Below are 57,671 nucleotides of genomic sequence, written 5' to 3'. Positions count from 1 at the left end.
ACAACTCGGAGATGACGAGTAGTCAACGGCGAGCGACCGAGCCGCTAGCAAGATCTACGTGGATCGACACCGGCGCCCCATCCACGTAGGGACCGTTTCACGTCAGGCACCGCACGAAGCGATTTCACGCCATCGTGGTGGGCTACATCAACCGCGCCCGACGACACCCCAGGCGCCCTCCGCCGGCAAGTTCGCTCGGACGTCGGCATCGGTAGGCACCAAGGTCCGTTCGCCGACAACCACAACGGCGATCCCGGTGGTCCTTGATGTCACGGCGGCAGAACCTTCTGTCGTGTAGAGACACGGTGGCGGATAGCCGACCTCGTCGAACAGATCGAGCACGTCGTCGGAGTGCACAATTGTGCCAATACCGATCCGATGCACGACGATTTGGTTACTCATCTCGGGGCTCGCCTTCGCTTCACTGCCGTCCTGGTCGCGCTCCAGGGGGAGCTCCAGGAGCTCGCTCATCACTTCGTCGTTCTCCGGCCATGCCAGCAGCTCACCGTCCGGCAGTGCGACTGGCACCGGCTTCTCGATGTCCAGCGCCGCCATGCTGTGGATGGTCAGGTCCCGCCGGATGATCTGCTCGACAGTCATCTCGCCGTCGTCACTGATCGATTCGACCTCGACGCGCTGGGCCCTGACCCTGCCTCGCACAAGCACCACGGACCCCACGACGGGCGTCTCATCGAGTCGGCTCAGGTCGTCGTCCCACATCACTCCGCTGAGTGATCCGTCGGCGCACTCCAAGGTCAGGTTGGCCATCTGACCTTTCGAGTACCCCCGCTGAGCCCACGCCGTGAGGATTCCGACCATGGTGCACCGACTGCCGTCGGCGACGTCCGCCACCGAGTTCGTGATCGCTTCGCCGGTCCGCAACGCACTGCGCGCTGCGGCTCCGATCTTGGCCCTCAGCGTGATGAGTGGGCTTGTCCCCGTCGTCAGCCCCAGCCGGGCACGCTCGCGGGCCCCGCGCTCAAGCACGCCCCATTCGACCTCGGGTGTAACCAGGTCCGGCCAGTCTCGGACCGCCCGCGTGATCATCAGGTGGCCGAGCCTCGGACCGAACGAATCGAAGGCACCGACTTCGACCAATGCCTCGACGAGATTGATCCGGAGGGTCGATCCGCTCACCGAGACCCTGGCGAACAGCTCGGCCATCGAGGCGAATGGCCCGCCACGTTCTCGCTCGGCGATGATCGCCGCCGCGTCCGCGCCGACGCCCTTGACCTCACTGAGCCCAAGAAGGACTGCTCGGTCGTCGGGGACGGTCGTCAAAGCCGACCGGTTGACGTCAGGCGCCCGGACCTCGATGCCCTCACGTTGTAGGTCAGTCAGAATCGCCAGTCGCTTCTTCTCGGCGTCGGTCGTGGCCAGAACGGCCGCCGCGAACTCGACCGGCCATGAAGCCTTCAGGTACGCGGTCTGGTAGGTCAGTAGACCGTAGGTCGCCGCGTGGGACTTGTTGAACAAGTACGACGCGGAGGACTCGAACAACGCCCAAAGCCGCTCGAGTGTCGTGGCGGTGAACTGCACACCCGAGATGCCATGACCTGCAATGGCGCCATCGAACATGGCCTGTCGGACCTGGGCCAGGCTTTGAGCGTCCTTCTTCGAGAACGCCTTGCGCAGCAAGTTGCGCATGCCGGCGTCGAGTCCGCCCACCACCGACGCCAGGAGCATGACCTGTTCCTGGTAGATAGGCAGCCCGTACGTCTCGGCCAGCACGGATGCGATGGCCTCCATCTCGGCGGGATCTTGGGTGAGGTAGTCGTACGAGATCGCTTCGCGATTGTTCTTGCGGGCGGCGTACATCTCATGTGCTCCGACGCCCATCGGGCCTGGCCGGTAGAGCGCGACCAGGGCCGTCAGGTCGGCCAGGCTTGATGGCGCGATCGCCTGGGCCAGTCGTGTGATCCCGTCAGACTCCAGCTGGAATACCGCAGCCGTGCGCCCGTCAGCGACCAACTCCCACGCCGCACGATCTCTCGCGGACCCGTCGCCCGGTGTCAGGCCGTCAGGATCGATGTGCAACCCCGTGCTCGTCTCGATGAACCGGAGCGTCACCGAGATGACATCGAGGGTCCGGAGGCCCAGCACGTCGAGCTTCAGCAGTCCGTAGTCCTCGACGTCCTTGCCGTCCCACGACGTTATGCGCAGAGCGTCCGGGCCGGCGCCCTTCGATCGGTCGCGCCGCAGAGGGACGACTTGGTCCATCGGCTCGTCAGCGATCAGCGTGCCGCAGGCGTGGATCCCTTCGAGCTTCGTCACTCCCTCGAAGTCGCGTGCCAGCGCGACCAGGCGGGCGCCGTCGCCGCCCGCCGCTTTAACCGCATTGCGGAAGGCCGCACCGGCAGGGACCGACGTATCGTCCAGAACGGCGAACGTGGCCGGATGCGCGTCGATGATGGGGACCAGCGGTGTGAGGCGACTCCCGAGCGATGTGAGCCCGAGGACGCGAGCTGCATCCTTGATCGCGGCGCGAGTGGCGGCCATCCCGTAAGTGCCCAGTCGTGCGACGTGGTCGCGCCCGTAGCGCGCCTGGAGGTAGGCCAGGATCTCGTCGCGGCGGGCCTGCTCGAAGTCGCTGTCGATGTCTGGCATGCCAGTTCGCGTCGGATCGAGGAATCGCTCGAACAGCAGCCCGTGGGCAATCGGGTCCAGGTTCACGATCCCCAAGCAGTAGGAGATCACCGATCCAGCGGCGCTACCGCGCCCAGGCCCAACCCGGATCGGCTCCTTGCCGCCGGGGGCACCGTCGGGATGGTCCGCGGTCGGCATGCCGCGGTCCGAACGCGCCCAGGTGACCAGGTCCCACGTGATGAGGAAGTAGTCGGACAGGCCCATCGACTCGACCACCGCGAACTCAGCCTTCAGCCGTGCGTTGACCTCGCGCGGAAGACGTCCCCGCCGGCCAGGATCCTCCCCGTATCGTTCACGGGCGCCCTGCCGGACAAGATCACGCAACATCGCGGATGACGTCGGCGCAACGCCGTCGTCCCTCCAGTCCGGATGCTCGGGCAGTGGGAACGTTGGCAAGCGCAGCGCCGGATCGGGCAGGACGTCGTCGTCCACGAGCTGCGCGACGCGCAGCGTGTTGCCGCAGGCTTCCTGCCACCAGTCCTCAACGTTCAGCGCTCGCATCTCAGACTCGGTGCGTAGGTGATGCCCGTGTCCGTGGAAACGGAACCGGTCGACGTCGGACACCTTCGCACGGGTGCCGACGGCGAGCCACGCGTCATGAGCTTCGGCCTGGTCGGGACGCGGGTAGTGGGCGTCGTTCGTCGCGACCAACAGCAGGCCGTACTCGCTGGCCAGGGCTCGCAGGCCTGGCAGGACCGCGGCCTGCTCGGGGATGCCGTGGTCCATGACCTCCACGAAGACGCGGTCATAGCCGACCGCTTCGCAGAGTTGTTCGAGGGCTGCGTGGGCGCCAGCGTCGTCGCCCCGAGCGAGCGCTCCGGCGACGGGGCCGCCGAGACAGCCCGTCAGCACGACCAGCCCGTCTGCGTGCTCGGTCAGGAGCTCGTAGTCGATGCGCGGCTTGTACCAGTAGGAGTCCTGCGCCTTGTTCGACAGGGCGACGAGGTTGTGCCAGCCAGGACGCGTTGCGGCCAGGACAGTCAGGTGCTCATAGCGCTTGGACTTCGCGGCCTCAGTCCGCGCGACATCGATGCTGTTGTGCTCGTGCCGGGAGCCGATCGCGAGGTAGAACTCCTGACCAGGGATCGCCTTGATCCCCGCCGCACCAGCACGCTGGCCGAGCTTCCAGATACCGCCCAGCGTCCCGTGGTCGGTGAGGGCGATGGCCGGGTTCCCGTCCTTGGCGGCGGCTTGAACCAGGTCGGGAACTCGGACCAGCGAGTCGATCGGCGAGAACTCCGAGTGGACATGCAGATGCACGAACCCGCGGGATGCTGTTGGCGGAGTCATGCGTGAGCGGATGTGCGGCGTGGCCCCGCCGACGTTAACGCAGTTCTATCCGCCAGATCCGCGCCTGTGAGCCCTACGCGTGGATAGGGCCACCCCACTTCCGCGCGTGCGCTCCGCGTGAGGAAACGGTCGTGGCTAGGCTGTGCGTTCGCCGATGTGTGTCACCCGGCAATCCCTGTCTCTTCGCCGCTGGCGCTGACTCGCGACGTCGCGAACCTCTGCTCGGCCAGTTTCTCGAAGGGCGATCAAGGAAAGGATAGTTCGTGGGACGTCGCGATGAGTCGCCGCAGCGGGTCTGGAATCGGCTCAAGGAACAGCCTGGTCGGATACGAACGATCGACATCGAAAAGTCGGTCGTCTTCGCACCGGGAACCGCCGAGCTCGGGCAGTTCACGCTGCTGGTGGGACTCCACACGTCGGGCAAGACCTACCTGCTCAACATGCTGCATGAAGCTCTCCCTACGACGCAGGGCGGTTCGCGACTGCCGCCGGCTCTGCCGCGTCATCCGAGTAGCTTGAAGGGCCGCTACCGGCTCTTGATGGAGCACCAGGGAGTGCCCGGTGAGCTGGTCATGCTGGCCTCACCCGATTCCGACGACCCTGAGCTCGAGACGTTCCCTGCCGATGAGCTCCCCTCGTCTGCGATGCTCTCGACCTACACCGCCCACGACGACCTGGCGTACGCCGTTTCGAACTTGTCCGAATTCCAGGAGCTGACGGCGGGCCACCTCTTCGAGAAGAAGCACCTGGGCACGCTCAGCAGCATCACCGGACGCAGCTACGACTGGCTGGAGTACAGCTGGTACGACGAGCCTCGCGCGCCGCGCGTGCCGTATCTCCGCGGCGACCGCGACGGCGTGCCCTTCGATACCTCGACGATGAGCCACGCAGAGCATTGGGTCACCCACGTCTTGTGGCATCTGGAGTTCGCACGCGAAGGCGACCTGGTGCTGATCGATGAACCGGAGGCGTTCCTGGCAGGCCCGGGGCATCGTGCGTTCATCGACGAGATCGCCCGCCGGACCTTGGCCAAGGGATGCCAAACAATCGTCGTTACCCACGCGGACTCGATGATCCGCCGAGTGCCACCAGAGTGCGTCAGGCTGGTCACCCGAGGCGGAGACGGCGCTCGGGTGGACCGGATCGCTAGCACCGAGGCGGTACTGCGGTCCTTGTCCCGAGACCCAGTTCCGGTTAAGGGCTTGGTCTTCGTCGAGGACGTCCTTGCGGCCAGAATGACTCGACGGATCCTGGAGCGCCACGCCGGCCACTGCGCAGGTGAGCTGGAGATCATCGCCAGTGGCGGTCATAGCGCCGTTCGCCAGGCAGTCGACGTCGTCAGCAACTCGCGAAGGATCGCGGCCGTTGGTGTTCTTGACGGCGATCAGCGCGACCAGCCGGACAAGGCAGCCATCTTGTTTCTGCCGGGCATTACACCAGAATCCGAGCTGTTGAACGCGCTTACCGCGGGTGTCACAACCGCGGCGCAATCTCTCGGCGTCACGGAACCCGAACTGCTGATCGCTCTGCAAGCGGCCCAGTTCGGGCCCCATCAACAAGTCTTCGACTCCATCGGCAGAAGCCTCTCGCGCTATCACGCCGAGGAGATCATTGACCTAGCGATCAGGATCTGGCTCGACGAACCGACCGTCGACGGCCAGGCCCGCCATCTGGCCCACGCGATCACGCAGGCGCTGCCCGCGTAGGAACAACCGGTCGCCGACCCACACAATCACGCACACCGCGGGGACATGACTGCGAGCGCCGCCTCGGAGGCTTCTCAGGTCCGCCCAGGATCTCCGATTTGGTTACCGGCGGAACCGGCGGCCGCCGTCGAGCGCGTCCACGACCGGAAGCGCGTCGCACGTGGACGCAAGACTCAGGAGTTTGGTGCGCTCTGCCGGACTGATGCGGCCGTCGCGCTTGCACTGGACCAAGAGCCACTGTCCAGGCTCTATCGCTACCAAGTCGACCTTGGTCTTCGACCCGGCCGAGCGGATCACGGCATACCCGTCGTCGACCAGCTCGTCACGGACCCGCCACTCGAACCGGCGCCCGGCGTCGTATCTCGTCATGTGCCCGCCGTCCCGAGGTCGAGGCCGGGCTGCAGCGGCTTGGTGAGGCGAGCGGTGATCAGAGGCAGATAGTCGGCCTCGCGCTCGATCACGATGCAACGGACGCCCTCGATGACGCAGGCTTCGGCCGTTGTGCCGGACCCGGCGAACGGGTCGAGCACCAGGCCAGCGGGCGGGGTGACCAGTCGCACGAGCCACCGCATGAGCCCCAGCGGCTTGACTGTGGGGTGCGCGATGTCGCCCGCGCGTGGCCTCTCCGAGGCAGGCGCCTTGGCCTCATAGCGGAAGATCGGGAAAAACCGAGATGCGCCGCCGGAGTCCGCGCCACGAGCCGGCGTGCACACCTCCTGGCCCTTGAAGTCACCGTACGTGTCACGGAATTTGTCGGAGCCGCGACGGATCGGGTTCGCACCGCTGGTGAGGTTGCCGGACTGCCGGTCCAACTCCGCCGCTTGTGCCCCGTCGAGAACGACGTTTGCCGGCCACCTGCCCGACGGCGCTCCGCCGCGAGGCCCGGGCTTTGCCGCAAAGGTGACCGCGCCCCTCTCGGTGTACCGCACCGCGGCGGACACCTCGTGCGGTGAACGGTCTCCCTGTGAATCGGAGCCGTCTCCGACGCGGCAGGCATCGATGTGCAGGGCCCCGGTTCCGTGCCCTAAGACGTTCGCCGCAACCGTGCCGGCGAGAGCCTTCCGGGCGACGACGATCGGCTCGAACCCTGGCTTCAGCGCGGTTCCCCAGCCCTCCCAGCGCTGAGCTGCCTCCAATCCTGTTCGACGCTCGAGAGTGTCGGCCTTGCGTGAGCGGGCAGCGGGCGGCTCACTCCCCTGCTCGACGGCGACCGCCGTATCGCCGGTAACATCCCCGAAGTCTTCCAACAGCCTGGTGACGGCTTTGGCAACGTCGAGCGACTTCGGGAAACCCTGGCCGTGCAGCCACGCGATGCTGTCGCGGATCTCGAACCCAGCGTCCTCGACGGCTGCGGCGAGCCGGTGCCAGGTGCGCGCGCCGCCGGCCGCGACCAGGTGCCCACCTGGCTTCAGGACGCGTAGGCACTGCGTGGCCCAGGCGGTGCACCAGTCTTCGTAGGCGGTGTTCTCGCGTAGACGCGTGCGCTGCTGATCGGCACTGCTGGCGGGGTTGTGGTTCCCGCCGACGTGGTCGAAAGTGTTGCGCTTGTCGGCCTTGCGCTCGACGAACGACTTGCCGCTGTCCCACTCCTTGCCCATAAAGCCGAGCCCATAGGGAGGATCGGTCACTACGGCGTCGATGCTCGCGTCGGGGATCTCGCGCAGCACCTTGAGGCAGTCCCCGTGGTACAGCGTCACGGCGTCGTCGGTGTAGTAGGGCCTCGTCACGGCGTTCCCGACCACTGCTCGGCTGCTGTCCACGCCCAGATGAAGTGCGGCCGAAGAATCGAACTCATGTGTAGTGCGCATGTTGGCCATCGACACGACGGACCACGGAGGTGCACCGATCATGGAGATCACGACACGACGCAGGCGCTCGCTGCTGGAACGCGGGGAATCGCTACTGCTGCCGATGTCGGCGCTCGATGTCGCCCTCCGGAACACCGACTTCATCAGGGCCACCGGCCTGGTACCGGACTGCGTGCTCTGCACGCCGCATGTCGCTGTCGCTCTGCCTCGCTACCACGCCGACGGTCGTCTCGCTGCGCGCGACCCGATCGCCCCGGCGGAGCTCTGGCACCCGCTGTTCTGGCTGCCGGCCGAGGTCGCTGGCCGCTACGTCCTGGAGCAGGAGGACGGCACGCAGGCGATCGAGCCGGACGAGGTCTGGGCTGTGCGCGTCGCCTTACAGATGTCCGTGTCTGGACTGTACGACGTCGAGTCGGGCACGTGGTGCGATGTTCTGGCAGACCGCGGGCTCGATGTCACCGACGACGCCGTCCTGGCGCGCATTCGTCGGTGGCAGACAGGCGAGCACGACGACGTGCTCGACGGGATCGAGCTGGCGGACGCCTTCCAGGTGCCAGGTGAGGATCCGTCATGGGCCATCCAGTCCGCAGTCGCGCTCATGGATGACATGGCGCCGGCCGCAACGGCGCTGCTCGCCGATCACCTAATCACCGCGCTGGACGCGAGCACCGATCTCTCGGCACAGGACGTGAGAACCGTACTGCTGCTCGGCGACGCACTGCTGGCGCCCGACAGCCCGCTCGGGCATCAGTACTGGTCCCAGCAAATGCAAGGCCTCGATCGAACAGACCCGGACACGAACACGGTCGCACAGAACGTGGCCGGAAAGGTCCGCGATGACCTGTACCGCGTGCGCGACGCGCTGTGGCCTCATCTGGACGCTCTCGAGGCGGTCGGGCGGGAACCTGGACCACCGTCGGCCTGACGCGGCGTGCACCTCGTCGTCGCGATCTGAACCTCCGCGCCCGGCGACAGCGCGGGCACCGGTGCCGAATCACAAGTGGTGGCCGAGCCGCCATCGTCGCGCCCGGCAGGCATCTCGCGTACGGTCCACCTCATGGCTGACAAGCTGTCGCTGCAGGTTCACATTGATCGCGGCGCGAGCCAGGATGACGAGCGTTTGGCCCGTATGTACTGGCAGACCGCGCCGCCGACCGGAACGCAGCGGGTCGGGTTCGCGCACACGGTGTCCGAGCTGGCTAGAGACTTCGATCTAAAGCACCCCGGAGCGCTCAGCTGGCGAGTCAAGGACGTTTCCCACGTGACCTGCGCGTCTGTGGCGTGCTCGTCGTGCGGTGCCCTGGTACGGATTCGAGTCCGCCAGCAGCTCAGGGACGCGCTGAGCCAGAGCTCGCAGGCTGCGGGGACGTCGTGCGACGAGTGCTCCCAGGTGCGTGACCACGCCCGTGCCGAGCAGGACATTCGTATCGTGCAGAGGGATTTGCTTCGGTCGGCGAAAGCCTTGCGGTGGTTCACCGACGCGCAGTTGGACGGCACTGCCGGGGACCTCGTCCAACGGATGTCCACGCACGCCCTGCTCACCGCAGTTGCGATGCTCCGCGGCGAAGTCTCCGCTCCAGCGTCTCTGCCGTGGGTCGAGGACGCTGACCCGATCGTGCGCGAGCTCAACGCCCACCGCATCGCCGAGGTCGAGACCCCGGCCAGCCTGTTCGCTTGGGCGAGCGATGACCCCGCCGACGAGCAGGCGTTCGAAGGCTGGTACCCCAGCAACGCGCGAATGCACTTCACACCCGACGGTGCCACTGCCGTCGATGCCGAGATCGCCCGCCGTAAAGCCGCTCTCTCCACCGACCAAGCGATCATGCAGGCGGCGCGCGAGGTCCTCCTGGACGAGATGATCCGGATCGTCACCTACCAGCTCGCCGATCACAATCTGCCCAAGCTCACCCCCACGCAACGTGACCGGCTCATCGACACGCTCTGCGTGCACCCCGCCGCCACCCTCGCCCAGGTCGTCAACGCCGCCTGGCGCGCTGCACGCGACGGCGCCGCGAATTACCAGGCGATCAGAGAAATGACGAAGGAGCATGCCACCTCCCACGTCGTGAACAAGGTCGCCAAGCTCCTCGACCCCGCCCTCGGGTCGTTCCAGCGACCGCACAAGTACGTCCATGGCCCCATGGCCCTGCTGATCTTCCGGGAGATCCTGGGCCGCGACGTCATGGATGCCAGTTTCGACAGCCTTCCCGACGAGCAGCCCACTTATGACACCAGTCGGGGGGCCGAGCAGACGCAGGGACACCGCCTGAGCTGGCGGCTGGCCACCATCGAGGCAGGTACCGACCCCAACCTCTCATCCTCGGCCCGGGAGCTCGTGGAGACCGCAGCGGATCTCTTCGCTGAGCTCACCGCTGCTGGCCTCCCACCGCACGAAGCGACCCTGGCCGCTTACCACGGCACCGTCTACCTGCGCGGTCACCTCGACGAACAGGACCTGTCCGCCGCCCGCGCGCTGCTGCATACCGCACTGGCTCGCGACGGCCTTCTATCCTGACCCCGCTGCAGGCGCCGTCACCGTCGTGTGAGTCATGCATGTTGTCGAGTCCGTCCTCCACTCGACAATGCACCCACCCGCGACGCACCGCTGGCGCGCCCAGCCCGGCACCCGTAACACCGGGATCCGTCACGCGAACGCTGTCACGAGTTGGAGCGGCCTCACCAAGGGGGTCGGCCGCCAGCATCGGGGGAAATGCCAGTGTCCAGGTCCCGGCCCTTGGTGAGGCCTTGCACCCCTGATGTGCGGATCACCTACGCCGCAGCCGAACCCCTCCCCTGGTTGCCGTCCTGCCCTGATGCGGCTGACGCCCTCACTGCAGCACTGGCGCGTTCATGCAGCACTCGCTCCAGGCATCGGCAACCGCCTCGGAGATGGCAGGCCAGTCATACCCATAGCCGCCCGCCTCGTTGGGTCGGTCTAGGTCGTCGTACCCGCGGAAGTCCTCAATCCTCACCCCACACAAGTCGCCCAGGGGAGCGCCGTCGGGCTCCTCGCCGTCTTCGTCCAGCGCGAATCGCTGTAGTTGAACGGCGGCCTGCTCCAGGCTGATCCAGTGCCTTTCGAAGTCCACTTCGGCCATGCCCGGCAGCGCCCCGCGCACACCGGCCCGTGCTGCTTCACGCGACAACACGTGCTCGTCCTGGAGGTTCACCGGCGCCGAGCGCTCGACAAAGTCACGCACCGCGTCGACCCGGGGTCGCAGCGGATCCCCGATACGAACTGCCGCTTCCGGTCGGGACGCCGTCGCGAACTGGCCACCTGCCGATTCAGGCGCGCCAGCCGGACGCCGAATCTGATCTTGAGTTCCCATGCAGCGATGGAGTGCGGCACGCGCCTGATCGCCGTGTGCCCACACCGATTCACTGGTGATAGCTCGTATTCGAGTGGAGGAGGGCGTCCTGCCCGGCCGCTCTGCGGAGTCGGGAAGGGGGCGATGGCCAAGGACCGGTACAAGGCGTGGCAGCCAGCGAGGAAGGGGCGGCGCCAGTTGCCGCGTGGGACCAGGCACCTGCGCTGCTCACGACCGCGGCGGCGGACGCTCTTTCGTTTGCTCCCACCGGTCGGCGGGTTCTCCCCGCGGGCGACCGCCGAGTGCTCCGGTCACGAGGATCTCGATCAACCAGAGGACGGCCGCGCCAGAGATCCCGACAAAAGCACCGGCGAAAAAGACGGTTGCTTGCGCACGATTCTCCACCGTCACCAGGTGCCCCATCACCCGGTACTCCCCAGGGACTCTGGGTTGACCGCCGACCTCGTACGACCACGACGGCAACCCAGAGTCGGGCAGTTGGGGAACTGCAGCCGCAATCTGGAGGTCGTTCGGCAATCCAGCCATGGTGATGCTTACCGTAGAAGCGGGGTCGAGCGGCGCCATCGTTTCTCCACCGAGATCTTCCCGGGTCAGTACCGTCCTGACACCCGGCACCGTGTACAGGACGTTCGCGCCAGTCCGTGCCAGGAATGAATACCGAGACTGCCCGACGACGATCGTCTGGTGACCCGGCTCAAGCCGTGACGTCGTATACGAACACTCGCTGCGGTCACCGAGCACGGAGTCGTACCTGGCAGGTGAGTTCGGCGCTTGGCTCAGGACCAACGGACCTTGGTTCACCTCCTCGAGATCCAAGCCGTCCCGGATCGGGCCGCAGAAGAACAGGGCTACCTCTTCGGTAGCGTCGGTGAGGTCCGACACCACGATCTGGAACCGGGTCGAGGAGTCTGCGGCGACCGCAAACTGGGCGGAAATCTGGACTGGCCGCTTCCCATCCTGGTCGATGACGGCGACTCCGATCCGGCCCGGGTCGGTCGACGTGGGACTCGCCGAGATCGCGTTCGCCATGAGCTGCCAGCTGAGCAAGCCAGTCGCCAAAGCGATAATGCCTGCCACCCAGGCAAGCCGCTTCCGCCGGGCCGCTGCCACTGACGGCGCTGCATGCGCGACACCAAGCTCGGCCCTCAGCCGATCGATACTTCCGAGCACATCGGCCCGAAAGGAATCGAGATCGCTCCTCCTCGCCCACGGGTCACGCTTGCAGGGTCGCTTCATCACTTATTCAGCCTCAGCATGCGACAGGCCTCCGGTGCAGAAGCGATCCCGGACAGATCAGACGACACGATGATCATCGTCGGCACGTGGCGCGTGCCTACTTCCTGTTCGCGTAGTGCGTGAAGAGGCCGTTGACCTGGCCGATCCAGAATGCCGTCTTCTCGTCGCGCGACGCTCCCGGACGCAAGAGTCCAAGACTGGTCGCGAGGGTATAGAACCCGGAGCCAGCATCGTTCTCGTTGAGGTAGATCACTAGCGCCGAAAGCATGAGCCTGCCTGCCGGGTAGCCAGTGACGTCAGCCTCCACAATTCGTCCAAGCAGCTCACCGACCGCCGCCCGGTCGTCTGCCTACGAGAAGTCGAATCCCCGCAGCCCAGTACGGCGCACGAGCGCCGCGTCCAACTCGGTATACGTCGTGGTCCGCTTCATCCGGGCGCGTTCGACGAGGAACTCTGTCCCACCCCTGACCAGCTTGTCCCATTCGGCGGCTTCGCGACCGTACATGCGCCCAACCTATGCCGCGCCAGGTCGAGACCGGCGTCTAGCGCCCGACATTCACCCGGCGAAGTCGCCCCGCGACCTACCACTGGCGAGGGGCATCGACGAGCAGGTCGGATCCGGGCCGACGACACGGTCGTGTTCAATTGCACGCTCTTCGAGTAGGACAACCTTTGAACTCCCAGTGCCATGGTTCCGGCTTCGCCCCGTCGGCTTGAGCCCACTCCGGATGCACCCACCCGAAACGGCCGGCGTTCTCCTGCATCCAGCGATGCTGTGTGGTGCCGAACCGGTTGATGCCACCGCCGAGATCCAGAGCGGTGCCCCAGCCGTGATTCGACGTTCCCGGGACGGCCGCCAGATGTCCCTTGGCCCGCTTCGTCACGACCTGCTGCTCATAGGACCGATAGGAGTCAGTGACCTCCAAGTCCGTACCGAACTCCTCCCGGAAGGCCGTGCTCAGCTCCTCCACGGCGCTCGCAGCGTCGCAGCGTGCGTAGTGGCCGACCGCGAACGACAGCTCGCACAACTGGTCGATCGGGATACGTCCGTTCTCGAAACCACCCCAGCCACCGGTGGCCGCCCCGACCGAAGAATCCTCGCTACACGAGGTGCCCGTGGCGGTGCTGTCGCCTTGCGGCAGGGCCACACCCCAGCGCTCAGGTTCAGCCTCCGCCACCGCATCGGGGCCAAGCATCGCTGCGACGACTCCGACCGCCTCTTCGTAGTTCGCGCGGTAGTTGCGGCCGTCGTCGAACGCGGAGCGTTGAACCGACTGCGCCACGAGCCATGGTCTGACGTCGTAGCGCGATCCGTCGCGGCTGTTCAGCAGCTCCGACGTCCCGTACAGCCGGAGATTCTTGTTCGTCAAGGCGTCCAGGAAGAGGCCGGTCGCAGCGCGGGGGTCCAGCCGCTCCTCCAGGCTTCCCCATGGGGCACGCTGCTGAAAGACGCCACGTGAGTCCGGCCCAGCTTCGTCGCCGTGCTCGAGCGAGCGCAGCCCCGACTCGGTCAGCCCGGTCATGATGGCGATAACAGCGTCCTGCGCGGGAAGATCTCGCTCGGCAATCTCAGCGAGAACAGCCTCGGCGACCTGCGCCTGTTCGTCGCTCAGCCCCGCCTCGACTCCTGATCCAGCGAAGCACGCCTGCGCGGCGACGTAGCCTCCGTCGTCGCCGTCGGCGTCGAAGAGCACCGTCGCACCGTGCACCGCGAGCATTACCGTCAGTACAGGGACCGCGATGGCCGCCACGAGCGCTGACACCAAGACTGCGGCGGCCACTTTGGAGATTCGTCGCCCGGTGAGCGATCGTGCCGTGCCACTTGCCAACACTCCGGCCACACGCCCGAGTACGGGCGAGCCTGTCGCGGTGCCTGCGGCAGTCGCTGCCTTCTCGACGTCGCGGGCGGCCTGCTGGATGGCGCCGGGCTCAGGGCTATCACTCGTAGCCATACTGCTCCTCGGCCTGTTCGACCAGGCGCTCGATGAGATCGACCTCGGTCATCTGGTTCAGGCCCGCGACGGTCCCCGGGTCCTCGAAGGCGACCGCGGGCAGGTCTTCCAGCCTGTAGCGGTCACAGATCTCCCGGACTGTCCAACGCTGGTCAGGGCCCATGGCCATGCGTACGCGACCGACTCGGGCCTGGTCGGCGACGTCGGGCAGTTGGGGTGCGTAGTAGGACATCTGCGTCGCGCGGATCACGGTGCGGGCGATCAACGGAGCCAGGTCCCGTGGTCGTTCGGTCTCCAGGCCGGCGGTGAACTTGTCGTAGCGGACTTGCCATTCCTGCCATTCCCTGCGGTTGTTCGGGCCCCCGCGGAGTCGCCCGACACTCGGTTGAGGATTGGAGTCCAGCCACTCTGATTTCCGTTCCTGTGCCCATTCGGGCCACCGGGTGGCGTACGCGATCCGTACACGGGCGATCACCGCGTCCGGCACGGGAACGCGTGCCCAGAACTGGACGTGCTGCTGGAACGACCGCGGGATCGGTGGGTACTCGAAGGTCGCGTCGAGGTTGTACTCGGCGTCGCTAGCCGGTTCCAGGTCGATCTCGGTGTCCAGCCGGATGACCGGGGCAAACCGGCCGCCCGTGCTGTTCGGGGCTCCGACCGGGTGCCGCAGCGGTTCCGGGGACCCGGACACGGCACTCATGCGTCACCCGCCGGCGGCCGGCGGCGCTCGGTGCTCGCGCCGCGGACGGCTCGCGGCTCACGGTCCGAGACCGCGCGGATGGCCGCGCGTTCCCCGGCGCCGCGGGTGATCGGAGAGGCCGCAGCCTGGCGCGCCGCTGCCGCCCATGGTCGGAAACCATCCCCCTGCCCACGCACGGCCGCAGCGGGCTGATCGTCTCGTCGACGTGCCGCGGCCGCACGCTGCTGGGCCAGCGCCTTCGCCGATTGCTCTGCTTCCTGCTGGTCGACGACGCGTCGCTGTGCCTGGGCTGTCCGCTGCAGGTGCCGGTGACCCCAAACGGCGGCGACCACGGGAGCCGCCAGCCCACCGGTGGCGACCACCAGGGCGCCGGCACCGAGTGTCCTGCCGGCGCCCGGTGCTCGGGCGGCAACGGTTCTGGCGATGCCCTTCGTGCCGAGGTCGGTACCGAGCTGCGTTCGGCGGGCGCGCAGCCCCTCGCGGTATCGCCCCAGCGCGGTGTTCTTCGCGCCGCGGGCAGCCGCTGCCCGCGCCTGGTCGGCACGATCGCTCCGGCCGGCGGTGGTCCGTGCAGCCCGGGCCTTCGCCCAAGCCCGTCGGATCCCGCGTGCTGGCGCCGCGCTTGCTCCGGCTGGCGCTCCGACGGTGCCGTCGTCGGGCTTGGGGGTCTGCCAGGTCCGTGCGCCGTGTCGGACCTCCGGGCGCGCTGCCGAGGCCTTGGTAGCGACTGCGCCGCCGGCTGCGGCGCCAGCACCCGCACCGACGATCGCTCCGGAGCGCCGTCGGGCGCCGCTCTGCAACCCGAGGCGGGCCGCGGTGCCTCGCATCACCGAACGAGTCACCCGGGTTCGTGCCCGTCGGGCCATTGCTGCACCGCGGCGCTGCCACCGGTCCATGACCTGTGCGCCGAGCGCACCGCCGAGTGCACCGCTCGCCGCGGACCGCGCCCAGAGCTGCCCGCCCTGCAGGGTCAGCGGGCTCGGGAGCCGGAGCACCTTGGTGAAGACCAGGTGGACCACCACGAGGCCGACGGCGGGCGCGAAGCCGGTCCAAATCATCGAGACCATGGACCCGCCGCCGAACAGGCCGCGGCCGGCGGTGACCATCAGTGAGGTCACGAGCGTGACGAACCCGAGGATGAGCTGCAGTCCGAGGACGAACAGCGACAGGCTCAGCAGCACCATGAGGTAACGTCCAGCGACGTTGCGGCGGCCCGGCAGCAGACCTACCAGCGGTGCGAACATCGCGGCGATGATCATGACGACCATCGACACCTTCGCCACGATCACTGCGATTGCGATCAGCCCGAACACGATCAGGACGATCAGGCTCGCAAGCAGGTATGCCCAGACCATCGCCAGTGACGAGGTCACCCCGCCGCCGGTGTGCCCGTGCAAAGTGAGCAGGAAGTTGCGGACCCGGGGGTCGTTGGCGTCGGTGTTGATGGCCTCGGCGTCCGGCCACTCGAACGAGGTGCGGTCGTCCGCGAACCGCTCACCCGACGTGTCGACGAACCACGCGGCGCCCTGCCACCAGCTTTCGCAATCTGCGATCGTGCCCGACGGCGTCCTGGTCCCCCCGGCGCGTTCCCAGCCGTCTGCGAGGGTCCAGCCGGCGCCCGTTTGGCGGCACTGCGCCCAGGCGATCAGCGTGCGGTCTTCCTGCTCGTTCATGGCCGTGTGCCAGGCGAGGGACTGCTCGTTCGCCCCGGTTGTGCCAGTGATCGCCGCTTGCTCCGCAGGCGACACGCCGGCGCGCTGTTCCAAGAGCCGGCAGTAGATGTGATCGCCGTACGGATTCTCAGCCCCGAACTGGGAGGTGGACCAGACCTCCAGGCCGGTCGCCTCCCACATGCCCGACATCACCAGCGGGACCGAACCTGTCATCTGGTCCGTCACTGTCCCGGAACGGTAGGTGTCCTTGAGGGTGGCAATGTAGTCGGCGCACGACATCGCACCCTCGGCCTGATCGTGGTTGTACCCGGCGCGGGTGTCGGCGACGCTCAGCGCCACGGCGGGCGCGGACGCCACCGCGGCAACCAGGTCGTTCGTTGTGGTGACGATCCAGCCGGGCGAGAATGTCCCCGGCCGGAACTCACCACCCGTGGTCGTCGAGCGCTCCGCGCCGGAGATCATCACGGCGAGCAGCCCGACGGCGACCGCTGTCCGCAGCAGCATGGCCACCATGTCCCTCGTGCTGCCGGTACGGCGCGCCCGCCACAGCACGCCGAACATGCCGAGCACCACCAGGACCAGCAGCAGTCCTGACCTGGCCAGCGCTTCGCCGATCCCGGCGGCCACACTGTCGACCTCCTGTCCCGCGGAGTCGAGGATGTCGAACTCGATCGCCGCCGACGTCATGCCTGTGGCGCCGGACCACATCGAGTTGCCCAGCGACAGCAGCACCGGGTAGGTCGCGTTGCGCTGTACCCGCTCGGTCAGCTCGAATGTGCCCAGTCGGCCGTGCAGCTCGTTCGTTTGGGAGCTCCACCGGTTGACCGGCAGCAGCTGCGGATCGCCTGGGCCGCCCGGCGCTCCTGCGACAGCCGAGACCACTCGGTCGACCGCACCTCCTACTGCGCCGTCGGCCGTGCCTCGGTCAGTCGCCGCGGCACCGGCAGGTCCGGCGACGAGCAGCAGGCCCGCGAGGACGAGCGCGGCAACACGCTTGGCGGCATGGGCAGACCGGGTGCGGGCCCCACGGGAACGCGCCATCACCGCGGCTCCCCGTTCCGGCTCTGGGCCGTGCTGAGCTCAGGGTTCGGGATGCAGGCGGTCTGCAGGATCGTGAGCTCGCGCTGGCCTGGGTCGATCTCGCGTCCACAGAGGAAAAACTTCCCGGCGTCCGACCTCCCGCGGTCGAGCAGCGCCTGGTAGGTCCGGTGTCGCAGCCCGGTGCGCACCCGCGCTTCCACCAGGACGAGTGCGGCGAGCACGATCGTCGGCAGGACGAGGACGGCGAACTCCCCCAACGCGGGCCACAGGACCAGCGTCATGACGAGACCGGGAACGGCTGCCACCAGCGCGACGACCAGGGGTCGCTGGCGGGCTTCGACGCCGAACACGATGACGGTGCGGTTGGCGTCGGCGTCGCGCCCGGTCAGCGCGGTGAGCGTGTACAGGTTGTGCATGATCGTCCCGGCCCGCCCCTCAGACCGCGTCAAGCAGGCTGACAAACGCGTTCACGAGGGCGTCGGCGATCCACAGCAGCCGCGGCAGGAGCACGTTCGGTCCAGCCAGGATGGCCCCAATGATGAGTGCGACGATCAGCCCACCGTTCCTCCCGCCGCCGCCGCCACGACGACGGCGCTGCCAGATCCAGCCGACGATGCTCACCACCACCATCGCCACCCCCACGACGCTGGCCAGGTCGGCGAGGCGCCCCATGCCGGAGGCACCGATGACCGATCCCCACAGCACGTCCCAGCTGCCGTCCAGATCGATCGTCGCTGCTGCCCGGACCACACCCACGGCCCGTTCCGTCCCGGCCATGTGGCCACCCCCTTGCTGTGCGAATTCTTCAGTCGTGTACGACGGCGTACGGCGCTTGCTCGCCTGTGCGGTGCCGCCCCGTCGTCTCGAACCGGTGAAGTGCGGCGCCTCCGGGCGTCGCCGAGCGGCACGGCGTCAGGCGGCCTGGGCTGTCGCTGCGCGCAGGGCGGACTGGTACAGGTGCTCCGCGTACTCCGGCTTCGAGCGCAGCAGGTCGCAGACCTGATCGCGGCCGCCTTCGTCGATCGGCCCGAACGGTGCGAAGAGGCCCTCGACCGCACCGTCCTCGCCGTCGCCCGAGTCCCATTCCCGGACAGCTGCCAGGACGCCGCCCGCGTTCGTCACCTGCGTCTTGTGCCGGCGCGCCGCTGCCGCGCTCACGGAGCCCGGCACGACGTCCGGCGCGTGGGACACCGAGGCGACGATGGACCATGCCCTGGCGCGTAGCGTCTTCTTGTCGGTCAACTCACCGGAGAGCACTGCGGCCGCAGGAGTGCCGGGATCCACCGCGGAGTCCCGGTCGGCGCCCTCGTGGTCGGCAATTGTGTCGCCCAGAGTGCGGGACGAATCGTCGCCGGTTCGTGCGTCGAGGGAGTAGGTGCGCACGGAGGCGAGCTCGACGAAGTTCACCGACGGCCGGTGTCGCGGGTCGTGCCACTCAGAGCGGATCTGCGCGGCCAGCTCGTCCTTCTCGGTGCCCGACATGCGGTAGCCGCGGTCCCGCTCTATCTCCTCGCAGCGCCGGACGAAGATCCCGATCGCCTTGCGGTCCTCGGCTCGCAGCTTGCCCCGCGCGGCGATCCCGACCGCGCCGAACGCGACCTGACTCACGTACGGCCGGGACACTACGGTGCCTGGCTTGCGCTGCTTGTTGCGCAGGATGTGCTCCATCGTGTCCTGCACGAGGTCGTCCTCGCCGACGAACTTCAGGTCCGCGCGGAACGCGTGGCGCCGCACAGCCTTCCGGGCCGCCGCGTACAGCTCGGGTCCTTCGAGCGGCACCTGCGACTCGTCGCGCGCCTCCTCGGCGAACTGTCCGCCGGAAGAGTCCGGAGCGCCCTTCGGCTGACGGGAACGGGGTGTTGCGTCGAGGCTCATGCACCGGTGTTGTGCGGCAGACCAGAGCGAGAGGCGCTTGGCACACTTTTATGAGGCGCGTGCGGGCACCGCCCGGACCATGGCGCCAGTGCAGCCGGTCGTCGCGAGACACGTCTTCACAGTCGAGGCCGCGATCTGGAACCGCCCGCACTCCGGGCACCCTGCGATCGACGCCGTGCTCCCCGAACGGGCCCGAAGCAAGGCGAGGGCGCCCGCGTGGCGATTCAGGAGACTGACCTGGTCGCCGGTGAGGGCGATGTCGCGGGCGATCTCACGGGCATCAGCCACGACGTCGGCCCAGCGCTCGGCGCGAGCGGACTGCATGACCGCGAGGGCAAGGCTCGCGGCGGCGACGACTTCGGGCACGCCGGTGGGTGCGGTGAAGCATTTCCGGGACATGCACGAGCGGATGTGCGGAGGTCGTCAACTCTCGCTGAGCGTCATCATCGACAGGCTCACGCCTTCGATCCGTCGACCTCTCCCAGGTTCTCCGCCGCTCGCATGCGGTCCACCATCGCGATGACGAGCTGCAGGCTCTCTTCGGACAGCCCCTCGGCTCGCAGGGCGAACATTTCGACGCCTTTGTCCGCCAGCGCCTTCTCCAGCTTTGCCGCACGCGCCATGGGAGTCACCTCGGCGTCCGTGATGAAGTACTCCCGGGCCACGCCGAAGTACTTCGCGAGCCCCTCGATGATGCCCCACGACGGCGTGGTCTTCGTTCCCTTGCGCAGCGCGTTCACGTATGCGCGCTGGACGGGATGCCCGTTCTCTGTCATCCACTTGGCCACCTCGGCGCTGGTGACCGTCCGGCCGCGCTTGACCTCTTCTGCGTCGAAAAGCTCGGTGAGCCGTGCATGGAACAGTTCGTCGAGCGGCTCGCCCGAGGCCGCTTCGGCACGCGGCGGATCAACCGCATCGCCCGCGTCGTCGCGAGCCGGCACGCCACTCCGATCATCCATGCTCGTATTCTGACAGAATCCCAACCTGGACGCATGTCCAACTAGCGCAACTCCCAGTCACACGTCCCGCGCCGAACTCCCTCCACGAAGCAGCCGCTCCGCCACGAGGCGGGCATAGGCCTCCTCGATCTCCACCGAGACCGACTCGATCCCCGCCTCGGTGCACGCGGCAGCGACGACCCCAGAACCCGCAAACGGGTCGAGCACCACCATGCCGGGTACCGCGACGAGGTCCACGAGCCAGCGCACGAGCTCCATCGGCTTGACCGTGGGGTGAGTGATGCCATCGACGGTGAGCTTCTCGGCGCCGCGTGGCTTTGCCGCGTACTTCAGTGTCGGGGTGAACCGTGTCGCATCGCCACGTCCACGCCGGTCACGGGACTGCTCTGCGAGGTCCGCGACGACACAGTTCTGGTGGCATCTAGCTGGCAGGCACAACGGGTGATGCGCCGTCACGAGGTTCGGTGGGTGCCGGTCGCCGTCGTCGGACCGAACCTTGACCGCGTCGGTATGCAAGGCTCCGGCGCTGTGGGCCAGGACGTTCTCCGCGACGGTGCCCTCGATGGGCCGCCGGGCGACAAGGATCGGCTCCTGCGCAGGCTTGAGCGCCGTCGACCATCCTTCCCAACGTTCGGCCTCGGCGCTCGCCGGCCGAGTGACCATCGCGGCGCGCGAGCCGGACCGCCAGCCTGCCGGCGAGACGTACCGCCCCGATTGCGACCCCAGCCTTCGCTCCCGCGAGCGGTCGACGACGCCGCGCGGCCTCGTCTCGCCGAGGTGGTCGTCGATGAGCCGCGACACGTCGCGCGACTTGGCCATCGCACCGCCATACGCCCACGCGAGGATCTGGTCGGTAATCTCGAAACCAGCCAGCCGAAGAGACAAGCCCGTGATGTCGGCGGTCCGCGGAGCGGCGAAGATCAACGCATAGCCGCCAGGTTTGAGCACCCGCAGCACCTCCGCCCACAGTGACGGCGGCGGAACGAAGGCGTCCCAAGCATGCCCGTCTACGCCCGACCCGTCGGGCACGTAGTCGAGGACACCAGCTGCCCAGTGGCGGACCGTCTTCGCGAACTTCTGGCCGCGTTCCCGCGCCAAGCCGTAGGGCGGATCGGTGATGACCGCGTGCACGGAACTGTCCGGCAGTTCGGTCAGGACCTGCGCCGCGTCGCCGTGCCAGACGACGGCGAGGCCGTCGTCGACGATCTTCTCAGCCATGCAGGGGTGGAGTGCGGCAGCGCTCACGCCACGGTAGGTGTCTCGCACATTCGCAGGGCGGTCAATGCCACCTGGGCCCGGCCTCGGGCGTCCGCGCGCTCCCCCGCTGTCAGGTTCGCCCGTTCCATCGCGGTCGTACCGCCCCAGATCCCGTGCTTGCCGGTGCGGGGCGCGTCGAGCGCGTCTGCCAGGCATATCGTCCGCACGGGGCACCGACCGCAGATGCCACGGGCGAGCTCTTGCACGGCGCCGTCGTCGGCGTAGAAGGCCTCCGGGTCCGCGCCGACGCAGGCGGCCAGGACCCGCCAGCTCTCGCCGGACCGCAGCGCCGGCGCAGGGAACGCGCGGTGCGGCCTATCGATTGTTGTTCGGGCCTCACGCGGCATGCCACACCTCCAGTCGGTCCCGGGTTGGGATGCGACTGATGTGCGGCGGAGGTCCCGAGGAAAACGACTTGAGGTTCGGCTGTCACTGAGCAGGGGGGTTCCACACCTTCCTGTGACAAAGGGGCCATTCCCCGGACTCCTCGCTGTGACGTGTCACAGCCATGGCGGTCGGTGCACCTCCCCAGGCGCACATGGCCCAGTCGTCGAAAGGACAGACTCGTGGACGCCCTGATCAGCGCGGCCCTCGCGACAGCCCGCCATGCCTTGACCCGGTGGACAGCGAAGGAGCTCGACACCGCGCTTTCGCGGCTCACGAGGTCATTCCAGATCCTTCTGGTGACTTGGACGATCTGTGTCATCGCGCTGCTCATCGCATTCGCCCTGATGGCGCCGGACGTTCGTCACGACATGGTTGAGTTCGTCCGAGCCCTCCGCGGGGAGCCGGGTACGTAACCGACGCTGCCCGTGCTCTATCCGGGCTCCACAGGATTCAAGGGCACACTCCTGCCCTTGTTCCACCAGTCGTTGAGTGCCGTGGAGCATTCCAGGACAGTCGCCTTGATCTGCTTCAGGTCCCTAGAGCTGAGGTCCTTGGGGTGGTCCCCGATTACATCCCCGCTTCTGAGGTCGATCTTGAACTCGCTCTTGCCTTGCCGCTTCACGTGAACGTGTGGAGGGTCGTGATCCAACGGATAGACATGTAGGGACACGCCGCCCTCCAGCTTCAGCCCATCAGCAACGAGGCTGATGAAGAAGCCCTCATCGTCGTACCCTGCTGGCCCTTGCATGTCAGAGACGTGGACGACCAGCCGCCCGATGCGCTCCAGGACGTCATCCGCTGTGAGCCAGTGTTCTGCGAGCGCCGCGTTCCAGTCGTTCCGGGTATAGATCTGCCGTCGCTCCGGTGCTCGCGGGGTGCGCCCGGCACCGTTCTCGCTCGGTTGCTCAACCACAACGGAACCATACGTACCTCACACACCGATCGCGACGGCTTTCACCTCCGCAACGCCGCCAGAGTCATCACGCCGCCCGCGCCCTCATCTCTGCCGCGTTCGTGCTCGTGCGCCGCAGGAACTCGTCCGGGATCAGCACCTCGGTGGGTACCGCGCGGTTGGCCAGGTCCGAGTAGATCCATACGCTCCCTCGGCGGACCCTTCGCGTGCCGCGGTCGACCAGGGCTCGCATCGAGTTCCAGTTCGGTGCTTCGGAGACGCCCGAGCCAATCGTCGCCGAGGACGTGATCCGCTCGAGGCGTTCCGGTGTCGGTTCCAGCTTGAAGAGCTGGCAGGCCGCCTGGGCCTCGTCGGGGTCCTCGATGGGCCCGATGAACCCGCGCGAGATGTACCCGCGCAGGCCGGCGTTCAGCGCGTCGGTCACGCGTTGCGTGAAGAGGGCCGGGAACACTCGCTGCTGCCTGGCGACCCGTCCAAGCCTCTCCATCTCGGCCCGCCCTGCGGACATGAATACCCACGCCTCGTCCAGCATGAGCACGCCGTCGCGCCCCGACAGTGCCATCGCCGAACCGAACACCATCATTCGTACCACCGCGGCCGCGATGCGCTGAGGGAGCGGCACGATCGTCGCGCCGGGCGCGGGCAGGTCCAGGTGCGCTTCTCCCACCTTGATGAGCGTGATCCCTTCGGCGACGCGCAGCCCTTCGGTCGTCGGTTCCACGCCGAACATCGACCGGAACATCGGTGACGCCTTCGCCACTCGGAACACTGCCTCGACCATCTCCGATGGCGCCTCGCCGTCGGCCTCGGCGATCCGCAACGCCTCGCCCGTGCACCGGGCACCGTGGGTCACTCCATGATGAAGCGCGTACTGCAGCGTCGCCTCGTACTCCTCGACGCGCGGCCCCCAGGGGTTGACCGTCATCAGCATCGACGCGGCGAGCTCCACCCCAACGGCAGGGTTCGCCGCGAAGCGGATGGGGTCGAAGACGCCGTCGGACCGCACCAGCTCGTCCAGAGACGCGATCTGCGCGTCAGGGAACGACGCTGACAGGTCGCTGTCTGTCTTCGGGTCGACCACGACGACGGGAGTCCGCTCCCCCAGCGCCGTCCGCTGCCGGGCCAGCTGGTTGGCGAGCCACGCCATGAACAGCGACTTGCCGCCGCCGGTCTGCGCGACCGCTACCGCGATCGGCAGGCTGTCCCCGTCTGTTGCTGCCATCGGATCGAGCCACGCCGGCTGCCGGTCGTGCTCCGTGAATCCGACCAGCGCGCCCGCGCTGTCGCCCACGGTGGACAGCGCCGGTAGACCTGAAGCGGCGACGGTCTGAGCGGGCAGGTCCTGCAGGTGCGGGTTGGCGCGCACGGGCGAGCACAGCATGGTCTCCGCCAGTGCGGCTCGCTGTCGGTAGTGCATCGGCAGCAGCGTCGCCGTGGTCCAACGGCTGATCTCGTTCATGTCCGCCACGTACCCGTTGAACCCGACCACCGCGGTGGTCTCCACGAGAGTCGGCGGCGGGCCGGGCAGCGCGTACGCACCCTCGACGTCGGTCAGGATCTGCTCTTGCTCGATCTGCTCGGCGCGCTCCATCTTCCCGGCGCCGGCGCTCTCGGTGATGTCTTCGAGGTACCGACGCCGCTGCCGGCGCAACTCGGCGCGGGTCACCGCGGCGGGTTCGACCTTCCCGCGGATCGACACGACCAACGCGCCGTGCGTGACGAGCTCGGACACCCACTGTCCGCGGGAGTCGCTGGCTGCGATGTAGGGCAAGGCCAGGTCGGACACGGCAGCGAACGTGATCGTGTGCTGACCTCCGATGTGCGACAGGTCCGCGCCCGTCCCGGCGGCCTTGGCCTGGCGTGCGGCGGCGGGCCCGGTGAAGACGTGCAGGCAGTCCGGCTCGCTGAGCAGCGGCACGTCAGGCGTGCCGCCCTCGTTCCACCAGGCTGAGGCGAGAGCCACCTCGTCATCCGACGGCGTGCGCAGGCCGCACCGGGCGGACAGCGCCGCCATCTCCCGGTGGTCCTGCTCGAAGTCGGAGAGCGGTGTCCCGCCGGCCACCAGGGTCTCCGCGACCGAGTCGATCGCCCGGCGGAGCCCGCCGCCACCGCCAACCGACGCCCGCAGCTGTACCCCGAACAGCACGACCCGTCGATAGGTCGCGGTGTCCGGGAACTGCCGCGCGAGGTAGTCGGCCTGGGGATGGTCACGTGGCGGTGACCATCGCTCCGGCAGATTAACCAGCAGCGCGTGCACGTTCCGGTAGGTGTGTCGTGACTGCGCACGGCGCGCCCAGCGCACCGGCGTCGCAGCCGCCAGTTCGTCCAGCACGGCCAGCAACGGTTCGGCCGTCTCGAGCCCCTCGGCCGCGGTACGCGCTTCGGCGACGGGCGCCAGCGGCACGGATCGGTAGAGCCACACGCTCCCGTCCGTTCCCTGCAGCAGTCCATCGCCAAACCGCGCCCGGATCGTCGTTGGCCAGTCGGGCTCGACGGCAAGGCGCTCGGCGGGCCGCGCACCGAGCGGCCTCATGCGCCTTCCCTCGCCGCTTCGTCCGTGGCGTCGGGCGGCTCGTGATCGACGGCGTTCTGGTAGGGCGTCAAGCCTGTCCCCGACCCGGGCGCACCCCATGCGACAACTCGAGGTGCCGCGCTGTCCGGATCGGCGACCAGCACGTCGTACGACACCTGTGCTTCCGCTGCAGTGTCCTCTGTGGCGTCCTCATCCTGGGCGTCCCATTCCAGGGTGACGTCGACCTGAACCACGAGCTGCCCGTCTTCCGTCCCAGCAGAAGGAGCGGCAGCGGCGTGCACGTCGTGCGTCGCCGCCGCGACACCCTCCATGGGTAGGTAGTGGTGGCCACTCGCCGGGTCACCTACTACGAGTCGCAACCGGTCCGGGTCTCCGGACGTGAACGCGTCCACCCATGCCGCAACCGCGGCCTGCGCTGAGTCGCCCGGTTCGACGGGTTCCAGGCCCCTCCATGCGTCCGTCGCGGCGAGGTTCTGCAAGGTCGGCGCGACCGGTTCAAGCCCCACCTGCCCGATGATGGTCTGGCTACCGTCAGGCGACGACGCCACCAGGACGAGCGCGGCGAGCACGCCAACGTCGCTACGCACCACGATGCGATGCACGATCAGCCGAGCTTCGCCCAGGTCACCGAGCTCCTCGGCGACCTGGTCCGTGTCGTGAGCCGAGAGCGCCTCTGCCGACTCCCAGGCGACGACTCCACCACCGGGTATCGGTGGTGGATCGGTACGCAGCCAGTCCTCGACCGCCATGACAGCCGCGGTTCGTCCCTCCTCGACCGGGGCGACCGCATCCTGTTCCTCCGCGGTCAGCACCTCCCGGAGGTTCGCCGATGTCACGAACAACGCGAGTCCTACAACTGGGAACAGGCACAGCGCGAACACGATCACGATGCGGTACCACCGCTGCCGGCGCCGGAGCACACGGGTCGGGGCGACGCCGGCGCGTGGCACCTCCAGCGGCTCCTCCGTCTCGTCCTGCAGCTGCTTCGCGGATTCGACCCACGCGTTGATCACGGCCACCGTCATCGCCTCCGAGCCAGTTCGCCGACGGCAGCCAATTCGGCCAGCACCCCGTCGTCGAGGTCGGTCACCTTGCGAGCCATCACGATCGCGGCCTTCGCATCCGACGCGGGGACGGTTCGCGGCAGGTCGACTCCGTTCGTCGAGAGCAGCGACCAGACGGCCCGGACGCCCGGCCGACCTAGCTCGGCGATGGCCAACGCGCCCGAGAGCGGGTCCGCCTCCATCGCGTCGCGAATAGTGATGAGGTCGCGCACCGACCGCACCGACCGCAGCGAAGCGCCGTCGTCCGTCATGACGGCAACCGTCAGCTCAGCGAGATCGGTCCGCACGCCGAGGAGCTCGGCGAGCACTGCGCGGTGTGCTGCCGGCGCCTCCGCGAGTTCCTTCGCCTTCGCCGCGACACGTCGGATCAGCGCCCGATTGCCCCGCCGACTTTGTGCCCGGGAACGGGCGGGAGCATTCTCGTCGCCGATGCCGCCGATCTTCGCCGCCCCCTCGTCCGGCACATCTGGCTCCGCGTCAACTGGCTTGGCACTCACTGGCGCGTTGTCGGGCGCGAACGCGTCGTCCCGCTCGTAGCTCTCGATGGTCATGGAAGCCCCCTCTTCGCTCGGTCGGAAACATGCGCGCTACGCCGTGGCGGCATCTGCGGGACGCCCGAGGTCCTTGATGTGCCGCAGCACGCGGAACCGTTTGGAGTTCGCTCCGTCGCCGTTGGCCTCGAGCTCCTTCCAAATGAGGGCGCGGTGGCCCTTGAGCGAACGCACGACGTCGGCCATCGCACGGCCCTCGGGTGTATCGGTGCGATCGGTCCGGATCTCCTCGGTCTCGCCGTCGCGGTTGCGGAACCGGACCACGAGGCGGGTGGAGCTCGGCTCGATGCGCCCACCGAGCACCGTGACCGGGAACGGCTTGCCCGCCCGGTGGAAGCCGTCCAGGGCTCGAGCGACCGTGCTGGACGGTGAGAGCATCTCGGTGATCGTCAGCGCCTGGGCACGAACTCGAGCGTCCCACGCAGCGTGGTCGTCGCCGACTGGCCCGGCGGACTGCACGGCGGCCAGGACGACCGCGGTTCGCAGCTCATCGGTCATCGTCATGGTGATCTCCTCGCCGATCAGGCCGCGGACTGCGCGGCGTCCGACCCCGCGCCGCCGGTAGCGACGACGAGTGCGTCGATGTCGACGGCGGGACCGGCGTCGTACAGGTCGATCGCGGTGGTCGCGACGGCGACCAAGAAGTTCCGCGTGCGCTTGCCCCACTCGGACCAGGCGTCGTGGTCGCCGCCGAACGGCATGGGGATCAGATCCAGCGAGGTGCGCAGCGCACCGCGCAGGCGCGTGTTGGCGCCCTCCTGCCAGTCGCGCGACCCGTGGGTGACCGCCTCCTGGGCGTCGAGCACGATCGTGGCAAGGACGCCGGTGACCAGTCGCAGCGTGGCCGGGCCGATCTTCTGGCCGCTGGCGTGCAGCTGTTCGGCGGCCAGCGTGGTCAGCCCGAAGACCGCGGTAGCAGCGTAGGCGTTCAGGGAGAGGTGGCCATCGACCTGTGCCCCTTCGTAGGGCTTGGCCTCGCGCCACGGGGTGGTCTTGCTCATGGTGTCCTCCGGGTCGGGTGTGTCGTCGGTAGGCAGATGTGCGGCACGACGTGCGGCGAGGGCCGGCCGGAGCGTCGGGATACCGAGCTCGATCAAGGTCGGGGCACCGCCCCGGCGGTCGGTCATCCCTTCCCGAGCTGCGGCCGGGCAGGCGTTGACCAGCGGGCACCATCCACACAGTGGTGACGTCCGGGTCTCGAACGTCCGATTGCTGAGCGATTCCTGGAGCGCTTCCCACGAGCCCTGGAAGCCGCGCACGGCCTTGGTGATCTGGCGGTCGGCGACCGCGACGCGGCGCTTCTTGCCATGTTCGACGTAGTAGAGGAACCCGGACCGGGGCTTCTCGCCGAGCGCAGCCTGCATCGCGGCCGCGTAGAGCTTGATCTGGTCGCCGTGATCGTCCCCGAAGCGTGGGTTCGGACGGGACCTGTCCTTGCCGGTCTTGTAGTCGACGATCCGCAGCCCGTCAGGCGTCTCGTCGACTCGGTCCAGGACGCCCTTGAACGGGACGCCGCCGACCTCCACGCCGTTCAGCATCAGCTCGGTCCCGTTGACCACGACGTCGGCCGGGTCCTCGATCGCGAACAGCCCTTCGTAGGCGCGCGTGATCGCAGCGATCCACTGCGTGTAGCGCACCGGGTCGGTGCCGAGCGCGCGGGCATAGTCGACGACGGACTCGTCGGCCGGTTCGTCCTTCGACATGGCGGTCAGGATCGCCGCGGCGTGAAGGGCGTCGCGCGAGGCCGGCGGGAGCGCGAACAGGCGCTCGAGCACCAAGTGGGCCGCGGTGCCCTTCTCCGCTGGTCCGAACAGGTCGAAGGTTCCCGGGAGCGCTCGGTCGGCGACCAGGCGCGCCGGGCAGGAGTGCATCGCCTTGGCCGTCGACGCGGACAGGTAGGGGCGGTCGAGCACGGTCAGCAACTCGTCACCGGTCACGACGAGGGTCTCGCCGTCCCAGGCGGTCTTGTCGCCGAGGTATCGCTCCCCTGGCGGGTCTCCGTACGTCATCGGCGCCCCTGGGTCTCCTCAGCCGTCAGAGCCGCCGGACGGCGGCTGAATGGCAGATGTGCGGCAAGTCGCAACAACCTGCACCGGCTCATCGGCCCAGATACGCTGACCCCTCGTGCAGACCGGGTGGGTAGCCGTAGCCGATTGGATCGTGTCCTATACGACCCGTTGGCACGACACATGGGAGACCGTCGGTTCTCTGTTTACCGTTCTGGCAGTTGTAGTCGCGCTTGGCCTTGGCCTGATTGAAAGCCGCGCACGTGGCAAAGCTCAAGCGGATGAGCTACACCGTCTACAGGGCGAGCGTGACGAGGCACGCGAAGAACGGAATCAAGCGGAACGCGCAGAGAGGCAGCGCCAACGCGAGGCCCAGGCTCGGCGGGTTGTCGTTACTACCGTTCCGCGTGAACCCATCCCCGACGAGGGGCCAGAGCGGTTCCAAGAGCCCTCGTTCGAAATAGTCGTGCACAACTACTCCGACATGCCTGTGTTCGACGTGCTAGGTGAGCTCGACCGATCCCACCCGGGTGCACGGGTGGACGGCAGTTTCGAGTACCAGATGCTGCCGGGAGGAAGTGCCAGTTGGCCGGTCTACCGCGCCGACGACCCTCTGAGCACTGAAGTCAGGGTCGAATTCAGGGACGCACACGGCATCATCTGGCGACGCCGGGCGTCGGGCGACCTCATTGAGTTATAGGCACTTCGTTCGCCATCGTCTGCAACTACACCAGGGCGTTGGGCGAGGAGAGTCGGCTGCATCGTCATTCGCGCTCACCACTGAGGGCGGAAGAGGAACGCGAAGCTGATCCGTGTGCTGGAAAGCGCGTCGGGGACGCGGTACTCGTACAGCCCGCCTCGGGTCGAGGAGTACCAGAACATCAGGTGGAACATCGTGTCCTGGACGGTAGAGATCACCGACTCGTTGCCCGACCACCCGCCAGTTGCCAGGACCACGCGGGTTCCTGGCCGCTCGGTCCGATCGCCAGCGAGACGGGCTACGTCCCATCGTCCGTAGCCGTCATGCCACTGCCGATGGACTGCCATGAGGAACTCTCCCGGTGTGCCGGTGAATGCCGCCAGTGCGTCCAAAGCCTCGTCCGTCGGGTAGGGGTTATCGATCGGCATCATGACCAGGCAGATGTGCGGCCAGCGGTGATTGTGGCGTCACCCGACAAACTCGAAGTGCCACGGTTCCGGTTTCGCCCCGCCAGGCTGCGCCCACGCGGGGTTCACCCAACCAAACGCCGAGCCCTGGCCGGCGAGCCACGAGCGCGCGGGCTCCGGCACGTCAATCGCCTTGCCCAGCCCATGGACCGACGTCCCAGGCGGTGCGGCGAGCGCCCCGAGGGACGCCTTGACGGCGTACTGATCGGCCAGCGATCGGTACGAGTCGGTGAGCGGCACGACAGGCATCCCGGCGCTCACGGCGTCGTCGAGCGCGGCAGCGGCATCGCAGCGCAGCAGGTCGCCCGGTGACCACCACAGCGAGCACAGCGCTTCAGCCGGGATCTGCCCGTTGGCGTAGTTCACGGTCAGGACGACGTCGTCCCTTCCCTTATTCTCGACGGGCACCGACGGTGGTACGGCCATGACCGGTTCCGGAGCGGGTTGCACGTCAACGACCCCGTGCTCCATCTTCAGCTCCGCATCAGCACGTACGCGAACACGTTGCATCATGCGGGCGCGATCGATATCCGGAGGGTCCTCGTCGGCCTGGACGTGAGCCTCGGCGTCTACACCATGCTCCTGTGGGTCCGTCGTCGAGGCTGCACCAGGGCCGGTAGCGGAGCAGCCAAGAACGAGCATCCCCGACAGCAGGCCACCGACCAGCCGCGCCCCGCTCGCGCTGGTCATGGGCCCGTCACCACCAGCGTGCCGTGCTGGGTCACCCACAGGCGCTCGCGCATGTCGTCGGTCACGCCAGTCGTGTTCGCGTCGCCGTCGATGACAGCCGCGATCAGCAACTCCTGAGCGAATCCGTACTGTTCGTTGTGGTCCATGGACCTCGGATGTGCGGAGTAGCCCGCGTCACACCCGCGGACGGACTCCTTCATCGAGAGGTCTCTGGGGACCGTCGGGGATCAGCATGGGATACCCGATCTCGTTCGTCTGCGAGTGGTAAGGACCGACCGGCATAAGGTCTCCTGCCTTGAGATGGGCAGTGCTTAACCACGCCACGGACGAGACGTCCCAGCCGTAGAACGACGAGATCGCCAACTGTTGCTGGCCTACGCCGCCGAGGTCCTGGTTGACGGCCTGAACACCGCCGGTGGTCAGCCACACACCATCGACGCCGTCGGCTCGCATCCCCGCCCAGTCGAATCGGCCGCGCACGTCAGCCGGGACCGGATACTCCACGGCGAGTCGTTCGGCGTCCTCGGCGCCGTCGATGCGAATCACTACGCCGCCCGGCCTGACCTCCAGCGGGATGAGCGAGAACTCGCGGTTGGTCCCCTCAAGCGCCGTCCAGTCCGTCCAAGCGGACCAGACCGCCCCATCTCCGCTGACGCGCCCGGGCGCCGACCAGAGCGCCCCTACCGGCTTGTCCATACCCGGCGAGAACCCGGTCAGCGACGACTGGTCAGGACGGTCGTCGAGCGCGAACCCGGTACTGGGAGTGAGGCGGGGGCGGTGGTAGGTGACCGGCATGCTGTCGTGCCCGTGCGCGGCGAGCCCACACGCTGCCAGCCTGGCGATGAGGCGGTTTGCCGACGAGTCGTTGACCTTGTCGAGGAGAGCCGTCGCCTCGACGCGGGGCACTGTACTGAACTGCCCGCCGGTCGAACCGGGCGATGACCGAGGACGGCGAGGCTGATCACTCATGCTCCGGTTGTGTGCGGGGCACCGCAGGCTCAGGTCCCAAGCAGTTCCTCGTCGCCAGCACCGCGCAGGCCCAGGAGGCGAACGACGCGGGATGGGATGTCGTCCACCTCAAGTCGCCACTCGTGCGACAGATCGATCCGGCCCCCGAGTTCGTCGGACACCTGGGAGGTGAGACTGGCGAGAAACACCAAGGCCGGAGACCCACCGTGTCCTGCGGCGGCGAGCAGCGTAGCCGTCACCTGGCCTGCGAATTCCGCTCTGTCTTGCGCAGCCCCGCGGGACATCACGACAGGCTGATCTTCTGGGCCCACGACAAGGGCCCATGTCCTTCCTGTCGCGTCGTGCCGCCCATAGACCCGAGCCACCGGAACCGAGCGCGTTGGGAGCTCCGGGAAGGACGCCATGCCGGAAGGCAGGCGTCCTTCGAGCAACGGGCGGTCGGCAACCCACAGCTTGGCGCCCGACCATGTGACTCCCACGGCGCCCCGCGTGTACGGATGATCCAGGTCCCCCGTGTACGGGACGACACGTGGCGCCGGCTCCCGCTCGCGCCGGTGGGCACTTCGGATGCCAGACTCCGCCGGCGAAGGATCAGGAGCCTGCCGCACTGCCTCGTGCTCTCCCCCAAGGGCCGGGGCACCTCGACCACGACTCCGGTCCGGAATACCGAACCTCCCGTCGGTGATGCTCATATCAGCCATCGCAACCTCCGTCCGCATGGGGATGAAGTGCGGGCTATGCGCAAGTTCGACTGTCCATGACATCGAGATCACGGCTCACCCCGCGGCGCCGGCGGCCGGTCCTGAGAGGATGCTCAGCATGTCGACGCCGTCGAACGGTCGCCAGCGGGCCGTGGACTCCCTGGTGGCCATTGCGATCGCAGCACTGGATCAGGCGATGCCACTCTCCGGAACAGTTGGCGCCGCAGTACTTCAGAACGCACTCCGCTCAGTACCGCAACGCACGGTGATCACCGCCCTTGACGACAACGTCATGAAGCAGGTGCGTACGTGGGCCACCCGCGAGGGCCTTCACGATGATCTGGAAGCGGGCTTACAGCTCGCGAAGCAGGCTCTGCGCGATCATGGCGCGACGCCGACCACGATTGCCGAGGCGAACTACGTCGCAGACCAGATCGCGAGCAGTGTGATCCAAGCTGCTCGCACTGGCCTCGCATGGGACAGGCAGATCCAGCGCTGGGGACGAGACGACGCATACAACATCGCTGAGCGCGCGATCCGCGTCGTCTACGACAACCTCATCGCGGAGCTACGGGCGTCAGAGCCGGCAGTAACCGGCCTCGCGTCTCTCGGTGCCAGGCTCGACAAGGCCATCGCCCTGATTCACCGGCTGCAGGTTGCCGGAGGCCCGACCAGGGTCCAGCTCATCGCATACCTGACGGCGCGCTTGGCCGACTGGGACCGTCCGGTCTGGGGGCTTCAGGCACCGATCACCATCCGACGTCGCGTCCATCTGCGGCCTCCAGCCACTGGTGGCGCCAGCAGTGGAGAGGCCGAGGAGGTCTCGGAAGCAGATGCCCTCGAGAAGCACGACATGCTCGTCGTGCTGGCCGGGCCCGGCTCGGGCAAGACATGGCTTGCCCGGTGGTATGCGCGAGAGGCAGCACGCCGTGCCCTTGATCGACTCGGCGCGGATGCACAACTCGAGGATGTCGAGATCCCGCTTTTCGTGACCTGGGATCAATGGAGCCACGCTGGCGGAGGGGTACGCGACTCACTCGTCGACGCGTCATTCGCCGCCGGTTCCGGCCACAGCACTACACCGGGCGACGCGACCGTCATGCAGTTCCTCCTGAATCCGGCGACCAGGGTGCTTCTGATCGTCGACTCCCTCGACGAGGCTGCGGACCACCAAGGGCAAGTGAACCGGCTGCACGAACTGTCGTCGCTCGTTCCGGCGTGGAGGGTTGTCGTCACGAGCAGGCCTGCCGCGTGGGAGCGGACCGCATCCACGTTTCCCGACCGACGCGGGCTCGGGATCACCGACCTGCAAGACCTGTCCTACCCGGCGGACGTCGACGCATTCGTAGGCTCCTGGTTCGAATCCGACCAGGACAAGGCGACCATGCTCCTTGAGCAGATCCGTACTCGTCCCGAGCTCGCACGGCCGGCGGGCTCTCCACTGATGCTCACCATCTACTGCTTGCTCATTCAACACGACACGAAAGCCGGGCTGCCGACTCGGCGACATCGCTTGTACGACGCCCTGGCCCGACAACTTATGAAACGCTGGGACAAGAATCGCGGCATCAACGAACCGCTCCGCTACGACGAACGTTTGCAGATGCTTGGCCGCTGGGCGTGGCACGCGGTCGGCTCGTCCAACGATCCCTACACCGGACTCGGCAACTGGGCCGACACCCTGACCACGCCGGACGAACCGACTCCCATCGACGTAGCCCCGTTAGACGAGATCGCGCCAAAGATCAGTTCAGGTGGGCCCGTCGGCCGGCCGGTTCGACGGTTCGTCCACCGCACACTCCTTGAGCACTTCGTCGCCGAGCACATCTCAACGCTCGATGCTGATCGAGCGTTGCGGATATTGCTCCCGCACCTGTGGTTCGACCCGGATTGGCAAGCAGCAGCACCGGCTGCCGTCGCCGCTCACAACCGCGTCCATCCCGGGGAACTCTTCGAGCGAATCCTCACAGCGGTGACCGTGCCGTCAACGGGCAACGGCGTCGGGAACGTCCGGGCCGGACTTGCGTTGGACGATTTCCTTCTTGCTGTCGCCGAGGATTCCGACCCGTGCGAGTGGCAAGCGGGCCATCAAGCGGTCCTTCACGCATGCCGTATCCGGAACGCGACAGTGTCGCCAGACAAAATGGCGCGCACGGCGCATTGGCAAGGCTCAAATATGGAGGTCATCGAGCAGGTCGTAGACCGCATGGCCGCTCGCACACGCGACATGCGCGACGCCAGCCCTGACTGGGACAGGTATGTCCAGTTCGATGGTCGGGACCTCGCTGGTCTGGCGCAGACCGACACTGACCGGGCCATGTTGCGCGTCATGATCATGGACAGGCTGGACTCGGCTGCCGATCGCGGGAAGCTCGAGCTCGTGATCGGATTGGTGAGCCTGGGCCTGATCTGGGATCTTGACCGGCCGGTGCTCTTGGACGTACTCACCCGCAATCGCAACAAGGGCTACGACCCTTACGGCAACGACCTTGCGATCTTCATCGACCAAGCGCCCGACGGTCTGAACCTCCTTGCACGGACCGAAGATGAACGATCACGCATCGCCGATCGACTCCGTGAAGACCTTGGAGGCGTGGACTATGGGCTCTATATCGTCCATGGCATGCGACTCCTTGAACGGCCCGAGGACGAGCTCGAGCATGTGCGCGGCGAGTTCATTTCCGCGATCCGTTCTTGGGGCGGTATGGGACGAGACCTCGCCGAGGCTGTCTTCCAGATCGGGCTGTCAACAGCGCAACGTGACCTGGTCGCCGAGGCTCTCCTGGGCAAGATGGCTCAAACGAACGATCATGTCACCGAGCACGCCGCGTGGGAGGCCAGATCCCTCGCACGCATCAACCCCACTGCTCGGCAGAAGGAACAAGCACGGTCAATCCTGCTCCGCCTGCTCCCGGAGAACACCCGAGCCTGGAAAGTGCGGCAAATCGTGAAGGCCCTCGTCGCGCTCGATGCGACCGATTCGGACAAGCGAAGCGCCATCGACTGCATCCTCCTCGCAATGGGAGACCAGTACGACGTCGACGACGAGATGTTCGATGCATTCACCCGGCTCGATCCCACCGCTAGCGACGTCGAACAAGCCCGCCGACAGGTCTTGCGACTCCTTGAAGTCGCAGACTCTAGCTACACCGACGACGCCGCAAGATGGCTCGCGAGTCTCGACCCTTCAGACGCCGAACGTTTGCACGTCCGAGCAGTTCTGCTCCAACGTCTTAGCGAGAATCTCACATCGAACATCAGCGCGCTGTTGCCGCTGCGCCCCACTGACGGCGAACTGAACCAAGCACGAGAGACCGTCCTTCGCTCGATGCGACTGCCTAACGCCCGCACTGTCACTTCGGCGGCCTCCGCTCTGAGCCGACTGAAGCCGACCAGCCATGACCGCGAAGCCGCTCGAGAACACCTGCAGGCCGTCGAGGCCTCATACGCGGCGTCCCGGGGGCGCTGGTTCGATGTGCGACTGCAGGACTACGTCGATGCACTGCTCCAGCTTGGGCCAACCCCCGAAGAGCGGGCTCGCGCACGGAACCTGATCCTGGGCGGCTTGAGCAACCCCAACGACACCGTCCGGCTAACGCGGCTCCGGCAAACATCGACGCCGCAGACTTGGCTCCATTGGGTCAACGGGGCGTGAGCGGGCCTTCATCGGACTCGTGGTCATCCCACTCGTCCGCCGGTAGACAGACCACCTGAACCGGTGTCCCGTGCAAGCGCAGCGTTCGCGTGGGCAACCCGCGATGCCGAATCGCCTTCGCCGACAGCGCCTGCGACAGGGCACGCGCCCCGCCCGGGTACCGCAGCGCGTTGGCGGCCGCGGCATGGTTGATCGCTATCACGCTTGTCCCGTCCGAGAGTTCCTTGTCGAGCTGCCCAATCAGCGGTCGGTTCGGCGTCTCGTCCGGGTCGAGGGAGACCTCTCGCGACGCGACTGCGGCGCGGAGCATCGCCATCGCGCGCTGGTACGGCGTGGCGTTACCGCCCATGATCTCCGTCGTGTGTGTCCGGATCGCGGCCATGAGAGCGACGCCGAACTCCGCCAGGATCCCCGAAGCCTCGTCGGCCGAGACCGCGCCGACATCCTTCGCGAAGAACATCAGATAATTCAGCCCAACCGTCAGGGACGCGGCGAGCTGCTTGGCTCGGTCGGAGACGTTGTCCTCCAGATCGAGATGGCCACCCGTCATCACCGTACGGTTCGCGGTTCCTCGGTCCTGCTCCACCTGGTCCTTCCACGCGTCGAACCGGCCGGCCGGGTCATCCACGTCCATCTCGTCGATGGCCTCCGCGACCCAACGCAGGAACGCCGAGGTGACCGGCAGAAAGCGGCCGGACTTCGCGCGACGAGTCAGGATGTCGAGGTTGGTCCGGTCTTCGCCGAAGAGAGTGTTCGGGGCCACCGGGATGATCAGTGCCCGGTCGAGGCCGGACTCGGCGAAGTCGCCGCCGGTCGGGATCTCCTCTCCGGTGACCAGAACGAACGGTGCCGCAGCATCGACGCCGCGCACGATCAGGGCGTCGTGCGTCTTGTCGACGCCGCCGCGTACGGCGCCGCCCGAGCCGTGTGCCCGGCGCAGGAGTGCGTCGAAGGCCTTGAGCGCATTCTTCATCGACTGGGCGTCGGCGTCGGGCTTCAGGTCGTCCACGTGCAGGAAGATGTGCTGCATGCCGTTGGCCAGGAGGTCCATACCGGCTGGGCGGGCGTTGAACGTCGCCATAGCCACGCCCGACTCCGGCGCCCATGCAGGGTTGAGTGTTGCAGCGATCGCCTGGGCGACCGTCGACTTGCCCGAGGACTTCGGGCCGAAGTAGGCCAGCGCGGCGTTCGGCGTCACGCCGAGGAATGCGAGCGCCCAGCCGGCAACAGCGGCGTCCCACTTGAAGCGCTGTTCGGGCAAGAACAGGTCTCTTGCGAATACGAAGTCGCGGACCCTTTCGCGGACGACGTCGTCGTCGAGCTCGGCGGGGTCAGGCAGGTCGATCGCCTGAAAGTCACGCGCCCCTGGCTTGCCCCGCAGAGTCCTGATCTTGCCCTCGGGCCCGATCGCTCCGCCGCCGTCCATCCACCGCCACACCGGCTCGTCGCAGTCGACGTCGAGGTACCACCCCATCCTCGGCACCACCGAGATGAACGTCCGCTCGGCGTCGGCCGCCCGGATCGCATTGGCGACCTCGTCGTTCGGTCTGGTGTCTCGCGGGATGCTCACGCCGATCCCGTTGGGCAGCCGGTCAAGCCAAGTCCCAGTGGTGGCCAACGCCGAGGAAGCCACCTTCACCCGGTGGACTGCGGGTGCGGGACGCCCCATCACGGGCACGGCGACCTCCAGCGTGAGTTGCGCGTCCGACGTCGTGCGATCGTCCTCCGCGACCAGGGATTCGATCTCGACGATCCGCGCGGCCGCGTTGAGCAGAACCTCCTCGGGCGGGGCGTGCGCCCCCGGAGGTGCGCCGTCGGGCAGCACCGCCCGACGGACGATCCGGCCGGCCGCCATGTCCACCTCGATTGTCGAAGCCAGCTTGACGACCTTGTCCGGACGACGCCGCGGCTCCCGCCCGAGCTTGTCCGTCGCCCGGGCGATCATCTCGGCCAGCACTGCCGGGCGCAGCGCCGGATCGGCCTGTGATCTGAGCGCGTCGTCGAGCCCGAGTTTTCCGCCGCCGGAGATCGTGATCATCCGCACCGACACCGCGAGGCAGTTCGTTTCCAGGTGCCCCTTCAACCGTCGTGCCGCGTCCCACACGTTGTGGTTCGTGGACCAGTCCGCGTCGAAGCAGATCACCACCTCGTCGCCGGGCCGCACCAGGCTGCTCCATTCCTGGAGCGGCACGCCGTCGCGGGAGAAGTTGGCGCAGCCCTGGATCCCGATCACCGCCCAGTCGTCCGCGACGGTGGTCGATGCGGTGATCGTCTGCTTGGTTCCCTCGACGATGAGTTTCTTGGTCGCGGTCTGGATCCGGTGCGCCATCATGTCCGGCACGTTCACGATCGCGCCCGTGGCCTTCGGCTGCAGGTACTTGGGACCGTCCGGCTTCGGCTCGTCGAGACGGAGCTGGTGCACGACAGTCCCGTTGGCCCGGCGTAGCGGGAACACGATCCCGGATGCCGACCCGTACTCCGCCAGGTCAGCCGGCAGGTCAGCCGGGACGACGGCGGAGTAGATCCCCCAGGCGCGGGCCGTCGCCTCATCGATCGCCGACTCCTCGAGCTTCTCCACGTGGTTCGGCGTCAGCGTACGACTGGTCGATGTCATGCGATCCCTCTCGGCCGGGCACGAGGCACCGGGGCCGATGTGCGGCACGCGGTCTTCTGGCGGGAGAACTGCGGAGCGAGGAACCTGTCAGGGCGTTCTCCGACACCTCTCCCACAGCCGGTCCGACGGCACCACCAATCCCTTCATGAGCCGAAATCCCTGGTCAGACCAGCCTTCACTTACCCGCATGGTCTGCTCACTCGACGGTGTAGGAGTGTCGGAGTAGGAACGCGTCACACTCCATGCACAAGACGCTCTTTGGGCAGCAGACCCCGAGGAGAGTGAGTGTCCGCCACAAGGACCTACTGGCATTCATGGGTCTCTCACAGCACGCCCACGACGGCCCCGGGGCACCTCACCAGCAAGAACAACGGTTCAGCACGGCGTGAGAATGACATACGACACCCGGTGCGATAACGGGCGACTCGCCGTTCCGAACCTCTGCGGCGCCTGCGAGATGACCTGGCCCGTCCTTCTTTGCCCCGCTTCGTCGCAAGGGCGGCCCGGCGAATCCCCCGAACGGGGATCAAGCGTGAGGTTCCGGGCCAGCTTTCCCTGACACGGCCTCGACCGTCACGCGGTAGGCGGTGGGGTCGATCGCCTCATCCTGGAGGGCGCCGTCGATGTCGGCGAGTTCGTCGGCCGGCAGCGTCCCTTCGGCCGCCAGGTACTCGGCGCGCCAGAGCCAGGAGAAGGCGCTCGCAAGGAACCAGTCGTCGGCTGGTCCGGAGTACACCCGCCGTCGCCACAGCGCCCAGCGCACCGCGTCTCCTCCAGACGCCACGATGCAAGCCGCGGAGGTGACCTGCCCATCGGACTGGGTGATCCTTGCGTGGGCGGCGGTCAGTGCTGCGTTGCACTCGCTCCAACCGTCAGTGGCGAAGGCCAGGACGGCGGCGGCGATCGGCGACAGGCCATCGCTCAGCGCGGCGAGCCCGACGTCGGTCATCGGCGAGGGGAACGTGGTCGGCACTAGGTCGACGCCGTCGGCCATCGCCCCGAATGGACCGGCGGGGCTGACCGCTCCGTCGCCTGCGGGCGGAGCCGCGCCGCGAGTCAGGTCGCCGACCCGCGCGGAGAGGTTCCGCCAGGGATCGTCCGGCGGAAGGGTCCCGATCTGATCGGCTAACACACCGCCGAACCACGACGCCGTCCGTCCGGGCGACTCCTGAGTCAGCTCGACGAAGCGTGCCTCCGTCGCCAGGCGAGCTGCGCCGGGGACCAGCGGCTCGCACTGCTGCACCGCCCATCGAGCTGCGCAATCACTGAATCCCGCCCGCGTCGGGCCGTCCGCGCCGCCATGCGCCGCGCCGCCGTCTGTCATCCGTTGCCCTCCTGCCGCTGGCGGCTTCGACCACCAGTCCTCATTGTCCGACTCTTCGCCGAAGGTGGCGGCCTCAAGTCGGTCCACGGCCCGGGTGAGCTCACCCGGCGCAGCTCTGCCGCACATCGACCCGCCATGGTTGCACGGGGACACAGCGGCACAACTCGACTTCGTAAAGGAACCGGTGGCCAGGTAGCCATCGACGTTGGGAACGGCGAGCGACACGAGTGGATCGACTGGTTCTGTGGCGGGCTCGCGCGCGTCCACGCCGGACGACATGCCACGCATCTCCTCTCGTCGAGCCTTCCCGCCAACGGCAACCTGGCCGTCTTGCCGATGTGGCTGTGGTTGCCACCGCGTATCGACGTCGGGCGCAAAGCCCGTCGCCGTGATGGCTCAACCGCGCACCTGCCCGTCCGGCTTTCCTGGGAGCACGGTCCGGTCATGATCACCGAGCACGACGTCGAGACTCGGTGGTCGCTGGCCGGCATGGGGTACACCGAAGACGGCAGCCTTCGCCTGCCGGCGATGCCCGACGGCACCCCTCCGGACATCGCCGATCAGGTTCTGACGACACCGCACGTCCCCCGACCCGTGCTGGCCGCTCACCTCCAGGATCTGACCGACGACGGCGCGGCGGCGCGCTGGGAACTGCTACTCGGCCTCGAGCCCTTCGTGCGCAAGGAGGTGGACCGAGCGGCGGCCGCGGTGCGGTACGAGCTCGCCGAGACGCGCGGAGAGCTGAGTCGTGTGCTCGACGGCGAGGGGCTGCAACGCGTCGTGGACCGGATGCTGCTCGGCGACGCCGACTACGCGGGCCGAGTCGGTCCGCTGCTGGACCGCTGCCTGGACCCCCGTGCGTTCCGGAACGTCGACCCGCTGCGCCACGTCGCCAAGGACTTGCACCGCAGTGCACAGGAGGAAGTCCGCAAGGCGATCAACGACCCCCGCGCCGGCCGGCGCATCCGCCTGCTGGCGCAGACGATGCCCGGAGCGACAACCGAAGAGATCGCCGAAGCGTACGGCCACCGGCACCCATACGCGCCGGTGTCGGCAGCCCTTGTCGCATCAGCCCTGTGGACTGGTCCGGACCCGATGGCCAACCGGGTTGCCCTGGGCAGCACCCACGGCAACGAGGTCGCCGCGTGACGCCAAGCCCGCGCAACGCATACCCGCCCCAGCCGTCCGGAGGACGGCTCCTGCCGCCGTCCGAGGTGTTGCCCGCGCGGCGTCACGCCGACCGAATCCGAGCAGAATGTATTCTACGAGTTGCGCGGGGCGAGATGCCGATGTGGGATGTGTTCCATGAGGCAACGTCCCCAGACGGCAAGCCACTCAGGCGCCTTTCGCTCCGGCAGGTACTCCTTGCTCAGCCTGGGGTCGGCCCCGCTCAGGTACGCCAGATCCTCACGCGGATGTTCGATCACCTCGGCACCGAGGTCGAACGTCCCACCGTCCAGTGGCTCATCGATTCCCGATCCAGGGGACGAAGGATTCGCGCTCTGCTCGACGCGACCCGAGATCCACAGCAGGGACCACCGTGGCACGGATTCCCCTACGCGCCGCACCCGGACACGACCCGAGAAAGTCCCCAGCGGGCACGGGAGTAACTGCCATGGAAGCTACGCCACCCCCCATCCCTGAACGTCAAGCTCTACTCGAGATCGCCGCAGCCGACGGCGCCGGGCGGCAGCGTCTGGCTGACGACTTCATGCGCGCCAAGATGCCCACCATCCGGTCCATCGCGCGATACCTGGTCCGCACCAACAGGCTCACGTTCACCAGCCATGTCGACGACGTCATCGGGATCGTCGCCGCAGAGTGCGCCGAGTGGCTGGCCGAGATGGTTGCCGACCCCACGAAGATCGATGGGATCCGCCGCTCGTTCGACGGCGTGCTGTACCTCCGCTGCCGCCCCAAGGTGAAGTCGTACGCCGACGGCGCAGCCTCGGGTCGACCGTCTGGAACCGTCGCGCTTGCCCGCCGGCTTCGCGAGGCGGAACGCACCCGGGACGGGCTGCGGGCGAGCCTGAACCGTGAGCCGACGACGCCGGAGGTCGTGGAGGCGACAAATGCCCGGATGGCTGCGACCCGCAAGAACCCGCAACGCCAGGGCATGCTCGTCAGAGTTGAGGACCTGCAGACCGACGTCGTGACCTTCGAGCTCGATGACCTCGACACACCAGCCGGCGCCACCATCGACGACGACCTCATCGCTACGCACGAGGCGCTGGCCACGATCCGTTCCGTGGTCGAGGCCGCCGACAGCATCGACGAGGAGCACGGCAAGATCGCACGCGCTTGGATCGCAGGAATCTACGACCCGAACTACCAGGACGTGCGAACCAGCGCCGAGATCGCCGCGCTGGTCGGTCTGCCCACCGCGCGGGTGCGTCGTGTGATCTCACGCTTGCGCAGCGTGGCCCGTGGGTTCCTCGCCCGCGAGCTCGCCGTCACGGACGAGACGTATCTCGGCCGTCCCGGACCTGACAGCGCGGCCGCCGCCTGACCCGGCCAGATCGTCATGGACGACAACGAGGAAGCGCCCGCAAACGACGACGACGACGTCGTTGATCTCGCGACCCGTCGTGCCCGGCGTCCAAGGCGCATGCCAGCAGTACATGCTCCCGCACCTGTGACTCCGCTATTGCGAGGCCACCGGTCCGGAACGCCAGAGGCCGCAATTATCGTTCACCTCGTCCAAGCCAGGCTCCGGCAGAGCTCGGTGCCCGACGACGAGTCCCGGTCCCGACTCGCCGCCGAGTTCCAGGTGTACGCGCACGCGGTGGGGGTCGTCCTGCACCCCGACGATCTGAATGCCGCAGCCGGCGTCCGGGACAGGCTCCTCGCCGCTGTCCGTGCCGATGTCACCGACGTCGAGTCGCTCCTGGTGATCGCGCGCGACGAGCCCGAACCCCCAGAGGCTTCCTGACATGGTCCGGCGAAGGTCCCGTTCGTCCGCGATCTTCGCGCGCGCCGCGTTGGAATGGAGCGAGATGCGTGCCGAGTACGAGCTCTACCTCGAGTCGCACATCGAGGCCGCTGCTGACGCCTGCCGGGACGCGCTTCTCAGCGCGCGGGGTCGAGGGGCGGGAATCACCGTGCGGGAGCTGTTCGTCAGCGGGCCGCAGTTCGCCAACGCGTATGCCTCCGAGGAACTGCTCACGTTCTGGCAGCACACGCCCCGCCTCACCGTCGCGGACTTCGAAGAGCAGTGGCTCACGCGCGATAGCGCCTCCGATCCTGGGGCTTGGTCCGATGTCGCCTGACCCGCCTGCCGCCAGGCCATCCGACGATGTTTGATCGTCAGGTGTCACCCGCGCGATCTCGCGGGGGTGGCGACCAATACGCCGCGGTGCGCTCATGTCTTGATATTGGCGCAACGCAAACGTCGTGATCGTCTCCACGGCGCGAAGCGCGGCGCGCGTTTCGTGTGCACAGTGCTGCACTCACCGATACTGGCTCGCATGCCTTATGACCCCACCAAGTGCGAAGTCCTCAACTGCCCGGAACCTCGTTTGAAGCTCATGCCCGACGTCGACCTCGCTGAGATCTACTGCGACCTGCACCGCTGTACTGCAACCACGGCCTCGAGCCGAACTCGCTGCCTCGCGCTGGCCAGCGCGGCTGACGGCCTGTGCGGCACCCACCGCAAGAAAGCTGCGCAAGCGGGCTCAGAAAATGTAACTGCCAATGAGCAGGGCTTCCACTACGTACCCAACGGTGGCTACGCGGTCGATCGCGAGGTGGTCGCAGCGCTCATCGACCCGATACCCGACTTCGGCTACGACGCCTTGAGCGATCTGTACCTGCCAGCAAACTCGTCCTTGCACGCCGTCGACTGGGACGATCCCTGGCAAGACACTACCGGCGAGCGTCCCAGGGTCGAACGGTCGGGGTCCCTGCTGAGCACTACAGGGCGAACGTCGATGGCGCGGTCGTGGAAGGTCGACGTCAGGGTGTGGGAGATCATCGACTACGAGCACCACATGCTGTCGCGCTCATGGTCCGTGCATCTGAACACTCCCGACGCGCAGATGATCCACCCGACCGGAACGATGCTGCCCCAAGTGCTCACGATGGCCGAGGCGGCCGCTGACGCCGCGCACACAGTCGACGTCGAGGCCAGCGGTGCGGTACCGGTCCGGAACAACCCCACGGTCGTCCGGCGACTCGCCGCGATGACGGACGAACTCATCCCCGGGCTGCGGGACCAGTAGCACCGACGATACGGCGACCCGATCCGAGCCGAGCACACCTCCCGCAGGTGATTCCAGGACGTTGGGGACGGGTCGGGGCGCCGCAGGTGCCTGCTCTGGGGCAGATGCAACCTCACCGGCAAACTGCTCCGTCGTCGGATCCAGCGGAAATCGACATCCTCGCGCGCATGTTCGAGGGCATGACTCGCCGTAGCGGAACCTCACCTCGCGTCTGGCGCATGACCCGCGCGTCCTCGGAGCCGCTGAACCACCAAGCGTTCGTCGCCCGGGCGTCATCCTTCGCGTCGGCAGCCGGTCCGCTCGGCACGGTCACGCTCCTCGTACACCGCACGGACACCGATCTGGCCGGCTATCTCCTGGCGCCTGACGGTGCCTCTTCCGGAGCTGCCGCGATGCACCTCGCGCAGGCGACTAATGCACGCGCCGTCGAGACGCCCACGATTCCTGACCTGAGTTCCGCCGGCGCCGTCGGATGGCTGCGGCACTCCCCCGGTTCGGCGGCTGGGCGGGAGTCTCAGGTCGGGGCCGACCCTGCGGAGTCAGCCCGGCGGTTGGCTGTCGCATTGGCGCCCGGGCAGTGGATGGCGGTGTCGGTGCGTCAGGCGTCGGCCACGGAGAAGCGCCGTCACAAGCGGTGGTTGACCGCACGTCTCGCGACGCCGAGTCCCGTGCATCATTCGGTGTCGTCGAGTGCGGTGATGGTGGCCGTTCGGGCGGGTGCGGGCGACCGGCGCGCGGTTGCCGCGCTCCTGGCTCAGGTCGCTGCGGCGATGCCGGGCTTCGACGTGCCCTCCGCGGCCCGGATCCCGCGGCACGCGCTCGAGATCGCCGGCTGGTACGCGCTCGGCCTCGTGCTCTGGACGCTAACCTTCCTGGCGTACCTCGCCCACGGCGCACCGGGCTGGCTATCGACAGTGGGTGTCCTCGCCGGAGCAGCCGCTGTCGCCGTCGGCCTTCTCATGTCGACTGGACACACGCAGACCGCGAAGAGCCGCCTGAACCGGGATGCGTCGACGGGCCGTTTCCGCCCTCCTCCGCACCGCGGCATTCCGCCCGTCCGACCACGAGTGCGACGGCTCGAGAACGGTGAGACTGTGCAGCACGACGGTGACTATCCGCTGGCCGCAGCGTCGTTCCTCGTGAGCCCGTCGGTCGTGGCAGGTCTGGTCGCGCCCGGGGCGGGTGCCCTGTCGGGGACGTCGTCGACCGAAGCTCGCCCAACACCGCCGGCCCTGCACGAGCCAATCGGCCCGATGGTGGGCGAGGGTGCCGACGGGGCACCGGTCTATCTCTCGGCCGCAGACGCCTTCGCCGGGGTCTTCTTGGTGGGCCAACCCGGGTCCGGCAAGTCGCAGCTAGGCCGCACACTGTTCGGGTGGAGCTGCCTGGAGCGAGTGATGCCCTCTGGACTGTCGGGGCACCCGGGACGTATCAACTCGCTCGTCGCGTTTGAGTCGAAGGGCGAGGGCGCCGTCGAGTACCTCCGGTGGGCGCAGGCGCTGGGCGACCACGCCTACCTGATGGACGTCGCGGACCCGGCGACACCGGCCATCGACATGTTCTCGATGCCTGGCAGCGTCGCAGATCGGGCCTCGTTCTTCGTGAACGCTATGACGTATGCGTTCGAGCCGGGCGCGATCCAGGACCGGTCGTTCGCGACACTGGTCCAGGTGTTCACGGCGGCCCTGGCCGTGACCCCGGAGATAGCCGCGCTGGTTCCCGGGGCGCCGGTCGACGCGTCGCCGGTGAAGTACGCCCACATGCTGCTTGCCGGGTACGGCGACGACGCGGCCACGGCTCTGGCCGGTGCGATCATGTCCGAGGGCGTGCGGTTGGAGTCGCTGGGTACGCCGGATGAGGCGCTGTCGCTCGCCCGGGCCGCCCTCTCGCCGCTGTACGAAGGACGCTCCGAGGCGGCCCGACGTTCCTTCTTCGACGCGCCGTCGAGCAAGGTGGCGCAGTTGCTGGCGCTGGAGTCCTGGTGGTCGCCGTCGCGCCCGAAGATGACCTGGCGCGAGGTACTCGAGGAGCACCGGGCCATCGTCTTGAACACCGGCACGTCCGCCTCCGGACAGATGCTTGACGAGCGGCTCTCGAAGCACATGTCGGCGCTGCTGATGTTCGGGCTACGTGACGCAATCCGGCGTTACTGCTCCGGGTGGCAGGCGCTCGAGCGGTCGGTGTCGGTCTTCGCCGATGAGCTAAGCCTGCTGACCGGTTCCTCGTCCGAGGTGGTCACGTGGCTGCGCGATCAGGGGCGCTCCTACGGGGTGAGGCCCGTGTTCGCGACGCAGTACGCCGAGCAGCTTCCCGAGCGCGTACGCACCGCGATGACCGGATTCTCGACGATCATCGCGTTCGCCCAGGACAACGTCCGGGTCGCGACGGAACTCGCCGCTGACTTTGCCGCGGACGGAACCGCATGGTCGGCCTCCGACGTCGTCAACCTCAGCCCCTTCACGACCATCGTCCGGTCGACGGTGAATCGGCAACGTCAGCCCGCCTTCACGATGCGTGTGGCGCACCTGGAAGCGGATCGCACGGCATTCGCCGCGCGGCAAGGGCGTGGGTCGGAGGCTTCATGGTGACCGCTCGGAGCGAGGCAGCTGGCTCTTGCTTCGGGCCGGGCCGAATGCAGGGGGACGGGCCGTTGCCCGGATTCACCATGGCCGAACGGCTCGATCCGTTCTGGGACGGTGTGTGGTCCGCCGGATCGTCCGGTGTGTGGGTGTCGTCGGACACAGCACGCCGACTCTCGGACGCCGGCGTCGCGCGGATTCCCTGGTACTTGCGCGGCGAACGGGACGACGGATTGGCGTTCCTCGCCCGTCGCATGCCGGCACGCCGTCGCGTAGTGCTCGCCGGGCTTGGCGCAGTCAACCAGTGGCGCACGATGACGGCGGAGCAGCTCGCCGCGATCACCGGATTCCGCTCTCTCGCATCGCGCGCTAGCCCATGGCTACGCGCGGCGTTCTCGACCGGTGTCGTCGATGTCGGCGAGTTCGCTACACCGCTGCCGCACGGAACAGGCAACCACCGCCATCGCCTCGTGCGCCCATCGCGCTCGACTGTGTTCGACCGCGAGCTGGCACCGCACATGACGTTCGACGAGCTCGTCTCGGTCACCGGCGGCGTCCCATGGGACTCACGCCGCCAGTTCGACCGGCACAACCTGCTCGCGACCGAACTGGGGCTACGGGTCGCCGAGCTGTGCGACGTCGCCACGGTTCTCGGCGAAAAACTATCCACGCTCGACCTTCTGCTACAAGCACCAGCGAAGGCCATCACGCCACGCTCCCGTGCTCGCTCCGCAGACCTCACGATCGTGCGACGCGACGGCCTGCGGATCGCCGTCGAGATCACCGCCTCAGCGAACCGGGGGCTACGCCGCAAGATCGACAACTGGGCTCGCGCTCTCGCGCGGAACCCGCTGGCAGCATCGGGACTGATCGTGCTCTTCGTCGTATGCCCGCCGCCGGACCCAGCGAGCGAAGTAGTGCGCGGCGGCCGGACCGCGTCCGTCGTCGAGACCGTGCACCGCGAGGTCGCGGCGAGCGCGCGGCGTTACCCCGGCACACCCTCTGATCGAGTCGCCGCGCGAATGGCCGTCATGGCGTGGGAGGAATGGTTCCCCGCGGCCCGAACGGCTGCCGCCGGCGTCCACGACCTCGTCGCATCTCGGCCGACCGGTCCGCCCTCGGCGCACGTTGCCCACGAGAGCCGACTCTGGGAATCCGTGTCGCTGCTCGGCACCTCGGTGGTCCCGTTCGAGCCACGGGTCCGGCTGACGATGACCGCCGTCGCCGGGAATGCTTCGCTGTTGGGCGGCACCCCGCACTGGCTTCGCGTGCCTGGTGCAGTGCCCGACGTTCAGGCGCACCATGCTGCCGGGCTTGGCCTCACCGTCAACGCCGAGAACGGGGCGCCCACTCGAAACAGCGCCTGACGACGGTTACCGCTCGAAGCAGTCAGCACGTGTGCTCGGCACGTCCACTATGCACTTCAGCAGACGGTCGTCGGTAACGACGTCGACCCGGAACAGGCCCTCACCGATCTCCCGAGTCGACGACGCAATACGGCTGTTCGGGTACTCGTCAAGCACGATCCCTTCGACCTCTGACGCCGAACGAGAGGGGTCGGTGGTTGCTGAGATCCCCACGGCTACAAGTGTCGGGATTAGCAGCGCCCAAATCGCGATCCACAGGAGCCTGTTCCAGCCAATCTCCTCATCCATGTCCTCCCGATGTGCGGCGGTCCAACCGCCCCGTTTCAGCGGGTGGTCTCCAATGTGGCGGTCGCATCACGTTCTGGGATCACCACAGCGCACGTCGGACACAGGCCGGTACTCACCCGACCACAACCGCTGGCGCAAGCGTCCGAGCGTCGATGGCGAGCAACTGCGCTCTGCAGGCTCTCGCTCCTAGGGGTCCTCCACTGCTACAGACGCCGGCCGCAGTCCTGGCAAGTGTCTAGCCCCTTCGAGTTCCCGCTGGCTGGTCGCGGGTTTCTACGCCATTCGGACTTTCGTGCCGCGGAGAGCATTCCCGTAGGACCAGGCTCAAAGTCAGGTGCCAGTTTCCACGCCTTTTAGGCTTTCGCTCCCCGGGAAATTTGAACACTTACCAATAGGAGGCACCACCAATGCTGCCGCTAGGCCCTTGTGGCTTCGATCTGAGGGATCACCATTTACAAGAAACAGAAGCTAGACCGCGACAAGCTTCCATTTCCTTTCGAGCCTCCATTTCACGGAACCTTGCTACATTTCTCTGTCTTACGAACTTGACGTTTCTATGCCCTTCGGGCTTCCGTTCCGCGGAACCTTGCCACAGCTCTCTGTCTTACGAACTTGACGTTTCTATGCCCTTCGGGCTTCCGTTCCGCGGAACCTCGCCACATTTCTCTGTCTTACGAACTTGACGTTTCCATGCCCTTCGGGCTTCCGTTCCGCGGAGACACTTTGCTCTGGACAGGCCGTCCGACCGGCCGCGCCACGGCCGTTCGCGCGCGGAGACGCGTGAGCACGCTAGCACGCGGGTGACGCGGGTCACAGTTGTTGCACGTGGCCGATTGACCTGCGCAGATGCCTCCCGCACGAGAGGGGCTGCGCAGCTCAGCAGTGGCTCGGTTGTCACGGTCCGGCGTCGGGCTTGTGCAGGACGACCTTGACCCAACCTAGGCCGTGTGCCGTCTGTGCTCCGACGCCTGCATGCTCAGCAAAGGTTGACAGTGCCGTGAACACGCCCCGCACACTGTCGGACGTGGCGAGGCAGCGGTAGGTCACGACGCCTCGGAACCCGGTCTTGGGACCCTTTCCGGGATTGATCGCGTCCGTCGTGACTACGGCGTGACTGACGGCCACCGTGCGGTCGAGGACCGTCAGAGTCTCCTCGTCGATCACCATCGGCGCGAAGGTGTTCCAGCGGCGGGCGAGCCCCCGGTACAGGAGACCCGGATCGGGTAGCGGGACCTGGATGTCGCCGCGCTTGAAGTAGGTCACGGACGCGAACTCGATCGTCACCGCGGGCACGGAGGCCATCGTGGCGAGCGCGGCGTACGGGACATGCTGTGCGGTCACTTCCTCGACGGTGAAGAACTGCGACCCGAGACGTACGTCGCGCCCCGTGATGGACTCCAGTCCCGGCGGGCGAACATCGTCCAGCCACCCGATCGTCAGCAGCGCCCGGTTGCCGGGCGTGGCAAGCAGCGGCGCCACGGAGAAAGGCTTGACCAGCGCGGTGTGGTCTGCACCCGCGCTCTCGAAGAGCGCGCAGGCCAGCCCGTGCAGTTGCGTGGGAGTCACCTGTGCGCGGGAGCGCCCTCGGGGGCGGAGCACGAGCTGCCACCTCGACGGCATCAGGTGCCCTCGGGTACGGCAGGGCCAATGGCGCCAGCTCGGCAGCCGGCAACGTTGCCGGCGTCGTCGCGCACAAGGTCGTACGGAACGCGAAGATCACTGCGGTGAGATGCGGCGTCTGCGGCGGGTCGGGACACGACATGCCGGGTGCCCTCGGTGGGGCCCGGTAGCCAGGTCCAGGTGACGAAGCCGAGCATCACCCGGACCAGGGGCACGCCGTCGAACCTCCCGGCTGGTCCGGCGAACTCCGTGCAACTCGCCGGATGGTACGACTCGGGAAGGTCGTGGAGGACCGACCCGTCGGGGTCGAGGATTTCGACGGTGTGGGGCATGAGGTTTACGAGAGGGTCTCTCATAATGTCTCCGGTCGGCGCTCGGTACGGGTGCGGCCTGCCAGTCCCAGGTTGTGGCGGACGACGTCCACCTTCCATCGGCTCAACGCCCACCCAAGCGCGATCACGATTGCTACGGGTGCGCTGATGAAAAGAAGGATCTCGACGTCGCGAGGGTCCTGGGCGGTGGTGCGGGCCCACTCGTTTCGCACACGGTCGGCGACGGTGAAGACGTGTCGGACGGCGCGACCGAACCAGCGCGGTCTCTCTGTGAGCGGCTCTCGGCTGAGGTCGATCGCTACGTAGGCGCCGGCCTGTGGACCTTGGGGGCTGTCTCTCTGCAGGGCGTATCCCGTGTGCCGATAGGTGATCACGCCGTCGTCGTCCTGCTCGCCCGCGACCTCTGTCGTGCCGTGGGTAATGACGTGCTCTGCGTCGTGCTGCATGGTCCGGTCGCCGGTCACATTGGCAACCACCGCAAGCCGACGCCGGGCAGGTTCGGGACATGTCCGCAGGGAGACTAGTTCTGGTTCCGCGGTCGTGCGGGCAAATCGGGTGAGCAGGACCCGGGTCTGGATGTCGGAGAGTCTCTTCTCGAGCTCGTCGGACAGTACAACCCCGGGCACGACTCGCCGGTTCTTCTTGCGGGATACGTGCATGACCTCCAGGAGGTCGAACTCCTGCGTGCGTAGTGCGGCGCCGAGCTTGAACCCGTCGGGCATCATCGCCAGCGGGTAGAGATAGACCTCTCCCTCCCGCCCGCCGTGAACTGCCTCCGCTACGCGGGCACCGATCTCGTGTGCAGCGAGAGCGACGCGGGCACCTGCGTTCTCGGGGGCGTCACCAAGGTGGCGTGCGGGGTGGATGGTGAACGCGGAACCTTGTCGTTGTCGCGCGGTGGCGCGCAGCTTCTCCAGGCGCTGCACGTCGAGAGTGGCGTTCGGAAAGAGTTGGACTACGACTCCGACTCCCCGGTCGATCCGGTAGGTCCAGCACCCGACGGCGATGAATGCGGCAATGCCGGCCAGTGTCCAGTACCTGCCGAGGTACGGTCGGCTTCCTGTGTCCAGGAGCGCTTCGGCAATCGTCGGGACCATACCGACGGTGACACCAGATGACACGACGAAGAGCAAGGTGACGATCGTGCTCTTGTCCTTCAGCCGGTTCCAAACCGGCCTCCACCACCTCACGGGCTGGTGCTTTTCCTGCGGACAAACGTCACCGGCGCCGCGCCCGTGACTTCGAGTAGCTCGAACTTCAGCGCGTAGGCAGCGTCAGACAGCGAGCCGGCCTGAGCGTCGTTGCGTCCCCACGGGAATCCGTCGCGCACCCGGACGGGGACGATGTCGCCGTCTATCGCGTCGAGGTGGAGTGCGGCGACGAGGGTTTCGTTGCCGTCGAACCGGAGCCGCCAGCAAATGTCATCGGCCCAGGCCCATAGGTGGGTGGTGAGCGGAGCGTCGTCGGGCGGAGGCTCGGCAGCGTGGAGGCCGTCGAGGTCCGCCCAGGTGCCGACCGTGTCATCGAACAGCGTGCGGGCCTGCGCCCAGGGCATGCGGCCGTGCCGGACCAGGTAGCCGGTGGTGGTCACGTGTGGTCCTCCTCGGTTGCGGCCTTCAGTGCTGCCTGCGCGGCGGGCCGCTCGATCGTGAGCCAGGCCGCTGTGGCCTCGTCGGGGGCGAGGGTCCCGTACCCGCGGGTTGTGCCGCCGCCGACGCCGATCAGCCCGTCGGCGAGGTCGCCCAGCGTCAGGACGACGGCGGCGCGCAACGCCGGCGCCGGGTTTCCGTTGGCGCGGATTGCGAGCCGGATGGTGCCGCCCTCGACGACGTCCTCGGCGAACAACTGCTTGTCGGCCGCCCCGCCGAACACTCGGTCGAGCGCGACGTGGTTGCGGGTGTGAAGCGTTCCGCCGTTGACGGGGGTGTCGGGGAATGCGAGGTAGCCGCGTCGCCGGGAGGTCGCGGTGCGGGACTTCGCTGCCCCGAACGCCTGGCACACGTCGCACGTGCCGCAGGGGCCGGCCCCGTCGTCGCTGACCGAGTCGCACACAGGCAGCCCGACCGACCGGTACACGTACTCGACGCGTGAGCGCAGCAGGCCCTTCCATGTGCTGCCTGGCACAACAACGGTCTCGTTGGCGTCCTTGAGCACGCGTGCCACCGTCCCGCCGTCGATGCGCGACGACGCCCCAGAGCCCGGGTGTAGCGCGTCGAGCACGCGGAATTGCAGCGGGTCCTTGAATAGCAAGCGGTGGTCGAGGGGCACAACGGCCTCGTCCTTGTCGGGGAAGAGCCGCCTTGTGCCGTCGACGTCCGGCCCCACCATGCCCGGCCCGCCCTGCGAGAGCCAGGTCAGGAGCCCGGTCCGGGTGGTCAGGTCAAGCTCGCGATGGTGGATCGCGGTGAGTTGCAGGTCGCCGTGTCCGGTGGTGCGCCCGCCGCCAAGGACCGGTCGCCAGCCGGTCAGCAGCGCCTTGACCTCGGGCAGCGGCGACTCGCTACCCGGCTGGTCGATACGTAGCCAGACCTCGACGATGGTCCCGGCGGGCAGGGTTTGGCGGGAGTAGAGCGTCCGGTTGGCTGCAGCGCCGCGGTGGCGGTCGATCGCGGCCCGGCGCCGGACCTCGGGCTCGTGCGGGGGCGTCATTTGGGTGCCGAGTATTCGTACGAGGGACGCTTGCGCGACGGGCTTCTTGCGCTCTTTGGCGGCCTTGGCCGCCTTGTCATCGAGCGCGAACCCGAACAGCGCTCCGCGTCGGACTTCTGGCGTCGCCTCCCGCAGGGAACCTGTGACCGAGGTGCCCGGCAGGTAGGGCTCGCCCGCCGGGTTCGTTGCCAGCGGCAGGCTCGGCTTAGTCGTAGACCCGGACTCAGTGGTCTCCGGGGCGGCGACGCCGAACGGGCTGCGGGCGGTCAGGGTGAGGTGCAGCAGGTGGACCCTCATCGCGCGTCCTTCGCCAGCGCGTCCTTCGCCACCGCGTCCTGAAGCCGGAGCTCGGCGCGCAACCGGGCCTGCACGGCGTAGATCAGCCTGGTGTCCTTCTCAATCAGGTCCCGGACACGCTCACGGATCGAGCCGGATAGTTCGCGGTAGGTGCGCCGGTCCAGCAGGACCGCCGCCGGGCGCTCAGCGCCCGGCGGGGTCGCGGCGAGAGCCTCGACGAGATCTCTCAGCTCGACAGCGAGCCAATTCGCAGCCGGCGAACCGAGCAGGTCGCGGACATAGGCCATCACCTCGTCGGGCACTGCCGTGGACGGGGCTTCCGCCTCAACTGTAGTCGGTGCCCAGGCGATCGCGCGGACGACAACGTGCCCGAACCCCTCCCCGCGGCGCAGGCCGAGCCCGCGGTCACGGAGTGCGCCAATCGCCTCTCCGCTGGTGGGTTCTGCCAGGTCGATCCGCAAGACGGATCCGACGGCCAGCGCCCGCTCCATCGGTTTCGGCAGGCCGGAGGCCGCGTGCCAACCTCCGACCAGCTCATCGCGCGTCCACGTCGTCACCTTCGTGATGGGGACGCCGAACACGTCTCCGATCTCGTCGGTCAACGCGTCGCGTACCGCGTCGGGGCTGGTGAGGTCGAGCGGAAGGCCAGAGGCATCGGTGAGGATCGCCGGCGACGCGAAGACCAGCACGACGTGCTGGGAAGGCCCTAGGAGCTCAGGTACGCCGTCGGATAGCGTGACCTGGACCTCACCGCCTGTGCTGCGCCGCCCACCCACGCGGAGCGCTGTGACCGACTGCAACCAAGCTGCGGCACTTACCGGCAGGACCGCATCGACGCGCACGCTGCCCCGGAAGATGTGCCCGCCCTTCGACGACGACAAGGTGCGGCGGGTGAACAGGTCACCGTCAGCAGCCGTATCGTCGACGTTCATGTGGACTTGGGTGCGCTGCCGGCGCAGGCCGATCGGCAAGCTCACGCCACCCTTGGACGACTCGAGCGGCATGCCGCACCCGCACTCGGCCAGGCCGCCCACCTCGAACGCGGCGTCCACGACGGTGCCGCACGCCCCGTACTTGCACTGGCGCACGCTCACCGGGGTGATAGTCGACCCCTCGGCCATCAACGGCCCGTACGTGACGCCATTCTCGAACAAGGCAATGAACTCTCCCCGGTGCGCGTTCGCGCCGTCGGGCACGCCATGCTGTGCGATCCACCTCGCGGCGAACGCGCCACGGACCACGGAGCCTGGGACGTAGGCATGGGTCTCGGTCGGGGCAGTGCCGGTGGGGCCGGTGCCGAGCGCGAGCGGCTGGCGGGTGGTCGCGGTCAGAGTCCATGTCCTCATACGGGTACCCCCAGCAGATCCAGCAGGTCCTCGGTGACCGGGACGGACGGGGTGAGCGTGACCCAGCCCAAGCCGCGGCGCCGGTCCGCGCCGAGCGCGTGAACGCCCGCCGAAGCACAGACAAGCAGCGCCTCGTGCCGGCCGGTGGTGTCCCTTTCGAGATAGGCGGTGCGGCTGATCTCGAACGACGCTGTGGTCGCCCACACCTCGTCGGCAAACATGAGGTGGTCGTCTTTCGCTGTTCCTGTCTCAGGATCGATGGACCCGCGAGCCCGGACCGAGATGCAGGGCGTCGTCGCGAACTCGACCGGCCCCCAGGCCCAGGGGGACGCGGTGCGCGGGGTCCCGAACACGGCTTCGGTCAACGTGGTCTGCTGCGGGAACAGAACGTCGGCTGCCTGCCGCATCACGCCCTTGAGTGCGGACGCCGGGAGCAGTTCGTCAGGGTCGACGGCGTCGTTGATACCGGGACGCCCGTCGGCTGTCACGACCCGGAACGGGCCGTGGAACGTGATCGTCACGATCACCGCCACCACCTCACGATACTCAGCGCCTGGTCAAGCGAGATCTCGGCGTTGTCGCCGATGAAAGGACGGACCTGCTCCCAGGTGCCGTTGCGTAGCGCGACGCTGGCGGCGATGGTCTGGTCCGCCGTGCGCAGCGCGCGGACAAGCTGAGCGCGGTGGCTCGACGTCGTGCCGCTGAGCCTGTCGAGGCCACGAGCGGCGGCCGATGGAACGTCGTCCTCTCGGAGAGTCGCCAGGTCGACTGGGCTGCGGCCGGGATGCTCGTACCCGTCGGTTGTGACATCGAGCCACGAGATCGCCGCCCTGGCGCCCTTGCGGCCACGTTTGGCCTGCTTAAGCTGGCGCTCAGCTGCCTCCATCACAAGACCGAATGGCTGGGCATAGTGGGCGAACACGATGCCTGCGGACACCGACGGCATGACCACCGGGCTCATGTCCCCGGCGGCGCGCCGGCGCATGGCGAGTTTCTCGACCACGGGACCGACGGACTCTTTGATCGCCCGGTCGAACCGGGACAGGAACTCCGTGGTGAACCGCCACGCCTGGTCTGCCGGGAGCGTCACGACAACGTCGTCCCCGCCGATCACGTGCGGGACGACGGGCAGGCTGTGCGACGGAAGGGCGACCAACACCGCGTCCGTCGCTGCGGTCAGCGCCTGGAACACCGCCGAAGACAGACTTGTCGAGATCTGCTCCTTCTCGTCGTCCTTCCCGTGCCGGGCCAGCGCGGTGAAGAACGCGCCGAAGGCATTGCCGTCCGCGGCGACCGTCGCGAGCTGGGTCCGGTTCGCCGGGACGTCCGACAACAGAACCAGGTCGTCGAAACCATCTGGCGGTTGCCGCCTGGCGTGCCGAGCCAGGCGCCCCAGCGGCGACGCCTCGTCGCGGATGGCCTCGGACTGCGACACGTTCCTCATGACGCAGTCCAGGCACAAAGCCGTGGACTTTCCGTTCACTTCGCGGTGCCCGACCGCCGGGTCGACCCGGCAGGCCCGGCACGGCTGCGCCAACGGGAACTCCGCCGGCGGCGGCAGGTCCCGGCGCACACGGCCGTCCCGTTTGGCCGGACCGATCTGCGATGCGTACGCCTCGAGGTAGGTGTCTCCGACGCCGCTCAAGGACTGCAGTTCCACCGCCGGGAGCCGCTTGCGCAGGTGCGCCAGGACCAGCTCCTCGACCCGGTTGATCCAGTCCGCGCGTACGCCCTCGCCCGGGTCGTCGAAGACGAGACTCACCACCGAGTCCACGTCGCCAGCGTCCTTGTTAATCTCAGCTAGCGGCTTCACGATCTCTTCGATCACCTCACGCGACGTGGCTTGCGCCAATTCGCCGGAAGCTGCTCGGCGACCGCGCAGAGACTTCGATCGCGACAGATAGTGCTGGATTCGGACGGCAGCGACATCGACGAAGACCTTTGATGTCACTTCTGCTTCTCCGTGATGACGGGCATCGTCTGGGCTTCCACAGGGGACTCTGCGAGTGGGAGCTGGCGCAGCGAGCGGACGCTCTTCTTGAGCCGTGCCCCCGAGGTCTCCTCCCAGAACGGGAACCCTGGTTTGAGCAGGTCCTCAATCTGCGCTGTGGTCAGATGCTCGCTGCCTCGGGCCAACGGCTTCGCTGGCGGGTACCAGACCAGGTCGTCCGGCACGAACCCCAGTCGCAACACGTGCTCCAGCTGGATGCGTCGCGCCTCGGAGAGTCTCAGGTCCGCGGTGAAGGCGCTGACGGCGTCACTGAGAGTGATCGACGGCTGGGCGTCGCCGAGGTACCGCGAGGCGGCCGTGTCCAGCTGGAGGGCGTCGATGGCGGTTGTGATCGTGCCGAATCCGAGCGGACGACCACCGCCGACCGACGAACCATACGTGTGGTCCGCAGGCGCGTCGGGGAAGAGGGGGTGCGGGTCCAGGGCGCAAGCCAGCGACCCGATCTCAGCCAGGCTGAGGCCGTCGAACGAGACCTTCACCGTAAACCGCGTCGCTGAGGGAATCGTCGGAACGTTCTCGGTGTGCATCGAGGCTGCGTTGTCGTCCCCTGTGAGACTCGACAGACTCGGTGCCCCCTTGTAGGTCGCGCGGAAGTACTGTCGCGAGGACGGTTCACCTGTCAACCAGTACCGCTTGCGACCGCGCAGGTTCCGATGCTGCCGGTCGTCCGTCGTAGAGCCCCACTCGCGAAGCGGGAGCCCATTCGGTTCGGGCGCGGCACCCGCCTCGTCCGCCGCGATCCGGTCGAGGTAGAACTGACCGGCCCCGGGTCGCGGCTGACCAAGTGGCGGCAGGTCTAGATACTGGAACGGGTACGCCTTCATCGGTATACCGTCGCCGAAGCGCACGTGACCTCGGTACGCATGCTGCCCCGCTGTAGCATCGCGGCCGGTCACCTTGACCGCGCCGAAGATCC

Annotated in this window: 51 protein-coding genes (2 of these 51 only partly in view); 14 read left to right on the top strand and 37 right to left on the bottom strand. The window is 67.7% G+C overall.

What is annotated here, in order from left to right:
* A protein-coding gene (locus ACFT2C_RS06360) for an SIR2 family protein (protein ID WP_377206178.1) crosses the window boundary here: on the top strand, positions 1 to 89 show its 3' portion. The gene continues 1,954 nt to the left of window position 1, outside the view; 89 of the gene's 2,043 nt are visible here — the last part of the coding sequence; the start codon falls outside the window, past its left edge; its stop codon occupies positions 87 to 89.
* Between the two features lie 58 nt (positions 90 to 147).
* Here the strand turns inward: ACFT2C_RS06360 and ACFT2C_RS06355 are convergent, their stop codons facing one another.
* On the bottom strand, positions 148 to 3,906 hold the full coding sequence (locus tag ACFT2C_RS06355; RefSeq protein WP_377206177.1) for a DNA polymerase III subunit alpha: 3,759 nt from the start codon (positions 3,904 to 3,906) through the stop codon (positions 148 to 150).
* 293 nt (positions 3,907 to 4,199) lie between these two features.
* On the opposite strand from ACFT2C_RS06355, the gene ACFT2C_RS06350 reads away from it, so the two are divergent.
* The gene (locus ACFT2C_RS06350) at positions 4,200 to 5,642 is read left to right on the top strand and encodes a hypothetical protein (protein WP_377206176.1); all 1,443 of its coding nucleotides are present in this window, start codon (positions 4,200 to 4,202) and stop codon (positions 5,640 to 5,642) included.
* Between the two features lie 102 nt (positions 5,643 to 5,744).
* Here ACFT2C_RS06350 and ACFT2C_RS06345 read toward each other — a convergent pair whose 3' ends face one another.
* Together ACFT2C_RS06345 and ACFT2C_RS06340 are read right to left on the bottom strand one after the other, a co-directional pair.
* Positions 5,745 to 6,011, bottom strand: a complete 267-nt coding sequence (locus tag ACFT2C_RS06345; RefSeq protein WP_377206175.1) for a hypothetical protein — start codon at positions 6,009 to 6,011, stop codon at positions 5,745 to 5,747.
* Entirely contained in the window at positions 6,008 to 7,492 is a 1,485-nt protein-coding gene (locus tag ACFT2C_RS06340; protein WP_377206232.1) for a DNA-methyltransferase, read from the bottom strand. Before ACFT2C_RS06340 ends, ACFT2C_RS06345 begins: the two co-directional genes overlap by 4 nt.
* On the opposite strand from ACFT2C_RS06340, the gene ACFT2C_RS06335 reads away from it, so the two are divergent.
* Both ACFT2C_RS06335 and ACFT2C_RS06330 read left to right on the top strand, forming a co-directional pair.
* Positions 7,491 to 8,375, top strand: coding sequence for a hypothetical protein (locus ACFT2C_RS06335; RefSeq protein ID WP_377206174.1), 885 nt, complete (start codon positions 7,491 to 7,493; stop codon positions 8,373 to 8,375). The two genes, ACFT2C_RS06340 and ACFT2C_RS06335, sit on opposite strands and share 2 nt — an antisense overlap.
* 132 nt (positions 8,376 to 8,507) lie before the next feature.
* A complete protein-coding gene (locus ACFT2C_RS06330) occupies positions 8,508 to 9,965 on the top strand; it encodes a hypothetical protein (protein WP_377206173.1) in 1,458 nt (485 codons plus the stop codon).
* Positions 9,966 to 10,278: 313 nt separating this feature from the next.
* On the opposite strand, the gene ACFT2C_RS06325 is transcribed toward ACFT2C_RS06330, so the two are convergent.
* From ACFT2C_RS06325 to ACFT2C_RS06265, 13 genes are all read right to left on the bottom strand, one after another.
* Complete coding sequence (locus ACFT2C_RS06325; protein ID WP_377206172.1) at positions 10,279 to 10,779, bottom strand: hypothetical protein; 501 nt, start codon at positions 10,777 to 10,779, stop codon at positions 10,279 to 10,281.
* A gap of 207 nt (positions 10,780 to 10,986) precedes the next feature.
* Positions 10,987 to 11,808: a hypothetical protein gene (locus tag ACFT2C_RS06320; RefSeq protein WP_377206171.1), complete on the bottom strand. Its 822-nt coding sequence runs from the start codon at positions 11,806 to 11,808 to the stop codon at positions 10,987 to 10,989.
* A gap of 556 nt (positions 11,809 to 12,364) precedes the next feature.
* Positions 12,365 to 12,520, bottom strand: a complete 156-nt coding sequence (locus tag ACFT2C_RS06315; RefSeq protein WP_377206170.1) for a hypothetical protein — start codon at positions 12,518 to 12,520, stop codon at positions 12,365 to 12,367.
* Between the two features lie 136 nt (positions 12,521 to 12,656).
* Positions 12,657 to 13,967 (bottom strand): D-alanyl-D-alanine carboxypeptidase family protein, encoded by a 1,311-nt coding sequence (locus ACFT2C_RS06310; protein ID WP_377206169.1) that lies wholly within the window; start codon positions 13,965 to 13,967, stop codon positions 12,657 to 12,659.
* Positions 13,954 to 14,667, bottom strand: coding sequence for a hypothetical protein (locus tag ACFT2C_RS06305; protein ID WP_377206168.1), 714 nt, complete (start codon positions 14,665 to 14,667; stop codon positions 13,954 to 13,956). The genes ACFT2C_RS06310 and ACFT2C_RS06305 overlap by 14 nt, the downstream gene beginning before the upstream one ends.
* Positions 14,664 to 17,381: a hypothetical protein gene (locus ACFT2C_RS06300; protein ID WP_377206167.1), complete on the bottom strand. Its 2,718-nt coding sequence runs from the start codon at positions 17,379 to 17,381 to the stop codon at positions 14,664 to 14,666. The genes ACFT2C_RS06305 and ACFT2C_RS06300 overlap by 4 nt, the downstream gene beginning before the upstream one ends.
* A complete protein-coding gene (locus ACFT2C_RS06295) occupies positions 17,381 to 17,830 on the bottom strand; it encodes a hypothetical protein (protein ID WP_377206166.1) in 450 nt (149 codons plus the stop codon). Before ACFT2C_RS06295 ends, ACFT2C_RS06300 begins: the two co-directional genes overlap by 1 nt.
* Entirely contained in the window at positions 17,817 to 18,158 is a 342-nt protein-coding gene (locus ACFT2C_RS06290) for a hypothetical protein (protein ID WP_377206165.1), read from the bottom strand. The genes ACFT2C_RS06295 and ACFT2C_RS06290 overlap by 14 nt, the downstream gene beginning before the upstream one ends.
* A gap of 135 nt (positions 18,159 to 18,293) precedes the next feature.
* Complete coding sequence (locus ACFT2C_RS06285; RefSeq protein ID WP_377206164.1) at positions 18,294 to 19,256, bottom strand: hypothetical protein; 963 nt, start codon at positions 19,254 to 19,256, stop codon at positions 18,294 to 18,296.
* Between the two features lie 48 nt (positions 19,257 to 19,304).
* A complete protein-coding gene (locus ACFT2C_RS06280) occupies positions 19,305 to 19,655 on the bottom strand; it encodes a hypothetical protein (RefSeq protein ID WP_377206163.1) in 351 nt (116 codons plus the stop codon).
* 56 nt (positions 19,656 to 19,711) lie between these two features.
* Positions 19,712 to 20,215 carry a hypothetical protein gene (locus tag ACFT2C_RS06275; RefSeq protein ID WP_377206162.1) on the bottom strand — a complete coding sequence of 168 codons (504 nt, stop codon included), beginning with the start codon at positions 20,213 to 20,215 and terminating at the stop codon, positions 19,712 to 19,714.
* 57 nt (positions 20,216 to 20,272) lie between these two features.
* On the bottom strand, positions 20,273 to 21,433 hold the full coding sequence (locus tag ACFT2C_RS06270) for a DNA-methyltransferase (protein WP_377206161.1): 1,161 nt from the start codon (positions 21,431 to 21,433) through the stop codon (positions 20,273 to 20,275).
* Between the two features lie 23 nt (positions 21,434 to 21,456).
* Positions 21,457 to 21,819, bottom strand: a complete 363-nt coding sequence (locus tag ACFT2C_RS06265; RefSeq protein ID WP_377206160.1) for a WhiB family transcriptional regulator — start codon at positions 21,817 to 21,819, stop codon at positions 21,457 to 21,459.
* Between the two features lie 219 nt (positions 21,820 to 22,038).
* Here ACFT2C_RS06265 and ACFT2C_RS06260 point away from each other — a divergent pair, with 219 nt between their 5' ends.
* Positions 22,039 to 22,272, top strand: coding sequence for a hypothetical protein (locus tag ACFT2C_RS06260; protein WP_377206159.1), 234 nt, complete (start codon positions 22,039 to 22,041; stop codon positions 22,270 to 22,272).
* 17 nt (positions 22,273 to 22,289) lie between these two features.
* On the opposite strand, the gene ACFT2C_RS06255 is transcribed toward ACFT2C_RS06260, so the two are convergent.
* The 6 genes from ACFT2C_RS06255 to ACFT2C_RS06230 form a co-directional block, all read right to left on the bottom strand.
* Complete coding sequence (locus ACFT2C_RS06255; RefSeq protein WP_377206158.1) at positions 22,290 to 22,772, bottom strand: DUF4160 domain-containing protein; 483 nt, start codon at positions 22,770 to 22,772, stop codon at positions 22,290 to 22,292.
* Between the two features lie 67 nt (positions 22,773 to 22,839).
* The gene (locus ACFT2C_RS06250) at positions 22,840 to 25,305 is read right to left on the bottom strand and encodes an ATP-binding protein (RefSeq protein ID WP_377206157.1); all 2,466 of its coding nucleotides are present in this window, start codon (positions 25,303 to 25,305) and stop codon (positions 22,840 to 22,842) included.
* Positions 25,302 to 26,192, bottom strand: a complete 891-nt coding sequence (locus tag ACFT2C_RS06245; protein ID WP_377206156.1) for a hypothetical protein — start codon at positions 26,190 to 26,192, stop codon at positions 25,302 to 25,304. The genes ACFT2C_RS06250 and ACFT2C_RS06245 overlap by 4 nt, the downstream gene beginning before the upstream one ends.
* A gap of 134 nt (positions 26,193 to 26,326) precedes the next feature.
* Complete coding sequence (locus ACFT2C_RS06240) at positions 26,327 to 26,920, bottom strand: hypothetical protein (protein ID WP_377206155.1); 594 nt, start codon at positions 26,918 to 26,920, stop codon at positions 26,327 to 26,329.
* 36 nt (positions 26,921 to 26,956) lie between these two features.
* The gene (locus ACFT2C_RS06235) at positions 26,957 to 27,424 is read right to left on the bottom strand and encodes a hypothetical protein (protein ID WP_377206154.1); all 468 of its coding nucleotides are present in this window, start codon (positions 27,422 to 27,424) and stop codon (positions 26,957 to 26,959) included.
* A 17-nt stretch (positions 27,425 to 27,441) separates the two neighbouring features.
* Entirely contained in the window at positions 27,442 to 28,929 is a 1,488-nt protein-coding gene (locus tag ACFT2C_RS06230) for a RecB family exonuclease (RefSeq protein ID WP_377206153.1), read from the bottom strand.
* Positions 28,930 to 29,080: 151 nt separating this feature from the next.
* Here ACFT2C_RS06230 and ACFT2C_RS06225 point away from each other — a divergent pair, with 151 nt between their 5' ends.
* Positions 29,081 to 29,626, top strand: coding sequence for a hypothetical protein (locus ACFT2C_RS06225; RefSeq protein WP_377206152.1), 546 nt, complete (start codon positions 29,081 to 29,083; stop codon positions 29,624 to 29,626).
* 74 nt (positions 29,627 to 29,700) lie between these two features.
* On the opposite strand, the gene ACFT2C_RS06220 is transcribed toward ACFT2C_RS06225, so the two are convergent.
* The 4 genes from ACFT2C_RS06220 to ACFT2C_RS06205 all read right to left on the bottom strand — a co-directional run bounded on the left by ACFT2C_RS06220 (position 29,701) and on the right by ACFT2C_RS06205 (position 31,689).
* On the bottom strand, positions 29,701 to 29,883 hold the full coding sequence (locus ACFT2C_RS06220; protein WP_377206151.1) for a hypothetical protein: 183 nt from the start codon (positions 29,881 to 29,883) through the stop codon (positions 29,701 to 29,703).
* A 210-nt stretch (positions 29,884 to 30,093) separates the two neighbouring features.
* Positions 30,094 to 30,783 carry a M15 family metallopeptidase gene (locus tag ACFT2C_RS06215; protein ID WP_377206150.1) on the bottom strand — a complete coding sequence of 230 codons (690 nt, stop codon included), beginning with the start codon at positions 30,781 to 30,783 and terminating at the stop codon, positions 30,094 to 30,096.
* Entirely contained in the window at positions 30,780 to 30,929 is a 150-nt protein-coding gene (locus ACFT2C_RS06210; protein WP_377206149.1) for a hypothetical protein, read from the bottom strand. The genes ACFT2C_RS06215 and ACFT2C_RS06210 overlap by 4 nt, the downstream gene beginning before the upstream one ends.
* 28 nt (positions 30,930 to 30,957) lie before the next feature.
* Positions 30,958 to 31,689 (bottom strand): hypothetical protein, encoded by a 732-nt coding sequence (locus tag ACFT2C_RS06205; RefSeq protein ID WP_377206148.1) that lies wholly within the window; start codon positions 31,687 to 31,689, stop codon positions 30,958 to 30,960.
* An 882-nt stretch (positions 31,690 to 32,571) separates the two neighbouring features.
* Between ACFT2C_RS06205 and ACFT2C_RS06200 the strand changes: the two genes are divergently transcribed.
* On the top strand, positions 32,572 to 36,108 hold the full coding sequence (locus ACFT2C_RS06200) for an NACHT domain-containing protein (RefSeq protein WP_377206147.1): 3,537 nt from the start codon (positions 32,572 to 32,574) through the stop codon (positions 36,106 to 36,108).
* On the opposite strand, the gene ACFT2C_RS06195 is transcribed toward ACFT2C_RS06200, so the two are convergent.
* Entirely contained in the window at positions 36,095 to 38,722 is a 2,628-nt protein-coding gene (locus tag ACFT2C_RS06195) for a DUF3854 domain-containing protein (RefSeq protein ID WP_377206146.1), read from the bottom strand. The genes ACFT2C_RS06200 and ACFT2C_RS06195 overlap by 14 nt on opposite strands.
* A gap of 526 nt (positions 38,723 to 39,248) precedes the next feature.
* Positions 39,249 to 40,313 carry a hypothetical protein gene (locus ACFT2C_RS06190; RefSeq protein ID WP_377206145.1) on the bottom strand — a complete coding sequence of 355 codons (1,065 nt, stop codon included), beginning with the start codon at positions 40,311 to 40,313 and terminating at the stop codon, positions 39,249 to 39,251.
* Between the two features lie 177 nt (positions 40,314 to 40,490).
* Here ACFT2C_RS06190 and ACFT2C_RS06185 point away from each other — a divergent pair, with 177 nt between their 5' ends.
* The 7 genes from ACFT2C_RS06185 to ACFT2C_RS06155 all read left to right on the top strand — a co-directional run bounded on the left by ACFT2C_RS06185 (position 40,491) and on the right by ACFT2C_RS06155 (position 48,212).
* On the top strand, positions 40,491 to 41,195 hold the full coding sequence (locus ACFT2C_RS06185; RefSeq protein ID WP_377206144.1) for a hypothetical protein: 705 nt from the start codon (positions 40,491 to 40,493) through the stop codon (positions 41,193 to 41,195).
* Positions 41,196 to 41,769: 574 nt separating this feature from the next.
* Positions 41,770 to 42,555: a hypothetical protein gene (locus tag ACFT2C_RS06180; RefSeq protein ID WP_377206143.1), complete on the top strand. Its 786-nt coding sequence runs from the start codon at positions 41,770 to 41,772 to the stop codon at positions 42,553 to 42,555.
* 15 nt (positions 42,556 to 42,570) lie between these two features.
* Positions 42,571 to 42,978 (top strand): hypothetical protein, encoded by a 408-nt coding sequence (locus tag ACFT2C_RS06175; protein ID WP_377206142.1) that lies wholly within the window; start codon positions 42,571 to 42,573, stop codon positions 42,976 to 42,978.
* A 1-nt stretch (position 42,979) separates the two neighbouring features.
* Entirely contained in the window at positions 42,980 to 43,315 is a 336-nt protein-coding gene (locus ACFT2C_RS06170; RefSeq protein WP_377206141.1) for a hypothetical protein, read from the top strand.
* Positions 43,316 to 43,513: 198 nt separating this feature from the next.
* A complete protein-coding gene (locus ACFT2C_RS06165) occupies positions 43,514 to 44,266 on the top strand; it encodes a hypothetical protein (RefSeq protein ID WP_377206140.1) in 753 nt (250 codons plus the stop codon).
* A gap of 1,520 nt (positions 44,267 to 45,786) precedes the next feature.
* Positions 45,787 to 46,854 (top strand): hypothetical protein, encoded by a 1,068-nt coding sequence (locus tag ACFT2C_RS06160; protein ID WP_377206139.1) that lies wholly within the window; start codon positions 45,787 to 45,789, stop codon positions 46,852 to 46,854.
* Between the two features lie 77 nt (positions 46,855 to 46,931).
* Positions 46,932 to 48,212 carry a hypothetical protein gene (locus tag ACFT2C_RS06155; RefSeq protein WP_377206138.1) on the top strand — a complete coding sequence of 427 codons (1,281 nt, stop codon included), beginning with the start codon at positions 46,932 to 46,934 and terminating at the stop codon, positions 48,210 to 48,212.
* Positions 48,213 to 48,218: 6 nt separating this feature from the next.
* Here the strand turns inward: ACFT2C_RS06155 and ACFT2C_RS06150 are convergent, their stop codons facing one another.
* From ACFT2C_RS06150 to ACFT2C_RS06110, 9 genes are all read right to left on the bottom strand, one after another.
* A complete protein-coding gene (locus ACFT2C_RS06150; RefSeq protein ID WP_377206137.1) occupies positions 48,219 to 48,500 on the bottom strand; it encodes a hypothetical protein in 282 nt (93 codons plus the stop codon).
* An 894-nt stretch (positions 48,501 to 49,394) separates the two neighbouring features.
* On the bottom strand, positions 49,395 to 50,099 hold the full coding sequence (cas6, locus tag ACFT2C_RS06145) for a CRISPR system precrRNA processing endoribonuclease RAMP protein Cas6 (protein WP_377206136.1): 705 nt from the start codon (positions 50,097 to 50,099) through the stop codon (positions 49,395 to 49,397).
* A 373-nt stretch (positions 50,100 to 50,472) separates the two neighbouring features.
* The gene (locus ACFT2C_RS06140; protein ID WP_377206135.1) at positions 50,473 to 51,642 is read right to left on the bottom strand and encodes a hypothetical protein; all 1,170 of its coding nucleotides are present in this window, start codon (positions 51,640 to 51,642) and stop codon (positions 50,473 to 50,475) included.
* The gene (locus tag ACFT2C_RS06135) at positions 51,639 to 52,043 is read right to left on the bottom strand and encodes a hypothetical protein (RefSeq protein ID WP_377206134.1); all 405 of its coding nucleotides are present in this window, start codon (positions 52,041 to 52,043) and stop codon (positions 51,639 to 51,641) included. The genes ACFT2C_RS06140 and ACFT2C_RS06135 overlap by 4 nt, the downstream gene beginning before the upstream one ends.
* Complete coding sequence (locus tag ACFT2C_RS06130; RefSeq protein WP_377206133.1) at positions 52,040 to 53,398, bottom strand: RAMP superfamily CRISPR-associated protein; 1,359 nt, start codon at positions 53,396 to 53,398, stop codon at positions 52,040 to 52,042. The genes ACFT2C_RS06135 and ACFT2C_RS06130 overlap by 4 nt, the downstream gene beginning before the upstream one ends.
* Positions 53,395 to 54,594: a type III-B CRISPR module-associated Cmr3 family protein gene (locus ACFT2C_RS06125; RefSeq protein WP_377206132.1), complete on the bottom strand. Its 1,200-nt coding sequence runs from the start codon at positions 54,592 to 54,594 to the stop codon at positions 53,395 to 53,397. The genes ACFT2C_RS06130 and ACFT2C_RS06125 overlap by 4 nt, the downstream gene beginning before the upstream one ends.
* A 146-nt stretch (positions 54,595 to 54,740) precedes the next feature.
* Positions 54,741 to 55,277 (bottom strand): RAMP superfamily CRISPR-associated protein, encoded by a 537-nt coding sequence (locus ACFT2C_RS06120; RefSeq protein WP_377206131.1) that lies wholly within the window; start codon positions 55,275 to 55,277, stop codon positions 54,741 to 54,743.
* On the bottom strand, positions 55,268 to 56,695 hold the full coding sequence (locus ACFT2C_RS06115; RefSeq protein WP_377206130.1) for a hypothetical protein: 1,428 nt from the start codon (positions 56,693 to 56,695) through the stop codon (positions 55,268 to 55,270). Before ACFT2C_RS06115 ends, ACFT2C_RS06120 begins: the two co-directional genes overlap by 10 nt.
* Positions 56,692 to 57,671 carry the final stretch of an RAMP superfamily CRISPR-associated protein gene (locus tag ACFT2C_RS06110; protein WP_377206129.1) on the bottom strand. 1,120 nt of this gene lie beyond the right edge of the window, so 980 of the gene's 2,100 nt are visible here — the last part of the coding sequence; its start codon lies beyond the right edge, outside the window — the gene reads right to left on this strand; it ends in the stop codon at positions 56,692 to 56,694. The genes ACFT2C_RS06115 and ACFT2C_RS06110 overlap by 4 nt, the downstream gene beginning before the upstream one ends.

The organism is Promicromonospora sp. NPDC057138, from assembly GCF_042670845.1.
GTDB lineage: Bacteria > Actinomycetota > Actinomycetes > Actinomycetales > Cellulomonadaceae > Promicromonospora.
This window is presented reverse-complemented; position numbering and strand designations above follow the sequence as displayed.

Excerpts from the sequence above, each read along its gene's own strand:
- ACFT2C_RS06200 (WP_377206147.1), top strand. The coding sequence starts at position 32,572 with ATGTCGACGCCGTCGAACGGTCGCCAGCGGGCCGTGGACTCCCTGGTG.
- ACFT2C_RS06165 (WP_377206140.1), top strand. The coding sequence starts at position 43,514 with ATGCCTTATGACCCCACCAAGTGCGAAGTCCTCAACTGCCCGGAACCT.
- ACFT2C_RS06285 (WP_377206164.1), bottom strand. The coding sequence starts at position 19,256 with ATGAGCCTCGACGCAACACCCCGTTCCCGTCAGCCGAAGGGCGCTCCG.
- ACFT2C_RS06265 (WP_377206160.1), bottom strand. The coding sequence starts at position 21,819 with ATGCCGCGTGAGGCCCGAACAACAATCGATAGGCCGCACCGCGCGTTC.
- ACFT2C_RS06270 (WP_377206161.1), bottom strand. The coding sequence starts at position 21,433 with ATGGCTGAGAAGATCGTCGACGACGGCCTCGCCGTCGTCTGGCACGGC.
- ACFT2C_RS06185 (WP_377206144.1), top strand. The coding sequence starts at position 40,491 with ATGATCACCGAGCACGACGTCGAGACTCGGTGGTCGCTGGCCGGCATG.
- ACFT2C_RS06230 (WP_377206153.1), bottom strand. The coding sequence starts at position 28,929 with ATGACGTACGGAGACCCGCCAGGGGAGCGATACCTCGGCGACAAGACC.
- ACFT2C_RS06290 (WP_377206165.1), bottom strand. The coding sequence starts at position 18,158 with ATGGCCGGGACGGAACGGGCCGTGGGTGTGGTCCGGGCAGCAGCGACG.
- ACFT2C_RS06130 (WP_377206133.1), bottom strand. The coding sequence starts at position 53,398 with ATGAGGGTCCACCTGCTGCACCTCACCCTGACCGCCCGCAGCCCGTTC.
- ACFT2C_RS06300 (WP_377206167.1), bottom strand. The coding sequence starts at position 17,381 with ATGGCGCGTTCCCGTGGGGCCCGCACCCGGTCTGCCCATGCCGCCAAG.
- ACFT2C_RS06250 (WP_377206157.1), bottom strand. The coding sequence starts at position 25,305 with ATGAGGCCGCTCGGTGCGCGGCCCGCCGAGCGCCTTGCCGTCGAGCCC.
- ACFT2C_RS06160 (WP_377206139.1), top strand. The coding sequence starts at position 45,787 with ATGGACGTCGCGGACCCGGCGACACCGGCCATCGACATGTTCTCGATG.
- ACFT2C_RS06170 (WP_377206141.1), top strand. The coding sequence starts at position 42,980 with ATGGTCCGGCGAAGGTCCCGTTCGTCCGCGATCTTCGCGCGCGCCGCG.
- ACFT2C_RS06345 (WP_377206175.1), bottom strand. The coding sequence starts at position 6,011 with ATGACGAGATACGACGCCGGGCGCCGGTTCGAGTGGCGGGTCCGTGAC.
- ACFT2C_RS06320 (WP_377206171.1), bottom strand. The coding sequence starts at position 11,808 with ATGGCGAACGCGATCTCGGCGAGTCCCACGTCGACCGACCCGGGCCGG.
- ACFT2C_RS06315 (WP_377206170.1), bottom strand. The coding sequence starts at position 12,520 with ATGTACGGTCGCGAAGCCGCCGAATGGGACAAGCTGGTCAGGGGTGGG.
- ACFT2C_RS06325 (WP_377206172.1), bottom strand. The coding sequence starts at position 10,779 with ATGGGAACTCAAGATCAGATTCGGCGTCCGGCTGGCGCGCCTGAATCG.
- ACFT2C_RS06180 (WP_377206143.1), top strand. The coding sequence starts at position 41,770 with ATGCCCACCATCCGGTCCATCGCGCGATACCTGGTCCGCACCAACAGG.
- ACFT2C_RS06340 (WP_377206232.1), bottom strand. The coding sequence starts at position 7,492 with ATGATCGGTGCACCTCCGTGGTCCGTCGTGTCGATGGCCAACATGCGC.
- ACFT2C_RS06215 (WP_377206150.1), bottom strand. The coding sequence starts at position 30,783 with ATGACCAGCGCGAGCGGGGCGCGGCTGGTCGGTGGCCTGCTGTCGGGG.
- ACFT2C_RS06310 (WP_377206169.1), bottom strand. The coding sequence starts at position 13,967 with ATGGCTACGAGTGATAGCCCTGAGCCCGGCGCCATCCAGCAGGCCGCC.
- ACFT2C_RS06280 (WP_377206163.1), bottom strand. The coding sequence starts at position 19,655 with ATGTCCCGGAAATGCTTCACCGCACCCACCGGCGTGCCCGAAGTCGTC.
- ACFT2C_RS06275 (WP_377206162.1), bottom strand. The coding sequence starts at position 20,215 with ATGGATGATCGGAGTGGCGTGCCGGCTCGCGACGACGCGGGCGATGCG.
- ACFT2C_RS06150 (WP_377206137.1), bottom strand. The coding sequence starts at position 48,500 with ATGGATGAGGAGATTGGCTGGAACAGGCTCCTGTGGATCGCGATTTGG.
- ACFT2C_RS06155 (WP_377206138.1), top strand. The coding sequence starts at position 46,932 with ATGGCCGAACGGCTCGATCCGTTCTGGGACGGTGTGTGGTCCGCCGGA.
- ACFT2C_RS06305 (WP_377206168.1), bottom strand. The coding sequence starts at position 14,667 with ATGAGTGCCGTGTCCGGGTCCCCGGAACCGCTGCGGCACCCGGTCGGA.
- ACFT2C_RS06240 (WP_377206155.1), bottom strand. The coding sequence starts at position 26,920 with ATGACCATCGAGAGCTACGAGCGGGACGACGCGTTCGCGCCCGACAAC.
- ACFT2C_RS06210 (WP_377206149.1), bottom strand. The coding sequence starts at position 30,929 with ATGGACCACAACGAACAGTACGGATTCGCTCAGGAGTTGCTGATCGCG.
- ACFT2C_RS06195 (WP_377206146.1), bottom strand. The coding sequence starts at position 38,722 with ATGACATCGACCAGTCGTACGCTGACGCCGAACCACGTGGAGAAGCTC.
- ACFT2C_RS06335 (WP_377206174.1), top strand. The coding sequence starts at position 7,491 with ATGGAGATCACGACACGACGCAGGCGCTCGCTGCTGGAACGCGGGGAA.
- ACFT2C_RS06175 (WP_377206142.1), top strand. The coding sequence starts at position 42,571 with ATGGACGACAACGAGGAAGCGCCCGCAAACGACGACGACGACGTCGTT.
- ACFT2C_RS06330 (WP_377206173.1), top strand. The coding sequence starts at position 8,508 with ATGGCTGACAAGCTGTCGCTGCAGGTTCACATTGATCGCGGCGCGAGC.
- ACFT2C_RS06235 (WP_377206154.1), bottom strand. The coding sequence starts at position 27,424 with ATGACGATGACCGATGAGCTGCGAACCGCGGTCGTCCTGGCCGCCGTG.